At 37.5% G+C, this 54524-nt stretch carries 53 protein-coding genes; 46 read left to right on the top strand and 7 right to left on the bottom strand.

All coding sequences use genetic code 11. The annotated features are described in order from the left end of the window. Window positions 1-287 precede the first annotated feature (287 nt). The 3 genes from MWU78_RS21235 to MWU78_RS21225 all read left to right on the top strand — a co-directional run bounded on the left by MWU78_RS21235 (window position 288) and on the right by MWU78_RS21225 (window position 3256). A complete protein-coding gene (locus MWU78_RS21235; protein ID WP_247001627.1) occupies window positions 288-632 on the top strand; it encodes a hypothetical protein in 345 nt (114 codons plus the stop codon). Window positions 633-958: 326 nt separating this feature from the next. Continuing rightward, window positions 959-2659, top strand: a complete 1701-nt coding sequence (locus MWU78_RS21230) for a GMC family oxidoreductase (RefSeq protein WP_247001625.1) — start codon at window positions 959-961, stop codon at window positions 2657-2659. Window positions 2660-2662: 3 nt separating this feature from the next. Next, window positions 2663-3256, top strand: coding sequence for a gluconate 2-dehydrogenase subunit 3 family protein (locus tag MWU78_RS21225; RefSeq protein ID WP_247001623.1), 594 nt, complete (start codon window positions 2663-2665; stop codon window positions 3254-3256). A gap of 583 nt (window positions 3257-3839) precedes the next feature. Here MWU78_RS21225 and MWU78_RS21220 read toward each other — a convergent pair. Next, window positions 3840-4046: a hypothetical protein gene (locus MWU78_RS21220; RefSeq protein ID WP_247001621.1), complete on the bottom strand. Its 207-nt coding sequence runs from the start codon at window positions 4044-4046 to the stop codon at window positions 3840-3842. A 473-nt stretch (window positions 4047-4519) separates the two neighbouring features. On the opposite strand from MWU78_RS21220, the gene MWU78_RS21215 reads away from it, so the two are divergent. The 21 genes from MWU78_RS21215 to MWU78_RS21115 all read left to right on the top strand — a co-directional run bounded on the left by MWU78_RS21215 (window position 4520) and on the right by MWU78_RS21115 (window position 25525). Next, a complete protein-coding gene (locus MWU78_RS21215; RefSeq protein ID WP_247001619.1) occupies window positions 4520-4711 on the top strand; it encodes a hypothetical protein in 192 nt (63 codons plus the stop codon). 460 nt (window positions 4712-5171) lie between these two features. Beyond that, window positions 5172-5486 carry a glutamate synthase-related protein gene (locus MWU78_RS21210; RefSeq protein WP_348647126.1) on the top strand — a complete coding sequence of 105 codons (315 nt, stop codon included), beginning with the start codon at window positions 5172-5174 and terminating at the stop codon, window positions 5484-5486. A 542-nt stretch (window positions 5487-6028) separates the two neighbouring features. Continuing rightward, window positions 6029-6823 (top strand): alpha/beta hydrolase, encoded by a 795-nt coding sequence (locus MWU78_RS21205; RefSeq protein WP_247001617.1) that lies wholly within the window; start codon window positions 6029-6031, stop codon window positions 6821-6823. A gap of 568 nt (window positions 6824-7391) precedes the next feature. Further along, on the top strand, window positions 7392-8765 hold the full coding sequence (locus tag MWU78_RS21200; protein WP_247001615.1) for a glycoside hydrolase family 140 protein: 1374 nt from the start codon (window positions 7392-7394) through the stop codon (window positions 8763-8765). 420 nt (window positions 8766-9185) lie between these two features. Then, the gene (locus MWU78_RS21195; protein ID WP_247001613.1) at window positions 9186-9836 is read left to right on the top strand and encodes a peroxiredoxin-like family protein; all 651 of its coding nucleotides are present in this window, start codon (window positions 9186-9188) and stop codon (window positions 9834-9836) included. A gap of 327 nt (window positions 9837-10163) precedes the next feature. Then, the gene (locus tag MWU78_RS21190) at window positions 10164-10592 is read left to right on the top strand and encodes a VOC family protein (protein ID WP_247001611.1); all 429 of its coding nucleotides are present in this window, start codon (window positions 10164-10166) and stop codon (window positions 10590-10592) included. Window positions 10593-10834: 242 nt separating this feature from the next. Then, window positions 10835-12019, top strand: a complete 1185-nt coding sequence (locus tag MWU78_RS21185) for a YHYH protein (RefSeq protein ID WP_247001609.1) — start codon at window positions 10835-10837, stop codon at window positions 12017-12019. A 95-nt stretch (window positions 12020-12114) separates the two neighbouring features. Beyond that, a complete protein-coding gene (locus tag MWU78_RS21180; RefSeq protein WP_247001607.1) occupies window positions 12115-12396 on the top strand; it encodes a hypothetical protein in 282 nt (93 codons plus the stop codon). A 174-nt stretch (window positions 12397-12570) separates the two neighbouring features. Then, window positions 12571-12930, top strand: coding sequence for a nuclear transport factor 2 family protein (locus tag MWU78_RS21175; RefSeq protein WP_247001605.1), 360 nt, complete (start codon window positions 12571-12573; stop codon window positions 12928-12930). A gap of 170 nt (window positions 12931-13100) precedes the next feature. Further along, window positions 13101-14381 carry a DUF2157 domain-containing protein gene (locus tag MWU78_RS21170; protein WP_247001603.1) on the top strand — a complete coding sequence of 427 codons (1281 nt, stop codon included), beginning with the start codon at window positions 13101-13103 and terminating at the stop codon, window positions 14379-14381. Beyond that, window positions 14371-14952 (top strand): GDYXXLXY domain-containing protein, encoded by a 582-nt coding sequence (locus MWU78_RS21165; RefSeq protein ID WP_247001601.1) that lies wholly within the window; start codon window positions 14371-14373, stop codon window positions 14950-14952. Before MWU78_RS21170 ends, MWU78_RS21165 begins: the two co-directional genes overlap by 11 nt. A 332-nt stretch (window positions 14953-15284) precedes the next feature. Next, on the top strand, window positions 15285-16013 hold the full coding sequence (locus MWU78_RS21160; protein WP_247001599.1) for an MBL fold metallo-hydrolase: 729 nt from the start codon (window positions 15285-15287) through the stop codon (window positions 16011-16013). Window positions 16014-16967: 954 nt separating this feature from the next. Beyond that, the gene (locus MWU78_RS21155) at window positions 16968-17819 is read left to right on the top strand and encodes a HAMP domain-containing sensor histidine kinase (RefSeq protein ID WP_247001597.1); all 852 of its coding nucleotides are present in this window, start codon (window positions 16968-16970) and stop codon (window positions 17817-17819) included. Between the two features lie 147 nt (window positions 17820-17966). After that, complete coding sequence (locus MWU78_RS21150) at window positions 17967-18938, top strand: acyl-CoA thioester hydrolase/BAAT C-terminal domain-containing protein (RefSeq protein WP_247001595.1); 972 nt, start codon at window positions 17967-17969, stop codon at window positions 18936-18938. Between the two features lie 212 nt (window positions 18939-19150). After that, the gene (locus tag MWU78_RS21145) at window positions 19151-20554 is read left to right on the top strand and encodes a BNR repeat-containing protein (RefSeq protein WP_247001593.1); all 1404 of its coding nucleotides are present in this window, start codon (window positions 19151-19153) and stop codon (window positions 20552-20554) included. A 428-nt stretch (window positions 20555-20982) separates the two neighbouring features. Further along, entirely contained in the window at window positions 20983-21801 is an 819-nt protein-coding gene (locus MWU78_RS21140) for a hypothetical protein (protein WP_247001591.1), read from the top strand. Then, window positions 21798-22280, top strand: a complete 483-nt coding sequence (locus MWU78_RS21135) for a hypothetical protein (protein ID WP_247001589.1) — start codon at window positions 21798-21800, stop codon at window positions 22278-22280. Before MWU78_RS21140 ends, MWU78_RS21135 begins: the two co-directional genes overlap by 4 nt. A gap of 78 nt (window positions 22281-22358) precedes the next feature. Then, on the top strand, window positions 22359-22904 hold the full coding sequence (locus tag MWU78_RS21130; RefSeq protein ID WP_247001587.1) for a DsrE family protein: 546 nt from the start codon (window positions 22359-22361) through the stop codon (window positions 22902-22904). Between the two features lie 89 nt (window positions 22905-22993). After that, on the top strand, window positions 22994-23911 hold the full coding sequence (locus MWU78_RS21125) for an RluA family pseudouridine synthase (protein WP_247001585.1): 918 nt from the start codon (window positions 22994-22996) through the stop codon (window positions 23909-23911). A gap of 293 nt (window positions 23912-24204) precedes the next feature. Beyond that, window positions 24205-24675 carry a tRNA (cytidine(34)-2'-O)-methyltransferase gene (locus MWU78_RS21120; protein WP_247001583.1) on the top strand — a complete coding sequence of 157 codons (471 nt, stop codon included), beginning with the start codon at window positions 24205-24207 and terminating at the stop codon, window positions 24673-24675. Window positions 24676-24751: 76 nt separating this feature from the next. Beyond that, complete coding sequence (locus tag MWU78_RS21115; RefSeq protein ID WP_247001581.1) at window positions 24752-25525, top strand: sulfite exporter TauE/SafE family protein; 774 nt, start codon at window positions 24752-24754, stop codon at window positions 25523-25525. A gap of 119 nt (window positions 25526-25644) precedes the next feature. Here the strand turns inward: MWU78_RS21115 and MWU78_RS21110 are convergent, their stop codons facing one another. Next, window positions 25645-26232: a DUF4494 domain-containing protein gene (locus tag MWU78_RS21110; RefSeq protein ID WP_247001579.1), complete on the bottom strand. Its 588-nt coding sequence runs from the start codon at window positions 26230-26232 to the stop codon at window positions 25645-25647. Window positions 26233-26713: 481 nt separating this feature from the next. On the opposite strand from MWU78_RS21110, the gene MWU78_RS21105 reads away from it, so the two are divergent. Together MWU78_RS21105 and MWU78_RS21100 are read left to right on the top strand one after the other, a co-directional pair. Next, window positions 26714-27433, top strand: coding sequence for a class I SAM-dependent methyltransferase (locus MWU78_RS21105; protein ID WP_247001577.1), 720 nt, complete (start codon window positions 26714-26716; stop codon window positions 27431-27433). Between the two features lie 230 nt (window positions 27434-27663). After that, on the top strand, window positions 27664-28668 hold the full coding sequence (locus MWU78_RS21100) for a DUF1080 domain-containing protein (protein ID WP_247001575.1): 1005 nt from the start codon (window positions 27664-27666) through the stop codon (window positions 28666-28668). Between the two features lie 38 nt (window positions 28669-28706). Here the strand turns inward: MWU78_RS21100 and MWU78_RS21095 are convergent, their stop codons facing one another. After that, window positions 28707-29849, bottom strand: a complete 1143-nt coding sequence (locus MWU78_RS21095; RefSeq protein WP_247001573.1) for a hypothetical protein — start codon at window positions 29847-29849, stop codon at window positions 28707-28709. A gap of 187 nt (window positions 29850-30036) precedes the next feature. On the opposite strand from MWU78_RS21095, the gene MWU78_RS21090 reads away from it, so the two are divergent. Both MWU78_RS21090 and MWU78_RS21085 read left to right on the top strand, forming a co-directional pair. Continuing rightward, the gene (locus MWU78_RS21090) at window positions 30037-30531 is read left to right on the top strand and encodes a helix-turn-helix domain-containing protein (protein WP_247001571.1); all 495 of its coding nucleotides are present in this window, start codon (window positions 30037-30039) and stop codon (window positions 30529-30531) included. 626 nt (window positions 30532-31157) lie between these two features. Then, the gene (locus MWU78_RS21085) at window positions 31158-31703 is read left to right on the top strand and encodes a pyridoxamine 5'-phosphate oxidase family protein (protein WP_247001569.1); all 546 of its coding nucleotides are present in this window, start codon (window positions 31158-31160) and stop codon (window positions 31701-31703) included. 91 nt (window positions 31704-31794) lie between these two features. Here MWU78_RS21085 and kbl read toward each other — a convergent pair whose 3' ends face one another. Then, entirely contained in the window at window positions 31795-32982 is a 1188-nt protein-coding gene (gene kbl / locus MWU78_RS21080) for a glycine C-acetyltransferase (RefSeq protein WP_247001566.1), read from the bottom strand. 70 nt (window positions 32983-33052) lie between these two features. After that, the gene (locus MWU78_RS21075; protein WP_247001564.1) at window positions 33053-34003 is read right to left on the bottom strand and encodes an NAD-dependent epimerase/dehydratase family protein; all 951 of its coding nucleotides are present in this window, start codon (window positions 34001-34003) and stop codon (window positions 33053-33055) included. Between the two features lie 181 nt (window positions 34004-34184). Between MWU78_RS21075 and MWU78_RS21070 the strand changes: the two genes are divergently transcribed. Next, window positions 34185-34646 carry an Lrp/AsnC family transcriptional regulator gene (locus tag MWU78_RS21070; protein WP_247001562.1) on the top strand — a complete coding sequence of 154 codons (462 nt, stop codon included), beginning with the start codon at window positions 34185-34187 and terminating at the stop codon, window positions 34644-34646. Window positions 34647-34728: 82 nt separating this feature from the next. Further along, entirely contained in the window at window positions 34729-35733 is a 1005-nt protein-coding gene (locus MWU78_RS21065; RefSeq protein ID WP_247001560.1) for an NAD(P)-dependent oxidoreductase, read from the top strand. Between the two features lie 197 nt (window positions 35734-35930). Here MWU78_RS21065 and MWU78_RS21060 read toward each other — a convergent pair whose 3' ends face one another. Further along, a complete protein-coding gene (locus MWU78_RS21060) occupies window positions 35931-38114 on the bottom strand; it encodes an acetylxylan esterase (RefSeq protein ID WP_247001559.1) in 2184 nt (727 codons plus the stop codon). Window positions 38115-38326: 212 nt separating this feature from the next. Here MWU78_RS21060 and MWU78_RS21055 point away from each other — a divergent pair, with 212 nt between their 5' ends. The 16 genes from MWU78_RS21055 to MWU78_RS20980 all read left to right on the top strand — a co-directional run bounded on the left by MWU78_RS21055 (window position 38327) and on the right by MWU78_RS20980 (window position 53207). Beyond that, entirely contained in the window at window positions 38327-39253 is a 927-nt protein-coding gene (locus MWU78_RS21055) for a hypothetical protein (protein ID WP_247001557.1), read from the top strand. 4 nt (window positions 39254-39257) lie between these two features. Next, the gene (locus tag MWU78_RS21050; protein WP_247001555.1) at window positions 39258-41306 is read left to right on the top strand and encodes a heparinase II/III family protein; all 2049 of its coding nucleotides are present in this window, start codon (window positions 39258-39260) and stop codon (window positions 41304-41306) included. A 92-nt stretch (window positions 41307-41398) separates the two neighbouring features. Beyond that, window positions 41399-41776: an ester cyclase gene (locus tag MWU78_RS21045; protein ID WP_247001553.1), complete on the top strand. Its 378-nt coding sequence runs from the start codon at window positions 41399-41401 to the stop codon at window positions 41774-41776. 51 nt (window positions 41777-41827) lie between these two features. Further along, entirely contained in the window at window positions 41828-42256 is a 429-nt protein-coding gene (locus tag MWU78_RS21040; protein ID WP_247001551.1) for a hypothetical protein, read from the top strand. Between the two features lie 352 nt (window positions 42257-42608). Then, window positions 42609-43625 (top strand): 3-dehydro-L-gulonate 2-dehydrogenase, encoded by a 1017-nt coding sequence (gene yiaK, locus MWU78_RS21035; protein WP_247001549.1) that lies wholly within the window; start codon window positions 42609-42611, stop codon window positions 43623-43625. 26 nt (window positions 43626-43651) lie between these two features. Continuing rightward, complete coding sequence (locus MWU78_RS21030) at window positions 43652-44749, top strand: hypothetical protein (RefSeq protein WP_247001547.1); 1098 nt, start codon at window positions 43652-43654, stop codon at window positions 44747-44749. Window positions 44750-44860: 111 nt separating this feature from the next. After that, window positions 44861-45913, top strand: a complete 1053-nt coding sequence (locus tag MWU78_RS21025) for a glycosylase (RefSeq protein WP_247001545.1) — start codon at window positions 44861-44863, stop codon at window positions 45911-45913. A gap of 149 nt (window positions 45914-46062) precedes the next feature. After that, window positions 46063-46506, top strand: a complete 444-nt coding sequence (locus MWU78_RS21020; protein WP_247001543.1) for a hypothetical protein — start codon at window positions 46063-46065, stop codon at window positions 46504-46506. A gap of 458 nt (window positions 46507-46964) precedes the next feature. Further along, window positions 46965-47729: a helix-turn-helix domain-containing protein gene (locus MWU78_RS21015; protein WP_247001541.1), complete on the top strand. Its 765-nt coding sequence runs from the start codon at window positions 46965-46967 to the stop codon at window positions 47727-47729. Between the two features lie 143 nt (window positions 47730-47872). Continuing rightward, a complete protein-coding gene (locus MWU78_RS21010; protein ID WP_247001539.1) occupies window positions 47873-48280 on the top strand; it encodes a DUF1398 family protein in 408 nt (135 codons plus the stop codon). Window positions 48281-48994: 714 nt separating this feature from the next. Next, the gene (locus MWU78_RS21005) at window positions 48995-49468 is read left to right on the top strand and encodes an SRPBCC family protein (protein WP_247001537.1); all 474 of its coding nucleotides are present in this window, start codon (window positions 48995-48997) and stop codon (window positions 49466-49468) included. A gap of 227 nt (window positions 49469-49695) precedes the next feature. Beyond that, window positions 49696-50103, top strand: coding sequence for a hypothetical protein (locus tag MWU78_RS21000; RefSeq protein ID WP_247001535.1), 408 nt, complete (start codon window positions 49696-49698; stop codon window positions 50101-50103). Between the two features lie 134 nt (window positions 50104-50237). Continuing rightward, window positions 50238-51722 (top strand): aminotransferase class V-fold PLP-dependent enzyme, encoded by a 1485-nt coding sequence (locus MWU78_RS20995; protein ID WP_247001533.1) that lies wholly within the window; start codon window positions 50238-50240, stop codon window positions 51720-51722. A 66-nt stretch (window positions 51723-51788) separates the two neighbouring features. Then, window positions 51789-52253, top strand: coding sequence for a hypothetical protein (locus tag MWU78_RS20990; RefSeq protein ID WP_247001531.1), 465 nt, complete (start codon window positions 51789-51791; stop codon window positions 52251-52253). 30 nt (window positions 52254-52283) lie between these two features. Further along, the gene (locus tag MWU78_RS20985; RefSeq protein WP_247001529.1) at window positions 52284-52649 is read left to right on the top strand and encodes a DUF2200 domain-containing protein; all 366 of its coding nucleotides are present in this window, start codon (window positions 52284-52286) and stop codon (window positions 52647-52649) included. Between the two features lie 129 nt (window positions 52650-52778). Then, window positions 52779-53207, top strand: coding sequence for an SRPBCC domain-containing protein (locus MWU78_RS20980; RefSeq protein ID WP_247001526.1), 429 nt, complete (start codon window positions 52779-52781; stop codon window positions 53205-53207). A 153-nt stretch (window positions 53208-53360) separates the two neighbouring features. Here MWU78_RS20980 and MWU78_RS20975 read toward each other — a convergent pair whose 3' ends face one another. Beyond that, the gene (locus MWU78_RS20975) at window positions 53361-53819 is read right to left on the bottom strand and encodes a cupin domain-containing protein (protein ID WP_247001524.1); all 459 of its coding nucleotides are present in this window, start codon (window positions 53817-53819) and stop codon (window positions 53361-53363) included. Window positions 53820-54524: the final 705 nt, after the last annotated feature.

Raw genomic sequence — 54524 nt, 5'->3', positions numbered from 1 at the left:
CGTATTTCTTGCGCCAGTAGTAAAATGTACTTTTGTCGATACCCAGTTCCCTGGAAATATCGCCAACGGATCTTCCCTGTTCGTTTTCCCTTAGCGCCTTGACAATCTGGCTTTCCGTAAACTTTGTTCTTTTCATGTGACAGTTAAAATTTAAAATTAATAAATTCGAATTTTATACTGTCCTATTTTTAGGGAAGCCTACAATACTATTACCGTTCATTCAGGAACTTACCGTGAATGGGTGAAACCGATACGGGGTGGGTCGTCTAATTTAAAAAGAATTGTTTTTGGGACAGCTCCCGGAGAAATCGTCTATAAACGATTCGAATAATGAGGATTATTTAAATTACGACCCCGAATTAGCATTAATTGAAAAGGAAGGGGATGTATATCTTCAATTTTCTTTAAATAAAGCGTTTTTTGAGCATAAAGTGGAAATGATTTCGACCAAAACATTAAGTAAAACTAAAATAGTAAAGGCAGCTTTTGAAAACCCTAACCTTTCAGAAATAATTTTTGATGTAGATTATTTTGGCATCAATCGCTCAAATGATAATAGAATTGCAGGGCCCTTTTCAAATTTAAATATAGAAAATGGCCAATTGAAAATATGGAATAGCGCAAAGCCATAAAGTACGAACACCCAACAAAGCCGTGTAAAAATAATTTATTAGGTCTAACCTACTCTCAAAATCCTATGGATTTTCCTGTGGCTTGTTCCATTTCCAGTAAGATAGTTACTGAAACACCTGCCTACGGCAGGCAGGCGTAACAAATCATACACAACAACTTTCTAATAAATGTTACGCCACTTTGCCTCTATTCGAAATCAGTGATTGCCGATTTTCACAATCACCAAACATATGTATGATAGTAATTCGCCTAGTTCTTTCCTTAAATGTTAAGTCGCGCTATTGATTTATTCATTAACTTGATGGCTACTAGAAATACGTTATACATGGCAAATTTCAATATTGATGCAAAAAAGGACATGGTCTATGACGCCATCGTTATCGGCTCAGGTATCAGCGGTGGCTGGGCTGCAAAGGAACTCTGCGAAAAGGGACTGAAAACCCTAGTTCTTGAACGGGGCAGAATCGTTGAGCACGTAAAAGATTATCCAACCATGAACTTAGACCCTTGGGATAGCGAGCTAAGAGGCGTACTGACTCCTGAACAAAGAAAAAAACACCAAGTTAGTATACGTTCGAATTGGGTAAGTACTGATACAGCCCATTTCTGGGCAGATGATGAGGCCAATCCTTATACGGAAGTAAAACCTTTTTTATGGCTTCGTGCCCATCAAATGGGTGGAAGGTCTTTGTTATGGGGAAAGCAAACGTATCGTTGGTGCGATTTGGATTTTGAGGCAAATTCTAAAGATGGACACGGAGTAGATTGGCCCATGAGATATAAGGATATTGACCCATGGTATACCTATGTGGAGAAATATGCAGGTATTAGCGGAGAACCTTTAGGGCTTCCACAATTACCCGATAGCCATTTTCTACCGCCGATGAAGCTCAATTGTGTAGAAAAACATGTGAAAAGTAGAATTGAAAAGGAGTTTGACGGTAGGCATTTAATAATAGGGAGGTGTGCACATTTAACGGTACCACATAATGGAAGAGGGCAATGTCAATATAGGAATAGATGTAGCAGAGGTTGCCCGTACGGAGCCTATTTCAGTAGTAACTCAGTTACGCTACCTGCGGCCCATGCAACTGGTAAATTGACAATTCGACCATTTTCGATAGTGCAGTCTATTATTTATGATGAAGCTAAGGGCAAAGCTACCGGTGTTCGTATCATCGACGCAGAGACCAATGAAGACATTGAATATTCAGCCAAAGTCATTTTCTGCAATGCCTCAACTTTGAGTACAACACAGATTTTGTTGAATTCAAAATCAAACCGCTTTGAAAACGGATTTGGAAATGATAGTGGAGAACTTGGCCACAATCTTATGGATCATACCTATAGAGTTGGAGCCATGGGAAAAGTGGAAGGATTTGATGATAAATATTATAAGGGAAGACGGCCTAACGGAATTTATATTCCCAGATATTGGAATATAGATGACAAAACCAAGAATGATAAATTTCTACGTGGCTTTGGCTTCCAAGGAGGAGGATATCGCGGTGGAAACGCTGCCAATAGCGAAAATTTTGGAACCGATTTTAAAGAGAGTATCCTAAAACCTGGTCCTTGGGAATTCTTCATTACAGGTTTTGCAGAGTGCTTGCCCTATCATGATAATCAAGTTAGTTTGAATACTGATGTTTTGGATAAATGGGGACAACCTACTTTGGCAATTGACTCAGAATTTAAGGAAAATGAAAGAGCGGCTAACAAGCAAATTAAAGAAGATGCGGTGGAAATGCTCCAAAAGTCGGGATTAAAGGATATTATTGGTTTTGACAATGAACACCCACCCGGTTATGCTGTGCACGAGATGGGCACCGCTAGAATGGGTCTAGATCCAAAAACCTCCGTGCTTAACGGTTTTAACCAAGTTCATGCCGCAAAGAACGTTTTCGTTACCGACGGTGCTTGTATGACTTCTTCTTCTTGCGTGAATCCGTCATTGACTTATATGGCTATTACCGCGAGAGCTGCGAACCATGCTGTATCCGAATTAAAAAAAATGAACCTTTAAGTTATGGATAGAAGAAGCGTACTCAAAAAAACAGGATTAGTGGCAGGTGCTACCGTTGCCATGCCCACATTGCTTTCATTACTACAATCTTGCTGGAATGAGCCAAGATTGACCTGGAAACCTGAATTCTTTACAAAGGAAGAAGCCACCACTATAGGCACACTGGTTGAAATGATTTTACCGCGAACAGATACACCAGGAGCTTTGGATGTAAAAGTAGATGTGTTCATTGACAGAGTAATTTCTCAGACCTATGACCAAGAAGGACAGCAAAACATACGGAATGAAATCACCACCTTTAATAATCGTTGTAAGGAGAAATTCGGTACTAACTTTGCTAGCCTTGATGTGTCCGAAAGAGTTGAGGTTTTAAAAGCTGAAGAAAAGTCGACGGGCAAATTTAATCCAGGAATCTGGGGCATTACAATTGGTGACCAAGAACCAATTGGTTTTTATCGCTCAATGAAATCAATGGCGATATGGGCCTATTTCACTTCCGAAGTAATAGGCGAACAAGTATTGAGCTACGACCCCATTCCGGGCAGCTACGAACCATGCAAACCACTCTCTGAAGTGGGCAATCGTTGGAGTTTATAGTCGCCGCACATATCTTAGTTCGTGATAATTTGTATTCATACTGGACTGCTTATTCTAGCAATGATCTTTGTGGTCATTTTCCAATGTGAATGGCGTAAAACATAATCTCATTCACGAATTTTTTCCAATCTTAAGGCATACAGTACGAGTTTAAATAAACACTTCTTACAACATTGTATCCTATGAATAATAATGGTCTGGGTACTAAAATCAAAGTCTGTACTTTTGCGAAAATTTAGAGGTAATTTGAAGTTTTCGAGCTCTTTTATCCGCTATTATTCTTATACTTAACGTTATCAGCAATTCTAGGAGAGGTAAACATAAAACGAAATAAAGGAAAAATTATATTCTTTGTATAGAACAAAATAATTGCTAGGATGTCCTCATAATACCAGATTATATAGATAAGAAATTTCATTCAAAAGAAATTATATCCCATGATTCCAATTTCAATAAATTTGGTGCAAAAACAAATTCTATTACAAAGGAATTATTAGCATTATTTGTGATCGTTCCCTACCGTGAAACGCCACCGAATACAACAACTGCCTTTTGATGTAGCTCTTGATCTGGCGCATATCCTTTACCAAATCGTTGCGCCTATTAAATAGACTCCTGTGCTGTTCCCGTTCCTTCCCGGGATATGGTAACCACAGCAACCCGCCTCATATGCTACACTTACCTCGTGGTCCAGGAAAAGTTTCGTGAGGTGTTTCATTAAAAATTCCGGATCGGGAGCCATGCTAAAGGATCTGCCTAAAACAGGTCCGTGAAACAATGAATCTTCCAACTTCGTTTGTGTATGTCGATACCAATAAATAACTTAGGTGTGGCAGTAATTTGAATGTTCATATCTTTAATTTTTAGTTCATCTTAAAGATACTCGACGTACTACTTTTTCATAGATGCCAAAAACAAAAACGGTTCTGTTGCAAGCTTGAACCGTTTTTGTGTTTAATTAAGTATATTTCTAGATGAAAAGTAGTTGTATTTTATCCTCTACTGATGTTGTGCTAACCATTGGCAGTTATTAAAGAAACCCATCATGAATAGAAAATTGAAGTCACATTATTATCATTCATAGCAATTGGTACTTTTCTTTTAAGCTATAAACAAGAAAATGGCAATCCCGAATTATCTAAAAATGCTCCTGCCGAAATAAAGAAGACAGAAGTGAATTCAGATGAGGGAAATATAAAAGCAATTGTCAATACATTATTGTTTAATGCTGGGAATTATAATATAAACGCATTGGATTCAACGATGTCTGACAAAGCTATGCTTGGAAAAAGTAGATTAAAAGATGGAACTTGGTCTAATTCGGAAATAGCCATTAATGATTACTTTGAAAGTGTAAAAATGAGGAAACGAAGTCCATACTTTGAGATTCCGAACAACTATGACATTCTAATTACCAAAGGTAGATCGGCTATAGCTAGAGCTGATTGCATTTGATATAGATGGGGAATTCCTCAAACAAGAGAAGTTAATCATTTTACATTCAATAAAAAAAATGACAAATGGAAAATACTCAATATATCTTATACAGTAATAGATCTTTCAAAAGATAATAAAAAGTATGATTTAGAAGTTTTCGCACGAGGATACGCAGAAGCTTGGTGTAGCCAAAGGCCTAATTTGGTATCTTCCTTTTTCACTGAAGATGGTGAGCTGGCGGTTAATAACGGAAAAACCGCGAATGGGACGAATGCCATTTCTAATGAGGCTAAAAGATATATGGAGTCTTATCCTGATATGATGGTTTCACTTGATAGTTTGACCACCAAATCAGATAAAACACGATTTTATTAGACACTTTCTGGAATAAACAATTGACTCAACGGGACAGGGAATAAAGTTAGCATTAATCGATTTTAGGAATTTTTCTGATATAGTTCGTGAAGTGACTTGAGGAATTCTTATAGGTTTTAAATTATCAGCTAATCATATAATTGAAGAAGATATTCAATCTGCCTTAGATACAAGTGCAGTCTATATTATTTTGGACGGAATAGGTGGTGGAACTGGTGCTGCTCCATTAATATTTTTAAATAACGTTTCTGTACCAACTATTCCTGCTTTACCCAGAACCAGACACTATTTAGATAAAGTAAAAAGAAAAGAGGTAACTTTAATTATTACCGGAGGCGTTCGTGTTCCTGATGATTTTATCAAACCAATGACCTTTGGAGCAGACGGAATCACATTATCAAACTCTTCGTTACAATGATCTGGTTGCTTTCCCAAGCAACTATGCCTCTATCTGCAATTTCTGTTCGTCAGTGCCGGGTTTTGTAGTCTCGCTTCCTTCGATCCTAGCCTCGCAGCTAGCAAACTTGCCACTTACCTATATTTAAGACGTTACCCCTGCGCATAAAGTTCTTGCACCCTCTAGATTAATACCGTATCTTAGATAGGATAAAGATGCCCATGCTGGGCATGCACAATGGGTATAAATAACCAGCCCGACAGAGTCGTTCCCACCGGCCAAGCTTTTTAGCATGTTCCTAGCCCGAATTGATACCTGCCCGACTTTGTTGTACAGACGGACGGGTGGATTGGCGGGTTGATTCTTCTTGACTACTTCTGAAAATTCTCCCACGCCCAAAAGCGTGGCCGGACCGATTTTCAGATTGATGTGTACCTGCCTGCCGGCACGCAGGCTTGCAAACCCGCCCGAACGCATCGTTCGGTACGGGCGGGGTTAAGTGCTAAACCACGCAACTACTCATAGCCTAACCGCTAGTGGTAACCTGTTAAAACCTTAATAAAATGAAAACAGCAATCAATAAAACTTTATTTGTTTTGATGTTAATAGCAACGTTTATTGGCAAAGGACAAACGACCAAAGTAGACCACGTAAATCTTCAAAAAACAGATACACCGCTTACTTTTCTTTTTGTTCATGGAGCCTGGGGAGGTGGCTGGGAATACGCCAAAATGGATTCAATTCTTACTAAAAAAGGACATAATGTATTTCATCCAACTCTTACCGGACTTGGGGAAAGAGTTCATCTGGCAAATAAGGAAATTAATTTAACAACACACATTACTGACATCGTTAATGTAATCAAGTTCGAGAACTTAGAAAGTATAATTTTAGTAGGGCACAGTTATGGAGGAATGGTGATATCAGGTGTCGCTGAAAATATCCCTGAAAGAATAGACCAATTGATTTATCTAGATGCTTTCGTTCCCAATGATGGGGAAAGTGTAGAATCCATTAACGGAGAAGAGGTATGGAATGTAATGATAGTGCCAAAAATAAATGATGGATTTGTTTTATATCCTTTTGGCCCAACCAAGGCAACTCCTCCAACTGACGTACCACAGCCGCTTAAAACTTTTACAGAAGCTTTAACCATTAAAAATCCCCTTGTCAAGAAAATACCAACATCATTTATATTGATGAAAGAAGATGAAAAAGCAACATTTGAAGAATGGGGTGCAAAAAAAGCTCTCCTGAACGGTTGGAAAATATATGAAATGGAAGGAGGGCACTACGCGATGAGAGATCAACCTGAAAAATTGGTCGAGAAATTGGAGTTAATTCTAAGAGATCGATAGGACCGATAATGATAATAAAAAGACAGCCACTTACAATGCATATTATTCATAGCTACTCCTCGCCTAACCTGAAATATCTTTCTTTTATATGGCTGGATTTCTAGAACGAAAAATCCTAACGGATTTATTGCTGCGAAATCATGCCCAAAACCGTTGTAAGCCATGTTGAAAAATCAACTAATTATGAAATAACAAAATAATATTACTTCTATTAACAAGCATCTTTATTTCATTATGCTTAAATGACGCTAAACAAAAATAGAATTCTCATAAGGTCCAATATAAAACAGAACAGTTTTAATTGCTCGCAAATGGAAAACTTCAATATCTTGAACTAAGTGACACACCATATGAACGAGGTTTAACTCATGGCAAAGTATTAGGGAAAGAAATACAGGAAGTAATAAGCTTATTCAAACAAGAAATTGCAGAGACCTCTTAGTCCTTTGTATTTTAGCTATAATTTATAGGCATTAATCCATTATATTTATAATCAATAATATATATAGTCGTAAAGATACGAGCCGAGACCGTTGGCTAACGCCATAAAAAAGAAACAACACAAACTATGAAAAGTAAAATTCTAACATTATTATTAGTCTTATCGACTCAAATAAACTTCGGACAAAATTTGCCATTATTAAAAGTTAGTAATGGCCATAGTTATATTGTAAATCAATCCAACGAACCATTTTTTTGGTTGGGAGGAACTGCATGGGAATTGATACATCGATGTAATAAAAAGGAAATTGACCTATACTTGACTGATAGAGCGGAAAAAGGGTTTACAGTTATTCAAACCGTAATTCTTGCTGAGTTGGATGGATTGAATACGCCTAACGCTTATGGGGAAAAACCTTTAATTAATAATGATCCTACAAAGATAAATGAGAAATATTTTGAAATGGTAGATTATGTCATAAGTAAAGCAAATGAACTTGGATTATATATTGGACTGCTTCCAACCTGGGGTGATAAATTTAATAAAAAGTGGGGAGTTGGTCCAGAGATTTTTAACACAACAAATTCAGAAATATTTGGAGAGATTTTAGCAAAAAGATACCTGTCTCATAACAATGTTATTTGGATTCTAGGAGGCGATAGAATTCCTGAAAATGAACATCATTTTGCAATAATAAGAGCAATGGCAAAAGGTATCCGCAAAATTGACACCCAACATCTAATTTCATATCATCCGGTAGGAGCACAAAAAGCAACAGATTTTTTTAATGATAAATGGCTAGATATTGATATGTATCAAAGTGGACATAACAGAACAGCGAGAGAATATCAATACGTGGTTGAAAGTAAGAAATCAAAAACAAAAAGACCAATAATAAATGGAGAAGCACGATATGAGAATATTATGGATAGATTCTGGGAAAATAAACACTATGGCTGGCTTGATGATGCTGATGTCAGGATTTCTGCATATTGGAGCATAATTGCAGGTGCAGCAGGATATACTTACGGTTGTAATGATATTTGGCAAATGTATAAATCAGATCGAACTCCAATTCTTAATGCAAGAACTGGTTGGACTACAGCACTTGAATTGCCCGGTTCTTCGCAAATGAAATATATGAAAGAAATTTTTGAGGTCATACCTTGGCAAAAAATGATTTTTGATCAAACATTAATTCAAAACAATAATCCCGAAAACGAATCATACAAATTATCCGCAATAGGAGAAAATAAAGACTTAATTATTGCCTATACTCCGATTGGTCATCCAATAGAAATAGATTTAACAAAAATAGATTCTGAAAAGGCAATAGCATATTGGTTTAACCCCCGTAGTGGTAAAATTGTCAATATCGGTGAATTTGAAACAAAGACTTCACAAGAATTTAAGCCTTGGTCAGATGGTTGGGGCAGTGATTTTCTACTAATACTTGTAAGTAAAGGTGCAAACTATGATTTTTCTAAGTTTGATGAATAACGTTTGCTGACAAAATTTAAATATTAGCCGGGTTCAGCGGGTTATTCAACCGCAGTTCTCCGTTGCAACACCGCCAATTAGTCTTTGATGATTGACGGAAAATTTGAAACTATGAATAAACGTGTTGACTCCGTGGGATACCCAGTCAAGATTAATTACAGTCTTTGGTAACACCAAAGACTGTATTGGCGGGCCAGTACTAGCCTATTTATAAAATACACACACACAAAAGCTTGATACCACCGATTTTTTTTCGGTTTTTATTTGTTAAATTGGCTGCATTAACACCCAACATATCTTACAACTAAGTATAAAAGAACAAATCCATTTCACTGCTTTTTAATACAATTCTGTAGAGCATAATTTAAAAACATGTATCGCATTACTTTGATATAAAACTTATTATCCAATAAATAAATAATGAAAAAACTAAAAGAACTAACTGATGCTAAAATTGCAGCAGGACGAGAAGCTAATCCTGAGTTCATGAGTGGTGTTGATAATATTATTAAACAGGAAAAGGCCTTTGAAAAAGGGGAAAATGCAATTAAAATTGGACAGAAAGCTCCTAGTTTTGAGCTGCCTAACCCTGAAGGTAAATCAATATCATTAAATGTTTTACTGGAGAAAGGTCCTGTTGTTATTACTTTTTATAGAGGTAGTTGGTGCCCTTACTGTAACCTACAGCTTAGAGCCTTGCAGGCTAGACTAGATGATATCCATGCATTAGGTGCTACATTGGTTGCCATAAGCCCACAAGTACCAGATGGATCATTGACAAAAGATGAAATTAGTAAGATGGACTTTATTGTCCTGTCTGACCAAGATGCAAAAGTTGCTCTGCAATATGGTGTTGCATGGGAAGTACCAGAGTTTTTGGCAGAACACATGCGTGAAGATCGAAAACTTGATTTAGAAAAAATTAACAATGGTAACGGTAATGTATTACCAATTCCGGCAACGTTTGTATTAGGACGGGACGGAATAGTTACATGGCGCTATGTTAATGTTGACTATAGAACTCGCTCGGAGCCTGATGAAATTATTGAAGCCTTGAAAAATTTATCTTAAGAACCTACCGCTAATTAACAGAAACAGTTATTAGTTTACCTCAAAAATAATTCAACTTCATTGATTGCTTAGCTCGTTTATAGGTTTCTGGAATAAAACTACCTTCAACAGCATTATAAAAGCTTATATTTATAATACAAATCTAAAGGACATAACAAGAGGTAGATGAGAGGCCCAACCAACCAAAAACAAACACCTGGCCAGTAATTGGGTACGAAAAAGAGTTTATCAATTGCCAATTCGGCTGTAAATTAATAAAAGTAGCTCTTGAGAAGCAAATTATTTATTTAATTGACAATTTCGAGTTCGAATTCAAATTTCAAAAAGATGAAAACAACAACATTTCTAACATATGTTGGCGAACAATGCGGAAAGGCTGAAGAAGCGATAAATTTCTACACTTCTATATTTCCAAATTCGGAAATTAAAAGCATCATAAAATACCAAGAAGGAGAGGCTGGAGGAACACCGGACCTTATCAAATATGGAGTATTTACATTAAATGATACAGAGTACATGGTTTCCGAAAGTAATTTTGATCACCCTTGGTCATTTACACCAGGGGTATCACTGTTCGTTGAATGTAAGTCTGAAATTGAGATACAAACTTTATTCGAAAAACTTTATTCAAATGGAGGCCAGATTATGGTTCCCCTGGACAATTACGAAGGTTCAGGAGATTACGGATTTGGTAAAAAATATGGTTGGTGTGAAGATAAATATGGTATTTCATGGCAACTTAACCTGTCAGAATAAATTCGTATTATGATTTGAGCCGCCCTACTTGAACGAATAAATGAAATGAAAATAGATAAATAAATACTGCCAACTAGGAATCCTATGAAATCATAACACCCTGCGTAATGCAACACTTCATACACAAGCGCGTTGCCTATAATGTTGAATACTGTAATTGTCTGACTAAAAAATTGAGACAATCATTTTTAAACGAATGGTCTTATGATTAGTTTAAAAATCGATTTAAAAAATCAACCAAAATGAAATATATCATACTTCTAATTTTAACAGTTACATTCTTAATTTCTTGCAAATCCAATCAAGAAAAAAAGAAAGAGCAAGGACCACAAGAACAAAGACCGTCATCAGCACAATTGATTTCGGAAATGGACAGTAACAAGGACGGAAAATTATCCAAAACTGAAGTCCAAGGACCAATCGCTAATGATTTTGCGAATATTGACATTAATAATGACGGGTTTTTGACATTGGAAGAACTTATTAAAGTAGAAAAAAATCAACAAAACAGACCACCAAGGCAGTCTAACGAAAATAAGGATTTGTCAAATCAGATTAATACCGAGGCTAAAGTTGTTCCAGTAAACACAGATTATTTTATTTCAGAAAACATCATTGGCGGAATTCAAAAGCAAACGATTGAATTAAATGGAGTTGAAACACTTTGCTATGTCATTAAAACAAATTCGCAAGCAACCGAACATCAAATGGGGCCTTGGTGTCCTAGACACATTGAGGATGGAATGGAGAAAGCAGGAATATGGTTTAGAGATGGAGAAGTTTATGATGTATCTGGACATTTCATTGCTAATTTGGATGAGTTCTATAGTGATGACAAGTGGAAACTATATAGAGAAGATGGAACGATAAAAGTCACGGATACAGAAGAGGGCTGTTTGGCTGCTGCAAAACCAGAAGTAGAAGAACAATATAATAATTATTGCGTTGAATGTTTGCCCGAATACTTTAAAGACCAGGTAACAACTTTTGTAATTCCCGTAACCCCGACGTATCTCAATTCGACTCAAAATTTTGGAAGAGGCGGAATAGGAATTGCTTTCAATGGAGTTAATTTCGACCCACCTGCCCCAGTACATGCTATTTTAGCCGCTCATACAATAGCACCTTTAGACGACCACGGAGGACACGTAAACCCGCACGGAGGTTATCATTACCACGCGGCTACAGGGTCAACAAAAGAAATTGTTCAAACCAATTCGCACTCCCCAATGATAGGATATGCCATTGACGGATTTGGGATTTTCGCTTTATTGGATAAGAAAGGTAATAAACCCAACGATTTAGACGAATGCGGTGGACATTTTGATGACACTAGAGGATATCATTACCACGCAGGTCAACCAGGTGAAAATCAAGTCATAAAGTGTTTACACGGACTACCAGGTTATACCGAAATAAAAGAATAAAAAACACTATATACAACCATGGCTCCTAGGAAATTAGACTAATTATTGCTTCGTCCACTTCATTTACCAACCTCTGTAAGTAATAATATCCAAATTTGAATCAACTAAAAAAATCCATATCCGAAAAATATGAACCCGAGAAAGTTGACATAAAAATCAAAAACAATGATGAATTGATTGTATCACTTATTGACCATAAATTTGATGATTATAGTCCTGCTAGAAAAGAACAAATTTCTCGAGAAATTGAAAAGCTGGCGCAGGAACTTAGAAAAGATAAGGAAACAATTAAATCAGGTGTGGTGAATTTCCGAGATGAGGGAAATTATGGTATTGCTAAAACAAGCAGCAAGGAAACTTTCCAAATGTTCGAGTAGATAAACCTACGCTCTACAATTTATAAAAACAATGCTTAAAGCAGTCTCAGTTCCCAATTCCGTGCCCACTAACAACGCCTTCCTGTCCTTGGGCATTTAATCTGGCCATGGCATTGTTCTTATACTAAACTAACTGTCTTAACGAACGTATGGCAAAAACAGTAGATTGAAAAAATGGAACATTTAAAAAAAGAAATAGCGGAACTTTTCTCAAATGGAAAGTTTGAAAAAGTAATAAGTCATTTAAGTGATGGCATCGTTTGGAATGTTGTCGGAGAAAACACCTATACAGGGAAAAAAGCAGTTTCGGAAAATTGTCAACAAACGGCGGAATATTTTAAATCTGTACAAACGGATTTTAAAACTGACGAAGTAATTGTTTCGGAAAACAAAGTAATCGTGATTGGAACAGCGGAATTTAAACGGGACGGAAAATCATTAAATTTTATCTCCGCCTGTGATGTTTATGATTTTAATGATAAAAATGAGATTGAAAAAATTTCCTCGTATTGTATTCCTATAAAAAAGAAATAAAAAAACGTTGTATATCAAAGGCTAAAAATCGTTGTTTTGCTTTTTTACTAAAATTCAAAAGTTTTTGTACTTTTAATCTGACATGTATCCAAGTTCGATTTGATTGCCTATAAATCTCAACAACAGATTATTAACTTAGGCGTTATCAAACATATAACACCACAATTAACATGATAAAAGATATTCCCGAACTTGTTAAAGCTGAGGTGATTTCACAAGAAACGGCAGACAAAATACGAGATTTTTATCGGGAAAAAAGAGGGCAGTCAACAAACCGACTTTTTATTGTTTTTGGAATATTAGGAGCAATATTGGTTGGACTGGGAATTATCCTAATGATCGCCCACAACTGGGACGAACTTTCACGTCAGACCAAAACGCTCTTAGCTTTTCTTCCATTGCTCATTGGACAAACACTCTGTGGATTGGTATTAATAAAAAAACAAGATAGTATCGCATGGAGAGAAAGCGGAACCGCTTTTTTGTTTTTCGCAGTGGGAGCAAGTATATCTCTTGTTAGTCAGATATACCATATACCAGGAAATTTAAGCTCATTCCTTCTGACCTGGATGTTGCTATGCCTCCCATTGATATATGTGATGAAATCTTCCATAGGCTCGTTGCTCTATCTAATTGGAATAACCTACTATGCTTGTGAAACAAGCTACTGGACATTCCCTAATTCCGAATCATACTTTTACTGGGTACTTCTGCTTACTATTATCCCTCATTATTACCTGTTGTACACGAAAAAACTCCAAAGTAATTTTATGATTTTCCACAATTGGCTAATTCCACTTTCTCTGATAATTACACTGGGTACTGTTGCAAAGCAAACCGATGAACTTATATATATTGCCTATTTCAGCCTTTTTGGGTTATTATATTTAATAGGGGACTTGGATTTTTTTTCAAGGCAAAGACCACGAAATAATGGTTATAAAGTTTTAGGGGATCTTGGAACAATTGTATTGCTCCTGATACTGAGTTTTGATTGGTTCTGGGTGGACTTGAGAAGAAAGGATTTCGTATTCCTTGATATAATCACAACCCCTGAATTCTTTGCTTCTACTATAATATCCCTATTCGCTAGTGGCCTACTTATCCTGCAACTGAAAAACAGATCGCTGAAATTTATTAAACCTATAACGTCTGTTTTTATTCTGTTCATCATAACCTTTATTATTGGGCTATCATCACCACTATCTGTAGTGCTTACCAATATTCTTGTTTTAGCCATTGGAATTTTAACAATCAGGGACGGAGCCAAGCTTGGCAATTTAGGGATTTTGAACTATGGGTTGATAATTATTACCGCTTTAGTTGTTTGCAGATTCTTTGACACAAATCTAAGTTTCGTAATAAGAGGGGGGCTATTTGTTTCGGTTGGCATTGGCTTCTTTGCAACAAATTACTGGATGCTGAAAAAGAGAAAATCTAATGACCAATAAGAAAATATTATTATTTGTATTTATACTCGTTGCCTTAGTGCAATTGTATACCCCTGCCAAAATGATTATTGATAGAGAAGATATATTGCATAGAGGTAAAGAATATAAATTTAAAACCGAACCAATTGATCCAAGCGACCCTTTCAGAGGAAAATATATTACGCTTCGTTATAAAGAGGATACTATTGAGATTAAAAATGAAGCGGAGTGGTTAAGGGGTGAATCAATTTATGTTTCTCTTACATCAGACAATGAGGGTTATGCAAAAATTAGATCTGTCTCAAAAGAAAAGAGAACAAATAATCAAGACTTTTTAAAAACCAAAGTGAGTTATGTAACGGATAATGGTTCTAACAAGTTGACTATTGACTATCCATTTGATAGATATTATATGGAAGAATCAAAGGCGTACGATGCTGAATTGACTTACCGCGAATCGCAACTTGACACAAATCAGATTGCCTATGCGCTGGTACAAATAAAGGATGGGGAAGCAGTATTAAAAGATGTGCTGATCAATGGAGTTCCAATTAGGGAAATTGTCATAAAGGATAAAGAAAATCAAAAATAATCGTTTGCCAGCGGAACTTATGAGTAATGTAGGCATCGGGCCGGATTTAATGGTTTGCCTATATTTAATGTGTCCGCCAAATTGAATAAATAAAAATACTTAAAAAATCCGTCCCCGCCCGAATCGGTAAGGGCGCGCGTACAGAAACCAGATCGACAAATCATTCTAGCGGGAGACACCTGACCAACTTTGTTATTCTGATGGGCGTTAGGGCAGGTAAAAAGCATGGCTGGCGGTAACGAAAAGGTTTTCTTACCTCTACACAAATCATATTTTAAGCAATACCTGCAATGTGATAAAGCCATCAAACTTGGAATTGAATAGAAAGCAAAATGAAATTGAATTCTACAACGGACATAACGTGGTTTCCCAATTCTTGGATTAGGTTAAGGATTGATAATAGAATAATATATTTTGACCCAGCCTATTTAAAGACGTATTTTTCAAAATATCCCGATAAAACAGAATACTCAAAATGGCCTGACCCAATTGACGGAATGCCTAACGGACTTGAGAGAGCGGATTTTATATTTATAACTCATCACCACAAAGACCACTGCAAAAGAGTAACGGTAGACCGACTGATAAAACAGGATACAAAAATTTTCGCTCCAAAAAGTTGTGTAAAAGAGTTAGGCGACAATTTTATTATTGTAAAGCCAAATGACACTATTGAAATTGAAAAAAAAATTCGGTTGACCGTGGTAAACGCTTATAATACTGAACATGGGACATCAACAAAGAAACAACATAAAAAGGGAAAAGGTGTTGGCTATATTTTTACAATTAAAGGAATATCCTTTTATCATTTGGGCGACACGGACTTTTTAGTCGAAATGGAATTATTGAAAGACATTGACGTAGCATTTATTCCTATTGGCGGTAAATTTACAATGAATATTGACGAAGCAGTAAAGACAACAATAACGATTAATCCGAAAATTGTTGTCCCCATCCATAATCTTGGTGAGAGTTTTAGAGAATTCGAAAATAAACTGAAAGTTAAAGGGGAAAATATCAAGTGTATCATTCCCACAATTGGACAGGTAATCAAGTTATAGCATTACCTATTTATGATGTTTCCAGGAGCTGATATAAAAATTAAATCTCTTGGAAAAAATGAACTTAGAGGAAAAAAGGATTTGATCCAAAAATATTAAAAGAATTGAGGAATAAAAAGAAGACAACTGTTAACAAAGTATAACATAAATAACTGAGATAGTGATAAATTCTAATGTTGAAAGCCCTCAACTTTATTCTAACTGGATAAGATCGAAGCTTATAATCGGCTACTATTCTTATACTCAACCTAATAAGTACTTCGTTTTACATGAACCCAATTAAGTGTTCAAACAAACACTTAAAAAGCAGTTTATTAAACAATTTTTTTAATCTTTATAAAATATAATGAATAAAGAAAAATGACCTTAGACTACCCCTCGATATTGTTTTTTTTAGCCGTGAATAACTTATTTATTATTGCATTGTTCATCTATCAATATTTTTATCATCACAAACAATGGTGTTTATTGCTAGTAGCACTGGGTATTGCATTTCAAACGGTTACCATTGTGGTATATGCCAATAGGGATATTTTAGCTCCTTTGCATGCTTTGCGAATTAATAATTTCCTATTGATTTCTTCTTTTGCGTTAACATCCTATGGCCTAGTTTCTTTTGATGGCAAAATCCGAAAAAATCTTTTGTCGATTTTCTTAGTTCTTGGTCTTCTATTTTATTCGACAATTTTAATCTTTGAAGAAAACTACACAATCCTTAGTGTTGTACGCATAATTTCCTGTTCATTTTTCTTTGGGATAGGTGCCTTTTATCTATTTATCAATAAAAATAAATACAAATTTTCAATCCTTTTAAGTGGTGTTCTTATAATATATTCCTTATTCCAGCTTTTTCGTGCTTTTAATATATACCAATTGGGTGAGTCATTTGTCTTCCTCAAGAATTCGACTTTCAATAATTGGTTTCTAATAATCTCTGTCCTTGTAATTAGTGCTATGAGTATAGGATTCATAATGCTTTTAAAAGAAATGGATGAAAAAACCATCCTTAAAAAAAATATAAGAATTCAACATGATAAACTTAAACTTGAACAGTTAAACCTAACCCAAAACAAGTTGTTTTCAATTATTGCGCACGATTTAAGAAGTCCATTTATCAACATATTGGGTCTTTCTGACCTACTCTTGGGAAATGTAAAGGAAAACGATAATCCAGAATCTGAAAAATATACCGATTTAATAAATTCAACCGCCAAAAATACACTCAATCTACTGGACAACTTATTAAATTGGGCTAAATCACAAACTGGAGAACTTGGTTTTACCCCGCAAACAATTAATCTGTCAGAAGTTATATTCGAGATAATAGGACTTAAAACGTCACATGCAAAAGCTAAAAACATTTCTTTGCATTATTCCCCAACAAATGACATTGAATTATTTACCGATAAAAATATACTGGAAACTATTTTACGAAATTTAATTTCGAATGCAATTAAATTCACAAACCTTGGAGGACATATAGAAGTTGTGGCTACTACCGATCAACACCAAGTTGAAATTTCTATTTCCGACAATGGAATTGGTATGAACAAGGAAACAATTCGCAAAATTTTCGACTTATCCACTAATGTTACCTTGCCGGGCACTGCGAACGAAAGAGGTTCTGGTTTGGGTTTGGTACTTTGCAAAGAGTTTGTGGAAAAACTTAATGGGCATCTTTGGGTAGAAAGTGAAGAAGGAGAAGGAAGTAATTTCAATATTACCTTGCCATTGCATATTGAAAATAAAAAAGAAGTAAATCCGCAAATAACTAAGTGCGATTTCAGTACGGCAATCCACAATTGATTTTCACATCCCAGTTCATATTCCCGCGGCTTAGGACAGTCGCCTTTATTGGCTCCCTTTTCTTAAGATTATAAATTAATCTAAAGTGCTATATTTAAATCATCAATCAAATATACTAGCCGAGACCTTGGCAGCAACCTAAAGAAAATGAGGGAAAATAGAAAATACTTTAGTTTGATTGGAATAGCAGCATTCCTTTTTGTTGGGTACTTCATTGCCGATAATATGCTTTTCAACGGAATAAAACCCAACACTATAAATAAATATGGATTTCAAGCCAACTTCTTTGTGAAAGAAAATACAAAGAGTAAAGCAGCAGTAATTCTAATTGGCGGAGGACAATGGGGAGATTACTGGGCACAACAATTTGCGAAAAAGGAAATGGTGGGTTTGTCTATACCTTACACAGGAAAAGCAGGTTTACCAAGATTAGCTGAAGAAATTGAATTGGAATACTTTGAAAATGCCATTAATTGGCTTAGAGAACGGCCTGAAGTGGACCCAAATAAAATAGTTGTTATGGGGGCGTCAAGAAATGCGGAATTGGCGTTGGTAATTGCTTCCACATTCCCCGAATATATTAGCGGAGTTGTGGCCTATGCACCGAGCTCCGTTTCTTGGTCAAATACAGTTTTACCCTACAATTCCAATGAACTGAAAGCGAGCTGGAAATATAAAGGAGTTGATATTCCATACGTGCCAATGAATAAAATCATGGGAAACGAAACGAGTAAAATTATAATGGTGGACTATTGGACAAATGGTTTAGCAAAATTGGAATTCATTGAACAAGCTGCTATAAAAGTAGAAAAGATCAATGGACCCATTCTGCTTTTTTCAGGAAAGGATGATAAGGTTTGGCCATCATCAATAATGGCGGATATGATAGAAAAGAGATTGGAAGATAATAATTTTGAACATTCCTTTCAGAATATAAAATATGACAACGCTGGACACTTAATTTCAGGTAATCCAGATGATAATTCCAGTTATAGATCTGCAATAATCAATATTAACGGAAAAGATTATGAATATGAATTTGGCGGAAATGATAATGGCGACTTTAAGGCAAAACAAGATGCCAAAATAAAATTGATGGAATTCATAGATAAGATATAATTGTAATTAATTGGCAGTTGCCAACAGCCTGTATAAAACATATCCAATAGGCGTTAAAATCCAAGGTCAGTGTTTCTCAACAGCTAAGTAGCCCGGAATCCCGAACGAATTCATACCACCTTCCGTGCTGGGGCCTGGTATCAAATTCATATTCAATATATTAGTGTAAGATTAATACACAACAAGCCGGAAATTTATAAAACAAATATAATATGAAAACAAAACTTGTCATTGTTATTGTTGGTTTCTTATTACTATTCGCGTGCAGCACAAAAAAATCCAATCAACCACTTGAAATCGATGAAACAGGCAAAACCGAAACCATCGAACAAGTTATAAAAATTGACAGTGTATGGGCAGGTCATCCCGTTGGGTTTTGCCTATATACGCATGGAGACAGACAGTATATAGCTTACTACAATGCCAACCGCAACTTGGTGGTTGGACAAAGAAATCTTGAGGATGAGAACTTTGATTTGCATATAATGCCTCCAACAAGTCGCGAAACTTCTGGCGGCACAAGTACTGTTTTGGGATGGGACAGTCACAATTCTGTTACTCTTGGAATCGATAAAGATGGATTCATTCATCTTTCCGGGAACATGCATACGAATCCCATTACTTATTTCAAGAGCAAACACGCCAACGATATATCCTCACTCGTACAGGAAATGGAAATGATTGGGACCAATGAGAAAAAAAGTACCTATCCTCATTTTATGCTAACAAAAGATGGGGAGTTGATTTTTCATTATCGCGATGGCAGTAGTGGAAATGGCAACGAGATTTATAATATCTATTCAAGCGAAAATAAAACCTGGTCTAGAATGCTGGATGTTCCCTTAACGGACGGACAAGGATTGATGAATGCATACCAAACACAACCAACTGTTTTGAAGGATGGTTGGTATCATGTTTATTGGGTTTGGCGAGATACTCCTGATTGTGAGACCAATCATGATCTATCGTACATGAGGAGCCCGGATTTGAAAAACTGGTTTGATGCTTTTGGTGGAAAAATTGCTTTACCTGCCACTTTGGATAATAAGTCATTGATTGTTGATCCAATTCCTGTAAAAGGAGGAATCATTAATTTGGCAGCTAAACTCTGTTTGGATGAAAATAACAACCCGGTATTTGTCTATCATAAATATGATTCTGTTGGAAACCTTCAGATATACGCTGCTCACATAAATGATAAAAAATGGATTCATAGTCAAGTGACCAATTGGGATTATCGCTGGGAGTTTTTAGGTCGCGGAAGTATCAATGTTGAATTTCGCTTCAAAGATTTCAATATAAGAAAGGATGGTTATTACGAAGTTGATTATTGGCATATCAAATACGGAAATGGGACTATTTTGCTTAACAATAAATTTGAAAATATTGGGAAGGTATTGAAACCTGAACCATTTGACTCAAGTCTGGAAATTAAAGGAGATTTTCCTGGTTTATTGGTCAAGACCAGTGAAGACATTGGAGCTGTCAGTGACAAAAGCATTAGATACGTTCTCAAATGGGAAACACTCAACAGTAACCGGGATTTGCCACGTGAAAAACCTTGGCCCAAACCAAGCCAGCTGGTTTTGTATAAATTAAAGAGTACTAAAGAGTAATCTTTTACATTTGAAATAAATTACTTAATAAAATGAATACCAAACCATAGGCTAACGGTATGTTACCAATTGGCAAAATCCTAATTAGGTAATTATAAAGTCGTCACCTTTGCCGATACAAATCCTTAAATGAACTATCTGAATAAAGAATTTCCATATTTTCAACTACTAAACCCTGCCTATCTAGATGCTGTTACAGATTGGTTAAATAAAATTCTTAAAGATTAAAATTTGTGCAGATCAATGTGATATTGTAACCATAGTTTTTAACGGGAAAACCGGTGCCTGACAAAACCTATATACAACTGTGGCAACATGGCTTTTCAAAGGATTGTGTATTTTTATAATTTTCACGAAAATCATAATTATCCGATGGCGAAAAATTAAAAATATTACTTCGACAAGAAAAATAATACCAAACATAAAATATGAAAAACAGAGGAAGTGGTCATGATTTAAATAGAAGGAAGTTCCTAAAATCCTCATTGATAGGAGGAATTACATTGGCCAGTATTCCTTCCCTTTACAGTTGTAAGAAAGAGGAATTGGACTATATCCTGGATTTAAATGTTCCCACAAAACTGTTTGATGGTAAAAGATGCTGGTGTCATCCCCGGGCGGGGATTGTACCTAAGGCTGGTGAAAATAATACCCCAAAAGTGGTAATGACCATGAACAAATTGGATCTGGCAGGGAGCGATATTTTCTACGGAATGTATGGATTGGATACCGATAATCTGGCCAAGAACTGGACATCACCAAAAGAATTGAAATCATTGGCCCCACGATTCGAAATAATTGATGGTATTGAGCGGCCTGTAGCAATAAGCGACTTTTCACCAAAATGGCATACGGCTACAAAAACTTTGCTGGGTGTAGGGCATACCGTTGCGTATACCCCCAACTGGAAAATATCAAATCCAAGGCCCAGAAACACGTCCTATTCAGTTTATGATAGGCACAAAAATGTATGGAGTGATTGGCAAAAGTTAATAATGCCGGATGAAGTTAAATTTTATAATGCGGGTGCTGGTTGCGTTCAACGCTATGACATGGAAAATGGTGAAATCTTACTCCCCATATATTTTCGACCAGAAGGAAAAAATTCAAGGGTTACAATTTGTAAGTGTTCTTTTGATGGAGAAAAACTGGAATATCTTTCCCATGGAACCGAACTGGAATTAAATGACGATACACGCGGATTGGGAGAACCTTCATTGACAAAATTTAAGAATAATTTTTTATGACCATTCGAAATGATAAAAAAGGCTTTGTGGCACGGAGTAAGGATGGATTGAATTTTGACAATTACCAGCCCTGGACATTTGATGATGGCACGGAGCTTGGAAGTTACAATACACAACAGCATTGGGTTACACATAGTGAAGGTTTATTTCTGATCTATACTCGTAAAGGGGCGGACAACGATCATGTATTTCGCCATAGGGCACCCCTTTTTATGGCAGAGGTGGACCCAGAGAATTTATGTGTGATCAGGGATACGGAACAGATTCTTGTCCCGGAAAGAGGTGCACGCTTAGGGAATTTTGGTATTACAGATGTGTCCCCTGATGAATCTTGGGTCACTGTTTCAGAGTGGATGCAACCTGAAGGTGTTGAAAAATATGGTAGCGATGGAAGTGTTTTTGTTGCGAAGATTAAATGGAATCGTCCAAATCGTCTTTTTCCTAAAGTAGCTTCTTACAAATATTCTCCAGCACCATAAAACCGGGCCAGTTGGTTTGTAATTGCTAAATTAGATGCTTAAAATAGATACAAACACTTGGTGATAATTATATTGAATATGAAAATAAATATTTTAACGATAATCTTCTTAAGCCTTTTTTACAACACTGGATTAGGCCAAATCACGAAACCGGAATATGGTCCAGTTTTTGACGAAATAGGGGCAACGTACGACATTGAAAATGCAGATTTTGTTCCAGATTCCACATTCGTCCTAAAGGCCATCTTTGACATAGACTATATGCCCAAAGACTCATTAGCTTCAAATTCCTTGATATCCAGTCTACACCGATATTTAAATATGCACGTCAAAAATGGAGTAAAGGAATCCAACATCTCACTTGCGTTTGTTTTGCACGGAGCCTCAACTAAGGATGCGCTCACGGATGAAGCCTACATGAGAAAATATGGAATAAAAAACCCTAATACCAATTTAATCCGGACATTGTCAGAACATAGGGTAGAAATGTATATCTGTGGTCAATCCGCAACTCATGCAGGTATTTCAAAGTCAGAAATTCTGCCCGAAATTAAATTGGCTTTATCTGCCATGACCGTCTTGACCATTTATCAATCCGAAGGATATTCACTTATAAAGTTTTAGTGGATTGTTCATTATAAAACATAGAGAATAATCATTCATACTATCACCAATAAATCCTAAACTGCATATAATCACAGTTTAGTAAGCCCTTGGCAAAAAATAAAAACATTATCAGTACTACAGAAATACATATTGTGCCCAAAATACCTTCGCCTATTCGTCTACAGGAATATGGGGTTGGAATTTTCATTGCCGCTTTTACCAAATCAGCCTTAAAAAAAGCACTAAAGAAAAAGTTTATTAAGGTCAATGATGCTATTGCAACTACGGCTACTATAATAATTGGAGGTGAGCGTATAAGCTTAGCCATTCCAAAAGAAGTTGGTCCCCATAAAAAACTGTTGTTTCCTCTTAATGTTTTATTTGAGGATGATTATTTGGCAGTGATCCATAAACCTGGTGGTATTATGGTCAGTGGCAATAGCTTTAAAACAATTGCCAATGCCTTGGCCCAAAACATTCAACGAAGTACTCTCTCTGATGCTACAAAACCACAACCTGTTCATAGATTGGATTATGCAACCACAGGTATTTTATTGGTGGGGAAAACCAGTAGTTGCATACGTGCTTTAAATAGAATGTTTGAGGACAAAAAGGTTGAGAAAACATATTATGCAGTAACTATTGGTGAAATGAACGATGAAGGAATAATCATTTCAGAAATTGACGGTAAGAAATCACAATCGAATTATAAATTAATTGAATCTGTTTCCTCCAAAAGATTTGGCAAACTCAACCTTGTACTTTTGAAACCTCGAACAGGCAGGAGACATCAATTGCGTAAACATCTGTCCAGTATCAACAATCCCATACTAGGAGATGCAACATATGGAATTGAAGATTTAGTTTTAAGTGGTAAGGGCTTGTACCTACATGCCTATTCGTTAAATTTTATACATCCATTTACAAATGAGCAGGTCTATTTAAAAGACGAATTTCCTCAAAGGTTTAGGAAAATATTTAATACCGAAACAACAGAAAGGCTAATTGACATGGACCATAGTTAATATGGACTTTGGTGTTCAATTCCAAGTTTTACCTATATTTATAATCTCGCCAATTCAATTTAATTGGTATTTAAAAACTAATAAATAAATCAAAGCCCCGCCCCCACCCCAATCATAAGTTCGGGTATACCGTAACCAGCCGGACAAAGCATTCTGGCAGGAGGCATACCTGCACAACTTTGTTATTCAGGCGGTCAAAAGCTTTGGCTACAGAAAAGACGGAACGATAGGCGCTTATTCCCTCCTGAAGTACATATAATAACTAGGCCTTTAAATAGCATTAACATTAAATAATGGGATTAAATATTGTATTAATTGAACCAGAGATACCTATGAATACAGGAAATATTGGTCGACTAAGTTTAGGGTCAGGGTCAAATTTACATCTTGTAAAACCATTTGGATTTGAATTAAGTGATAAGAGATTAAAAAGGGCCGGATTGGATTACTGGAAGAATATTTCCCTCTTCATTTATGAAAGCGTTGATGACTTCTACGCAAAAAATAAAGGCAAACACTTTGCATACTTCTCCAGCCATGGGACTCAAGATTACTGGGATATTGACTATAAAGATGACATGTTTCTGATTTTTGGGAAAGAATCAACCGGTTTACCCAAAAATATGGTCACAGAAAATTCTGAGTATGTATACAATATTCCTATTTATAGCCCACATATCCGAAGTTTAAACTTGGCAAATGCTGTTGGCATAGTGGTCTATGAAGGTATTAGAAATTTAAAAACGCATTACAACAAAGCCTAACTTTACAAGGTCCTGATTATTGGCTGTACCCTTATAATGTAATATGCAATTCAGAAGAAATTAATCCTATAATAAGATGGAGATAATATTAATATCCATAGTCGCCTTCTTGGCTGCCATTCTTACCTTTTTCTCAGGTTTTGGACTAGGTACAATTCTTACTCCAGTATTTATGCTCTTTTTTTCTGTTGAGTTGGCAATTGCCTTAACAGGGTTGGTACATTTTTTTAACAATGTTTTTAAAATTTTCCTGGTCGGTAAAAACGCCGAAAAGAGTGTACTTATCAAATTCGGTATTCCGGCCGTTATTTTTGCTTTTATCGGTGCCTGGGTATTGATTCATATACCAGATGCCAAGCCTTTATTTGTTTACCACTTATTCGGAAAGACTTTTGAAGTCTTCCCCGTGAAATTCATCATTTCCATATTGCTTATTATATTCGCCTCAATGGACCTAATACCCTATTTTCAAAATTTGAATTTCGCCAAGAATAAATTGCCAATTGGCGGTGCTTTAAGCGGATTTTTTGGTGGCCTCTCGGGAAACCAAGGTGCATTAAGAAGTGCTTTTCTTATAAAGGTAGGTCTAAGTAAGGAAACATTTATAGGAACAGCGGTAGTGGTTTCAACCTTTGTGGACTTTACCCGATTGGGTGTTTATGCAACAAGGTTCAATAAATCTGGATTAATGGACAATCTGACCTTGGTTATTTTTGCCACTTTATCGGCAATTGCAGGCGCCTATATTGGAAATAAGTTACTGAAAAAAGTAACTCTTAAATTTTTACAGATTACCGTTGCTACTATGCTTATTATAATATCCCTTGCGCTGGGCGGAGGATTGATATAATTAAGTAATTACACTCCGATTATAAGGCATGTAACTGCGTTTAAACATTCGTGTAGCTAACAAAAAAAGAGGGCTAATAAGCCCTCCTTGTTATATAATTAACGTATTGGTCGACTACACTAGTCCTCTTCCCCATCCAAAGTTCCTACTGCCAGGGCTTCTTCGTTTTCAAAAGTGTCCAATGCTTCCAAATCTTCATTAAGTGCATTGGTGGGTTCCAAAGTTGAATCCTTTAGCGCGTTAAACTTTTCCAATTCTTTCAAGTCTCCTTCGTCCCCTGAAAAATAAGGAAATACATCCATGATGGGTGATTCGGAAATTACAGGAATGGTGTAATCGCCCATAGTACCTTTCATGGCCTGAATGGTGTTATCATAAGCCTCCTTTACATCATTGGCTTGTACCAACAAATAGATATTTGTTTTTCTTTCCTTACCACTTTTTTCATCGAAGGCAATTAAAGACACTTTGGACTTAAACCAGCGATCTGAATTTTCAAAAGGATGTACCTCAGAAAAATTCGCAACCTTTATATTCGTAATCAAGAATTCCTCACTAGTATAAGCGGCCATCTCTTCGTTTATTCTACTCTCCGCTTCGGTATACGATATAGCATCCAATAAATAAGTTTCAGTAGTTACTTTCTGTTCTCCAGTTTCATGGATTTTTCTATATTTTACTTTGCACTCGTACCAAGTCTGACTCATATCTATTTTTTTTAAGGATGCCAAAAATAGGTCTTAACAAAAAAATTATCCCCCCATTATCAAAATAGATATTCACAATTTCTGAATGACTTTTTATTTTCATATTAAATTTAGAAAAGGTATATCCTAGGGTAATAGTTCTTGGTTTGGCTAACTATCCATCTCTCAACACTCTATACAAAACAAACAGTTGGTTCCCAATCCAAATAGGGGTACTTGGCGAGGACGCAACATTTATTTATATTCCGATCTCGGTATCTGAAATGGTCATAAACGGAAAACGTAATAGGAAGATATTTATAGATTTCGTTCCAATTTCCTTAAGTAAAATCCCAGCAATCCATTATCTTTAATCCAGAGGTGAATTCGCATTTCCGATTTCAGGACCCCTTGCCATTTGACATAGGAAACACTATGCATTCAAAAATGGCAACGATATGGACAAAAACTAATGTACTATAAAATTAAACTGCTGTAGCTTATGAAAAAGGTTGTTCATGCTATATTCTTATTCGCTTTTCTATTGACTTTAAACCAAGGTGTTGCCCAGGATAAAACTCAAAATAGTAATTACATCTTTAAAACTGGCGACCCAAATGGTATTGGAAAATGGTATATGGGAAGGGAAATTGCCCATGTAATGGGGTATCAGGGAATGCAATGGTTAGACCGTCCGGATCGTGAAGAAGAGGAAAACACCAGTACATTATTGAAGAATATGGTAATTGATTCCAAGGATGTCATTGCCGACATTGGTGCGGGATCCGGTTACCACGTTTTTAAGATGGCTCCAATGACCCAGCATGGACTGATCTACGCCGTTGATATTCAGGATGAGATGTTGGCAGAGATCGATCGCCGTAAAGAGGAGGGCGGTTTTAAGAATGTGTTGGTCATAAAAGGAAGTGAAAAAAATGTAAACTTACCGGAAAATTCGGTGGACAAGGTGCTGCTTGTAGATGTTTACCATGAGTTTAATTATCCAGTGGAAGTTATCGCTTCCATTAAAAAGGCTTTACGGCCCGATGGCAAAATGTTTTTGATAGAATATCGCGGTGAAGACGACACTGTACCTATAAAAACACTTCATAAAATGACGGAAGCACAGGCAGTTAAGGAAATGCGGGCTGCCGGTATGAAACTAGAGCGGAACATAGATAACCTTCCCTGGCAACATTGTATGGTTTTTGTAAAGAAATAGCTATTCAGTATTGCCAGTGGACTATATGGTTTTACTCCTGCCCTATTCTGAAATTGGATTTTGAGGCAAAGCCATTCAATTTCAAATAAATGTCAGCAGGTATTTGTACTCGGGTTCTGATTGAACTTAAGTCATTGAAAAAGCACTTTTTTTTAGAACATTTCATTATCTTCAGGAGATAATTGACGGCCTAGATATCAAAAAATTAACGCGAATTAAAACCAACTCGAATGAAACGGACACTTACATTTATAATAGCATTATTTACAGCCTTTAACGCCCTTGCCGTTAATTTGGCTCCATCCGAAGCCACTAACCCTTTTATGGGTATGTGGGGGCTCGACATTGAAGGGGGAGGTGCAGGCTGGTTAAACGTACATCAGGACCAAGGCTTCTTGGATGCCGAACTTTTATGGATCGGTGGTAGTGTAGTCCCGGTCGCCAACGTATATCTAGCTGATGAAAACACCCTTGTTGTTACGAGAACCAATCAGGTGAAAAGAAGTGCTGACCGCAGCCATACGGTAACCTATACCTTGGAGGTCAAAAAAGTGGGAGATGTCTTGCAGGGTACCATGAGTGGTCCCAATAGGGACGGAAACGGGGTGTCCGTCAAAAATTTTACTGGAAAGCGTATGCCGCCCATGCCCAATACGCCGGACCTGTCCAAGGTGAAATTTGACAAACCTATCATATTGTTCAATGGAAAGGACTTAAGCGGCTGGAAAATGATCGATCTTGAAAAGGCCAATGGATTTAAGGTCGTAGATGGCACGCTGATGAACGATCCAGTTCAACCAGAAGATGGCGAACATATTTCCTATGGAAACATTCGCACCCTACAGGAATTTAATGATTTCAACCTAAAGCTTGAAGTCAATGTACCCGAAGGAAACAATAGTGGGGTCTACTTACGTGGACTCTATGAAATTCAGGTAGTGGATTCGTACGGAAAGGAATTGGATTCCCATAATATGGGAGCCCTGTATAGTCGCATCACACCAAGTATGGCTGCTGAAAAACCCGCGGGTGAATGGCAGTCATTTGATATCACCTTGGTAGACCGACATGTAACAGTAATCTTTAACGGCAAGAAAATAATCGACAATCAACCCGTTTGGGGCCCCACAGGTGGTGCCCTGTCTTCCGATGTTTTAAGTCCAGGGCCTATCTATTTGCAAGGAGACCATGGTAATGTAGCTTATCGCAATATTGTTTTGACCCCTATCAAATAATCTAAAAAAAGGCCTCCTTTTCAGGGAGGCCTTAATTCCTATTTTTCCATTTTAAGGACAGCAAATTTGCCTTTGTTCCAACCATGGACAAGCAAATACAATTGTTTTGATCCATTTTTGGTGACAAAGTGTGGCCAAACCTGGTGAATATTGGTCAAGACAGGGATATCCAAATCTCCAGGAATTACTGTGGATACCAACTTCTCCCCTGTATGAACATATAGCGGAGCTGATTTCTGTTCTCCAATAGCCTGCAAAGCATTTAGGAAGTAATGTTCATCTTTGTAGGAGACATTACATATGAGACTACTTTCTGGAATATCATTAAAAATTTCCACAAACTTTCCTTTCTTAGTAAATTTCACTACCTGTCCTGCAGCCCTATTGGCTACAAGGATATGTTTTTCATGGGCATATATCCCATGTGCAGTCTGAAACTGACCAGGATTGTCTCCCTTTCCACCCCACGCAAGCTTGGCCCAGCTCCATTCACCACCTTTTTCCTTAATAGTCATTACAAAATCTCCTTTGGAATAACCATGGGCCACATATAGCGTACCATTTAAATAAGTTACATCGGTTACCCCAAAATTGCTGTCCTTGGATGCAAAGAACTCATTGGCAGGGGCAAATTTGAACTCGGTGCCCGTGGGCTTCGAAATTTCACTCACAATATTACCATCCAATGTCAATACAAGTACCCTTTTGCCCTCTTGTGCCACTGCCAAATATTTTTTGCCTTTATGAACAAAGAAAACAATACCATGAATATTGTCCTTCAAGCGCTGATCGGTTCCCAAGGTGGACCACTTTGTTAGATCTTGGCTGATGGAACACAGGCCATACCCGGGAATTCCAGTATATACGATTCCTGTTTCTGGATCTTCATTGAAACCTCCATGCATTCCTGGTTCAAATTCATGGGCATCTTCTGGAAAAGCAGCAGTTAATTCCTGATCCCATGAAAATATATAATCGCCCTGGCCTGTGACCAGTTTTGCTTGCTTAGGCATTTCATCCGAGGCCATTGGGCCATGCTCATGATGATGGGCCATATCATTATTTTCATGTGTATGATGTGTATGATCTTGCGAGTGTTGGTTGTTTTGTGCCAATAAGGTTGATGATAATCCCAAGGAGGAAGCAATCGACAATACGGCTAGTGTAGTTTTTTTAAACATGGATGGTTTTTTATTATTTTTTTGAAAGTTAATCAATCCTAGGTAAATATTCAACCGGTTAAATTATCTATTATTTGCTACCGGACGAATCAAATAAGAAATTATTTTTTACAAAAAAGTTTAAACTATGTAACCAGTTACGGAAAATAATATACATTTTCGTAACCAGTTACTTAATTAAAATATCATGAACGACTTTTTAACGGAAATGGAATTTGTTGGACTAACCAGTAGGCTTAAGCGTTTAAGTGATTCCCTACTCTATAGCACCAAGGAATTATATAAATCGGAAGGGCTGGATATTGAACCAAATTGGAACTTGATCTTTATTCTCTTGCAGGAAAACGAGACCATGACCATAACCGAAATATCGGAAACATTACAATTCTCACATCCGGCCGTGGTAAAAATCATTAATAAAATGAAAAAAAACGGACATGTAGAGACCAGGACCGATACCAAGGATAAAAGAAAGCAGATATTAACTCTTACGGAAAAAGCCCATAAGCAATTACCGGTTTTTGAGAAATACTGGACGGCAGGAAGACAGACCGTTATGGATCTACTTGCAGACAGTCCCAATTTTTTAGAGGAATTTTTAAAAATAGAAGAAAAAGTGAACCAAAGCGATTACAAAGAAAGAACATTAAACAATTTAAAAAATGACGAACCTAGTTATTGAGACTATTGGCTATATAGCAATCCTTACAGGCTTCTTTGCTATTACTAAAAAAGACATGAACAAATTCCGTCTTTGGCATTTGATTTCAAGTTTTTTCTATATCATTTATGGCGCTATGTTAAATTCGGTACCCCTTGTGGTTGCCGGAGTAGTATTTTGTATAATACATGTTTATCATTTAATGAAAATTTACGATTCCAACAAAGGCCCCAAACTCAAAATCTAATTGCATTTGTATACAACACTTTTTACAGGAACCCAATTCAAATTGAAACTATAGGTTCCGTGCACTAGTAAAAGTTTTGTAAATTTATGCTTGCCCAATTCATGGGTTTCATTTGATTAGCGTGAGTTCGATATGGAACGAAACGCACATAGGTGATAATGGATTAATTTTTGTCTCCTCCTTCGCAGTCGAGAGGTTGAGACAATTATATCTTTAATTTAAGGCCTATCCCGATAACCACCTTAGGGATTCGATGCGCCTGCCTGCGGAAGGCAGGCTCGACAGGACAACCTCGCCTAAAATTGGTCGTTAACGATTAAAAATCGTACTAGCGCACGTTACTTAACATATTGTCTCACACTAGAACCCTCGGTATTACCATTGTTCCTAATTTCTAAACATGGGAAAAAAACTAGATTCGATTACAGTTGATTTGAAAGAATTCATTGAGAAGCAAAAGATATTTTTTGTTGGCACAGCAGCTTCTGAGGGCAGGGTAAATATATCGCCAAAAGGAACCGATTCATTTAGAATCCTTGACAAAAATAAAATTGTATGGCTAAATCTAACCGGCAGTGGCAATGAATCGGCAGCACATGTATTGAAGAACAACAGAATGACCATCATGTTCTGTGCATTTGAAGGAAAGCCAGTGATACTAAGGATTTATGGACAGGCAAAAATCTACCATAAAAGAGATATGGAATTCCATAATTTTATTAAACTATTCCCCGAAAATACTGGTTCACGACAGATTATTGAAATGGATATCGATTTGGTACAGACCTCCTGTGGCTTTGCAGTTCCCTTTATGGACTATAAAGGGGAAAGAAATGCTTTGAACTCGTGGTCCCAAAAACAGGGAACTGCTGGAATTGAAACGTATTGGGAAAATAAAAACACTTCAAGTATTGATGGATTTGAAACCAAAATACTGGGCGATTAATCCCAACACTGCCAACACCAATGATTGCACAAACCCAATAATAAATAGTATGGACTGTAATTACCTTTTCCAATTATTTAAGCCGTAGGTACTAAATTACCTTTAGCCCCTTCCCTACTTTGGTAAAAGCTGCTACCGCCTTCTCCAAATGCTTCTGCTCATGGGCCGCGGACAACTGCACCCTAATTCTGGCTTTGCCTTTTGGAACTACAGGGTAGAAAAAACCGATCACATAAATTCCCTCCTCCAACAATTTGGCCGCGAATTCTTGGGCCAAAGGTGCCTCATAGAGCATTACCGGAACAATAGGGTGATCTCCAGGTACTATATCAAAACCCGCTTCGGTCATAGCTGTTCGAAAATATTTAGTATTGGCCTCCAACTTGTCCCGAAGCGCAGTTGAGGAAGATAGAAGATCCAATACTTTTATGGACGCCCCAACAATGGATGGTGCCAAGGTGTTGGAAAACAAATAGGGTCTGGAACGCTGTCTTAACATATCCACAATTTCCTTTCTCGCCGCCGTAAAGCCTCCAGAAGCACCCCCTAGGGCCTTGCCATAAGTTCCGGTGATGATATCAATCCTTCCCATTACATTTCTATATTCATGCGCACCACGCCCAGTAGCTCCTAAAAAACCAGTAGAATGACATTCATCTACCATGACCAGGGCATCATATTTGTCGGCCAAATCACAGATTTTATCCAATTGTGCAATGGTTCCGTCCATTGAAAAAGAACCATCGGTTACAATTAATTTTCTTCGTGAACCTTCTGCTGCTTTCAATTGTTCCTCGAGGTCCGGCATGGAATTATGCTCATATCTAAATCGCTTGGCCTTGCACAATCGTATACCATCTATTATAGAGGCATGGTTAAGCGCATCTGAAATTATCGCGTCCTCGGCACCTAGAATTGGTTCAAAGAGTCCACCGTTGGCATCAAATGCAGCCGCATAAAGTATACAATCTTCCATACCTAAAAACTCGGCGGTCTTGCGCTCCAATTCCTTATGTATATCCTGGGTCCCGCATATAAAACGAACTGACGATAATCCAAAACCATGGGAGTCAATAGCGTCTTTGCCAGCTTTTATAACGTCTGGATGCGCGGATAGACCCAAATAGTTGTTGGCACAAAAATTTAGGACTTCCTTGGTATTGGTGGTTTTGATCTCCGCCCCTTGCGGAGTCGTAATTATTCTTTCCTCCTTATAAAGTCCCTCGGCCTTAATGGCTTTAAGCTCTTCCTGTAATGCGTTTTTTACTGTTGAATACATGTCTTTTATTTCTTTTTACTGCCCAAACTTGGTCAAGGCATTCTGTTTTTTTTAAATAGCCCTAATGAATCTATTCGTGAGGTATGTACTGTTCTTTTAGTTTTTCGATCATGGTGCGTACAATTTTTTCCAGATCGTATTCCGGCTTCCATCCCCAATCCAAAGTTGCCTCGACGTCATTTATAGATTTCGGCCATCGGGCAGCAATGCCTTGCCTAAAATCGGGCTCATATTTTACCTTAAACTCTGGATAGTAATTATGGATTTCCGTTACAATATCCTCTGGAGAAAAACTACTGCCGGCAAGATTATAGGCCGTTCTTATTTTAATGTTCTTTTTAGGCGCCTCCATTAATTCCATAGTTGCCCTTATGGCGTCATCCATGAAGATCATGGGCAGGGTAGTATCTTCATTGAGGAAACAAACAAATTCTTCTTCCAAGACCGCCTTGTGGAAAATTTCCACCGCATAATCTGTTGTACCACCACCAGGCAAGGATTGGTAACCTATAACCCCCGGGTATCGAAGAGATCTTACATCCAAACCATATCTTAAAAAATAATATTGTGCCCAGTTTTCTCCTGCCGCCTTGCTCATCCCATATACTGTTGCAGGATTTAGAAATGCGTTGTTGGGAGTATTAACCCAAGGGGCATCCTCTCCAAATACGGCAATGGAACTTGGAAAGAACACCTTGTCCAACTCATGGATTCTAGCTACCTCCAATACATTAAAAAACATCCTCATATTAAGATCCCAGGTTGCCAACGGATTTTCTTCTCCCTTGGCAGACAAAATTGCCGCCAAATGATAAATTTGGGTGATTTTATATTTAGTAACCACGTCGGTCAAATGTATTCTATTCGTAGCATCCAAGACCTCAAAGGTTCCATTAAAATTGTGGGTTTTCTTAATATCGGTAGCTACCACATTGGCCAAACCATGATGATGTTGCAACTCTTTTACAAGTACAGTTCCCAATTGTCCATTGGCGCCGATTACTAGAACTTTTGCTTTCATAATGTACTGTTTTTACTAAATTAACAAAAGTGTTAATTACTATCAAAATTACAAATAACGAGTCAATCAAGTAAATTATCCACACAATTAAGTAATTATACCTTTATTATATTACTTTTAAAGCTTATTTTACTTTTATCAATAAAAAATAAACTATTTTAAAGTAATTTTTTGGATACTTATGGAACAACTTGATCAAACTGATATTACCATTCTAAGGATTTTACAAAAAGATTCAAAAAAAACAGCGAAGGAAATTGCTGCCATTCTTAATCTTACCCCCTCCCCTGTTTACGAAAGAGTGCGACGATTGGAAAAACAAGGGGTCATTAAAAAGTATGTGGCCATTTTGGATAAGAGGCAAATAGACCGATCTATAACTGTCATCTGCCAGGTATCCATGAGATACCACAATGAAGCCTTCATAGAGAAATTTGAGGCACAGGTACAGCATTTGGAAGAAGTGCAGGAATGTTACCATTTGGCTGGGCAGGTAGATTTTATCTTAAAAATCCATACCAAAAGTCTTGAGGAATACCATGATTTTGTTAAGACCAAGCTCTCCAAAATTGAAAATATTGGAGTTCTTAACAGTACATTCGTATTGAAAGAAATAAAACAATCCTCGGAATACTACATTTAATTCCTAGTGCATTTCTGCTATATTTGTTTAAACCTTTAATTTGCCAATTAAGGAAACCAAACATTGCCGATTGTACCAAAATATGAAGATAGTAAGGACTGATATGGAGTTGGAAACTCCACTCGTAGACAAAACTCTAAGGGAACAAGGACATAATTTAGTTTTATTGCCCGATGGGGTATCCGAAGCAATACTTGCCAAAGAAGTAAAGGATTGTGATATTCTATTAATGTGCTACACCCCTATTACCAAAAAAATCATTGCTTCGGCCCATAAACTCAAAGCAATGGTTAAATACGGAGTAGGAATAGATGCCATAGATATCCCTGCTGCAAAAGAACGGGGTATTGTGGTGGTCAATATTCCTGAATACGCTGAAGAGACCGTTGCAGAGGGTGCCTTTGCCATGCTAATTGCCCTAGCCAAAAAGTTGCCCATTCTACAAAAACAAATGAACAGCAATGCTTGGATATGGCCAAGTAAAGAATGGTTGGGACTTGATATTGCCGAAAAAACGCTGGGCATAATTGGTTGCGGTAAAATTGGAAGCAGTATGGCAAGGATGGCGGGTCTGGGTTTTAGGGTAAGAGTTATTGGATATGACCCTAGTAAATCTCGAGAGGAATTGGGGCAACGCGGGATAGAAAAATATGACAATCTTCTGGAAATGATCAAGGAGTGCGATTTTATTTCCCTTCATGCTGTTTTAAATAAGGAAACCAAACATCTTATTGGGGCAAAGGAATTTTTGGCAATGAAGAAAACCGCCATTATTATTAATACCGCCAGAGGGGCCCTGATTGATGAAATGGCCCTTTTGAATGCCTTGGAAAAAAAACAAATTGCCGGGGCCGGTCTTGATGTCTACAGCTTGGAACCCTTGAATAATTCCAATCATCCTTTAAAGAGCCTATATAAAATGGACAATGTAATGCTTTTGCCACATTTGACTTTTTACACGGAAGAGGCTATGGAGCGACTTGAAATTGAGACCTTGGAGAGAATTGCCGAAGTTTTGGAAAATAGGCCTGTCACTATTAAATCCAAAGACCCGCGACTTCAAAATCAGCCGCAGGCACAGCTATAAATTGGTTTATCCCTGCCATATATTGTGTCGCGACTTTTACCATAGGTACGCTTGTAATTTTTAACTATTATGGCTTTTTAACCCACCTTCAGTTGAATCATAAGCTGGTTTTCTTTATGGCTTACTAGGCCCAAAATTCCTAGTGTAAGAAATAAATTTATTTTCATGATACTGTTGATTATGATATGGGTAAACCGTTACAGGTCGGATATAAATTTATCCAAGGCATCCATTGCTTCCCTTTCGGAAGAGATTTTTTCCACAGAAAAGTTATTGGCCTTGTTCACGGATTTATAATGTTCCTTTACAAAATCAAATGACTGCAAGTGCTTAGAATCAATGGCATCGCCATCCGTCGGCTGAAGCAGCATTAATTTTCTTGGGGCAAAGGCTGCCGACAAGTCTGGTAGGTCGTAATGTGGTAAAGCCCCGGCTACTGTAAAAGGGATACTAGCAGGGTTATAGTCTTTGTTGGAAACAATGGATTGGAACGAAAGCATTGGTTTAAAAAACAGCATACTTTTAAAATCTACCCCTAAGGCAACAGCATGCAATAGACTGGAATTAAAGCCCCCTTTAGATATTCCCACAAATTCTTTATCGTCCAATTTCAAATTTGATTTGCAAACTTCCAGCAGCGTTTCTATTGCTTCAACATGTATGGCAATCGTACTTTTTCCATTTAAAATACCTGCAAACCACTGATTGTAAGAGGTGTCCTCAAAATAAGCATCACCTTTTAAATACCCTGGCCCCAATTCACCGTAGCCAGGCATATCAGGGACAATTACGGTAACACCATTTTTGACCAATTTTATTGGAATGGCATAAGCTTCGTCCAACTCCTTATCCTTTATATTATCCAAATAAAGTGCGGAGCCACTCATGGGTTGTTTGGGCACGAAGGCTACAAAGGGAATTATTTTATCCCCTTCTTGCTCTATCAGATATTTATTTAGAAAATAAGTTTCAAAATCTGTTTGTCCGGAAAATATCAATTTTGCTTTCTTGGCATTTTCTGTATAACCCGAAATTGCTGGTACTTTATGTTTTAAATCGATTAAATGTTGGTCCATATTCTGCCTGCCCTCATTCAATAATTCCATATTTTTCTTGGTTAGATCGCTATTCACGTCGATCAAAAATTTGCTCCCTACCGAAGTTGAAAGTTGACCGGTTGGCGTAACATACAATTCTTCTACCGGAAAAATAACCACTTCCCCATCCTTGGAATCTCCCGGATTATCCAAATGCTTCTGAAAAAATGCATACATGGCTTCTCTATTTTTTAGGGTAGATTGATGCCCCGCATTGTCCTCCACCATCATCATATTTTCTTCTATGCCAAAAGCTTTGTACGCCAATTTCGTTTCCTGATAGGTATCCCGTGCCCCCTGAATACTAAATATGTCACGTGTTGTGGTAATCATCAAAGTTGGTTTGGGAGCCCTTACCTCCAAAAGATCTGCATGGTCCAAACCAAGTTGAATACCCCTGGGAAAATTCTGCTCTGCATCCTGTGGCCCTCCCGATTTTAACTGATATTCCATGCTCGTGATATAACATTCCGGTGCCGAAGCTTTAATACGACCATCAAATGCAGCAATGTGGGAAGACTGGGTTCCCCCTCCAGACCTACCGGTAATGCCAATACGGTTAGGGTCCACTTCCTTGCGGGTAAGTAAATAATCCACCGCCCTAATCCCATCCCAAATCATATATTTGGCGGTAGATTCCCCGTTGATAAACAATTGTGCCCCCGGATAGGAATGCTCTTGTGTTGGTCCAAACCGTGACTTGCCCAGGTTTTGGTCAAAATACTGTAACCTTTCACCTTGCCCGTATGGGTCAAAAGCAAGTACTGCAAAGCCCTTTTTAACCAAATTGAGAATCACATGTTGATAGACATCACTTCTAAATGCCAAATCGCTATGACCACTGCAATATATTATTGTAGGTAGGTTCTTCCTTTTGCCCTGTGGGATAAAAAAAGCAGCTGTTACCTTTACGCCAGGTATGGATTCAAAATATAACTTTTCTATACTATAACCATCCTTTTTTATCCTTTCGGTAATTTTAGGATTCAAAGGTGTTTTTGCTGGAAAATCCCCTAGTGACTCCTGTAGCTTTTCTTTGACCCATTGTTGTCTCCCTTCCCAATCTGATTGTGTCTGTAGCTTTGTAATGGACTCTTTTCTTTTGGCTAGAGTTTCAAATGAAATTTCACTTTGTTGTTTATAAAGTTGATTTTCTGCGTCGGAATAATAGTTCCAATAGTCCATTACCGAATAATCGGTTTGGGAAAAACTGGAGAACGGACAGATTATGAATACTAGAATTATTCTAATATTAGTAAATTGGCAATTGAATTTTTTAGGCATAAGTCTAATTTTAAGGAGAAATCAACAAAAATTTGATTTCAATATATGTATTTAATCGTTTAAACAATAAAAATATACCATATTTACAATACAAAAATGGGATGAATGCTATGGGATGTGGCAAAAGGAATAAATCTATCTGTATTGCATTGTAATTTGGCCCTGATTTCCATAAGCTTTTCGTGGTCAACTTTATCTAAAATATGATCTCCATGGGTCAACAACATACATTTAAAATACTATTTCTTATAGTCCACATATGGCTAGCCACTAGTTCCGGTTTTAGTCAATCCGTAGCAAATGTGCCCAAAGCCTTTAAAGCCTTAAATTCCGAACCAGAAGTAATCCTGATCAACAATAAAATAAAGGTCCCAAGTGAAAGTGGCCATTTTCAGGGGGTTCAACTTATAGAAAAGAAGGGCACGGAAAAGCTTCTTATCTCTGGTAGTTCACTTACCAAAGCCTACGTTTTACAAATAAACCTTAAAAAGCGAAAAACGGATAAACTAATTACACTAATGACCGATCCTTATCGGCACGCTGGGGGTATTCAAGTGAGTGAACCGTTTATGGTTGTTGGCATAGAAGACAACATCCTTAAAACCACATCCAAGGTCTGCCTCTACAATTATAGGAACAATGCCCTTTATAGGAGCCAACCTAATATTATTATTGAACGCGACGGCCAATCCAAACAGAAAACTGCAGGAGCAACAGGGCTATTGGCCTTGGATAGTAATTATTTGGCAATAGTAGCAAATTGGGACTCCCGAAACTGGGACTTCTACCAAATTGACCCTAAAAAAGGGGAACATGAATTCCTGTATAGCTATACCGCACCAACAGACTGGGGAAGCTACCAATCCATTAACCTTATTAAGGATGGCTCTGCCATTTATGCCATTGGTTTTCACAAAAAAGATCTTGCTGGACAGGCCGATTTAATCCTTGTTAGCAAGCTGGGGTCCTTTAAACCCATCATGGAGAAAGTGGATGCCAAAACCTTTAATTGTAAGAAAGGGGTCGATTTTAATGCGGCCGTGGGCTTGCAAGTAGATAGTAAGGGGAAACTAGTTATCTGGAGTACCCAAGTAGATCCCGGGAGAAAAATTACCGTAAACAGATTTATTCAAAAATAAAAGTATGCTAAAATCCATCAAACCATTATCACTAATTATCCTATTTTTTTGCTTCACAATGCAGCTGACGGCCCAGCAAAATTGGAAAAGCATAACTACTGTAGAAGACCTTATCACCTCCTATCCCGAGACAATAGAAAATATGCTGAATCAATTCAATTTAGATTATACGGGAATGGAAAGGGTGAAATTGGCATACAGTAATGGTAATGTCGTAGAGGCATGCAACGAATTATTGGCCTATTATAAAAATGGAACGATGGCCTCCGATCTACGCAAAGAAATTCCAACAAAAACGATGCGGGAAGTAGCCGCTGCCGATACCATTCTGACCAATGTTTTTGAGGTACAAAATGTACGGGGAAAAGTGCCCTACCTATCAGATGGGCATCGCGACTGGTACTACAAAGGCCCCAATAATGATAAGGAATGGGCTTGGCTTTCCAATAGGCATAGTCAGTTAAGGCAAATATTCAATACTTATTTGGAAACTGGAAACCCCAAATATGCCCAATATATAGACTTGTTCTTAAGGGATTTTATAATCAAGAGCATGCCCTACCCTGCGGTTAAAAGCGGCACCTCTGTATGGCGAGGCTTAGAGGTTGCGGCCAGAGCCAAAGTTTGGACCAAAATATTTTACGGACTTATAAACAGCGATTATATTTCCCCTGCCACACAATTACTTTTGCTCAGCAGTTTACCAGATCATGCCCATTACAACAGAAATTTTCACGCTGGCAATAATTGGCTGACCATGGAAATATCGGCTTTGGCAACTGTGGCCGCCTATTTTCCAGAATACGAAACTTCTGGGAAATGGCTGGACTATGCCATTAAAACTATGTCCGATAGCATGAGAGATCAGGTATATCCGGATGGTGTACAAACTGAACTCAGTTCGCATTACCACAACGTTTCCTTAATTAATTTTGAACTTTTCAAAGACATCTGTGACAAAGCCAACAAGACTTTGCCCGACTTCTACAATAGCACCATAGAGAACATGTACGGCTATATTTCCCATATGGTGAGACCTAGTGGTTTTCGATTGCTGAACAATGACGGTGACAGGGGTAGTGACCGTGACTTCATCTTAAAAGGAGCTAAAAAGTACAATTATCCAGATTGGGAATATATTGCTACCAATGGCCAATCTGGTCGTAAACCTGCGGATGGTCCCTCTTATTTCTATCCTTGGGCAGGACATTTTGTTTCCAGAAGTGGATTTGATGGTAGCGCACAATGGTCCTTTTTTGATATGGGGCCCTGGGGCAGTGGCCATCAACACAATGACAAATTGCACCTTTCCGTTTCGGCCTACGGCAAGGATTTCTTGGTAGATTCTGGAAGATTTGCCTATACCGGGGAAGTTGCTGAAAAATTTCGTCCTTATGCCAAGGGCAGTGCGGGGCATAACTTGATTTTAATAGATGGTAAAGGACAAACCAACGGCCCTACCCATACCCAAGAACCCTTAGCGGATAGTCACTTTAAAATAACGGAAGGGTTTGATTATGCCTCAAATTCCTATGATCAATTTATCGATATAACCGGAAAGGCCAAACATACTAGGGCAATGTTCTATGTTCGTAACGAATTTTGGGTGGTGGTAGACAGGGTTGAAACGGACAGACCACGCACCATTGAAGCCCTTTGGCATTGGCATCCTGATAATAAGGTAGAAAAAGAAAGGTGGATTGTAAAGACCACCAATGAAAAAGGAAATCTCGCAATTATCCCTGTAGGTAGGCAAAAAATTAATCCAAAATTTATCAAAGGCCAGGAAAATCCTGATATCCAAGGCTGGTATAGTCCTGAATACAATATCTATGGGCCAAATATTACCAGTTCGTATACTACCGAGATTGGCACCGATGCCACTTTGGTGTGGTTACTTTTTCCATCTGAAAAGAAAATGCCGAAAGTAAAGGCGAAAATCAAATCGGAAAATGAGCATGAAATTACCGTTGATGTGTCCTCAAAGGGTAAAAAATGGCAGCTTGTTATCCCTTTTAATAATAGTAGCAAAGCAAAATTAACCAAACCCTAAACCTGTTAGGTTATCTTTAAATCTATTGATATCCACTCTCCTATTTTAGATAGGTGATTATGAATCTATAATTTTATCTTCAAAAGAATCTTATGGACTTGGAAAAAATTAAGAACAATGCCATAGCCTTTTACAGGACCGCATATGAAGGCAATCCCAGAATTGCGATTGAAAAATATGTGGGCAAAGAATACATTCAACACAATCCACATGTAGAGGATGGAACCCATGGTTTTATCGACTACTTTGAAAGGATGCAAAAAGAATATCCAAATAAATCCATTGAATTTGTTCGCTGTATTGCAGAGGGGGACTTAGTGGCATTGCACACCCATCAAATTTGGCCGGATAATGACCAATATGTTACCATGGATTTTTTTAGGTTTGATGAAAATGGTAAAATCTGTGAACACTGGGATGCCATACAGCAAATACCAAAGAAGGCTGCCAACCCGAATACCATGTATTAAATCTGAAATGGATTTGCAAATACTGTAATAAGTTACATCTTTGCGCCTCTTATGAAGAAAACCCTACTATGTATTTTATGCTTATCCGGAATATTCGCTGGCGCACAGGAACTGGACTGTACAGACTTTGCAAATGGAACCTTTTTGGTCCACACCAGAGGGGCCGCCCCTGTAACATGGAGATTGGTCAGGGAAGGGAATTACCAAACGGGGTATAAGGAAAAAATTTCGGGAGACGAGCAGGGCACGACGGATCCTAAAATTGAATTTTCCAAAATTGAATGGATAAATGACTGTACTTTTCGCCTAACCTATGACGAATCCAAATCAGAACTTACGGCGGTCCAAAAATATATTAATCAAATTAATGGTATTTTGATGGAAGTAATAAAAATAGAGGGGAATTCCTTTACCTATAAATCTACTATGACCGTTAATGGTAAGGAAGTAGTTAGGGAAGGAAAAATGTACAAACAATAATACCCATTTAGAATTCCATAAAATAAACACCTGGGATACTTATAAGAATTATTCGGACATCCGCGGGAAGTGATGGGGATCCTCTATTTTCAATCAGTGGGGAACAACACCCACTGTAGCAGCCAAAAAAATATTAATCAAGAGCCTTTTTAATTTACAGTCGATTATTTGTAGAACAAAACCAGTATTGGAGCCTTAAAATTATTTAATTAACAAAGGGTATTCTACGAACCTTGATCCAACAAATTAATTCCAATAAAAAGTTTTCGTACATTTAATCGGGAAGCGTCCCATTATGAATAATATTCAGCTCAGAAATCAAACCCCTATACAAATCAATAACCAATCTTAAATGAAAAAAACAATGCAGATTTCGTCCCAACAAATGCAGGATGTACTTTACAAACTTTTTGTAAAATATAAATTCACTACTGAAAAGGCCAAATTATTGGCTAGAACCTATACTGAAAGTACCTTGGCCGGTGTAAATTCACATGGAATTAATCGCGTTCCCCTTTTTTTGGAATATGTGGAAAACGGTTCCGTAAAGATAGATGCCGAGGCTGAAAAAGTGGAATCTTTTGGAAGCATAGAACGATGGGATGGTAATTATGGCCCAGGTATTATCAATGCCACCAAGTGTATCAATAGAGCTGTAGAATTGGCCAAACTCAATGGAATGGGATTGGTGGCCTTGCGTAATAACAACCACTGGATGCGAGGTGGGACGTATGGAAAAATAGCGGCCGATGCAGGTTGCATTTCAATTCTATTTACCAATACACAACCCAATATGCCGCCATGGGGCGCTAAGGACAGCCGAATAGGCAATAACCCTTTCATTGTTTCCATACCCAGAAAGGAAGGCCATATAATATTGGATATGGCCCTTTCCCAATTTGCTTTTGGAAAGATCAACGACTATAAACTGCGTGGAAAAAAGTTGCCCTTCCCTGGGGGTTGGGACGAAAATGATCAACTTTCCAATGACCCTGAAAAAATTACCATAAAAGAACGTGGCCTACCCGTCGGTTATTGGAAAGGTTCTGCGCTTTCCATTGTTCTGGATATGCTGGCCACCCTTTTGGCGGCAGGAAACTCTACCTATAAAATTGGTTTAAAGAAATTTGAAACGGGTATTTCACAGGTGTTTTTGTGCATAGACCCCGAGGTATTCCACGACCAAGAATTGCAAGATAAACTCATTGATGAAATTATAGACTATACCCATGATGTGGAGCCTATGAAAGCAGGAGACAAAATTTACTATCCCGGCGAAAGAAGTGCCCTCACCACCGCCGAGAATTTAAAGGAAGGAATGCCGGTGAGTGAAAGTGTTTGGGAGAAAATATTGGCCCTTTCCAAATAATAATAGTAGACTTTAAGTGGCTAGGGATGAATACACACCTAAAATTCCATTTTCCGTACATATTACTTTTTACCGTTCTTGGTTTTATGTCGTGCGGACAGGACTCTGCGGACTCGATTGAGATCCGAGGTATTTATGGCAATCCCAAACCCTTGTGGGATAATGGTTATGAATTAAACGAGCTGGGTGTAAATGCCATATTTGTCCACAGTGGATCGATCAACGAAGATATGATCAACAGGGCTAGGTCCGAAGGATCCAAGATATATGCAGAATTTGTCACACTCAACGGTAAGAATTATGTAGAAACTCATCCGGAAGCATGGGCCATAAATGACCTGGGAGAAAAGGTGCAGGCGGCCACTTGGTTTATGGGCGTATGCCCAACAGAACCTGGGTTTAGAAAGTACCGATTTGACCAACTACGGGATTTACTCCTGGAGTTAGACCTGGACGGCATTTGGATGGACTATGTACATTGGCATGCCCAGTTTGAAGACCCCGAACCCATCTTGCCAGAAACCTGTTTTTGCAATCATTGCCTTGATAAATTCTCAAAGGATTCAAAAGTAGAAATACCTGAAGGGAGTACCGCCCAGAAAGCAAAATGGATATTGAACAACCAAGACACGGCATGGCGCAACTGGCGCTGTAAGGTTATATACGACTGGACCTTTGAAATAAAGAGCATTATAGAGGAAATAAAACCCGGGACACTCCTGGGACTATATCACTGCCCATGGAACGATGAAGAATTCAATGGAGCACGCCAACGTATTCTTGGGTTGGACTACAACCTATTAAAAGAGACCATAGATGTATTTTCCCCCATGGTATATCATAAAAGAATGGGCAGGGATCCCCAGTGGGTCCAAGAAAACATACAATGGTTTAGCAATGAATTGGATATCCAAAAAGGCACTTTCCCCAAAATATGGCCTATTGTTCAGGCCCATAACGACCCAGGAATTATTACCACAGAACAGTTTGAAACCGTACTTAGAGGTGGATTATCGGGTAAATCCAGTGGAGTAATGATGTTTACCACCCATTCCATAGCAGAAGACGAAGGCAAAACTGAAGTCATGAAGAAGGTGTATTCCGAGCTAAAGGGCAGACATTGAAAAAGGCCTGTTGACATCAGGATTTATTGTATTAAAAAAAGGAATAGAGGTACTTGTAACTAGACTCAAGTGTTATGGCAAATCCACATTAAGAGAATAAATATATTTAGAATGAAGAAGAATTTATTACTAGCAACTGCAACAGTAATATTACTTTTTGGTTGTAATCAGAAAGAGACTACTTTGAATAAGTCGGTGCCTCAAGAAGTAATGGAGGAAATTTTCAATGAGATTCAAACTCCGTTTAAATATGGTGTTGTTGTTCAACATCCTGATACCACAAAAATGGTTGACAGTCCAACTATCTTTCACAAAAACAATATTTGGTATATGACCTACATTGTTTTTGATGGTCAAGGGTATGAAACTTGGTTATCTGAAAGTGATGATTTGCTCAATTGGGAATCGAAAGGAAAAATATTATCGTTTACAGAAAATACATGGGATGCCAACCAAAAAGCGGGATACGTATCCCTTATTAATACCGATTGGGGTGGTGATTATTCCGTAGAAAATTATCAAGACAAATACTGGATGACCTACTTGGGTGGAAACACAGCCGGATACGAATCGGGCACATTAAAAATTGGATTGTCAAATTCCTCCACAATAACAGAAGCTAATGAATGGAATACAAATAATTCTCCTCTTTTGTCGCCAGAAGATAAAGATGTTCGCTGGTTTGAGAACAAAACTATCTACAAGAGTTTGGTCATTCGTGATAGCAGCAAGCATACGGGGCATCCATTTGTTATGTATTATAATGCCAAGGGGGATACTGCTAATTATGAAAGCATTGCAATGGCAGTATCTGACGACATGCATACTTGGAAACGGTATGGGGAAAATCCTGTTATTACCAGAGGAAAAGGCATTTGTGGTGATGCACAGATTGCGAAAATCGGTGATATTTACGTAATGTTCTATTTTGGAGCATTCTGGAAACCCGGAGCTTTTGAAAGGTTTGCCTGCTCTTACGATTTAATAAATTGGACAGATTGGGAAGGAGAAGACTTGTTGGCCTCTTCAGAAGAGTATGATAAAAAGTATGCCCATAAACCATGGGTAATAAAATGGAATGGAGTTGTATACCACTTTTACAATGCCGTAGGTACTAGTGGTAGAGTTATAGCATTGGCGACATCAAAAGATTTAACAAAATGACTTGCCAAAACATTATGTAAATTTAATAGCGGGTTTGGTGGTATGCCTAGCTAAGATTCATGACCAATTATCCGTTCTTTTCTGATGGATAACCGAGCGTAAATCCGCGACCAAACTTAAACCAAACGTCGGCAAAAATCTATTAGGGAATGAAAATAAAATTTAAGAAAAAAAGACTTTACGCTCACCTCATACTTGGTTTAGTTTGGATTGTTCTTGGGATTGCAATTTTAATCTTTGGTGTTGGATTAGGTTGGAGTAATTACGGATATTCCATAATCGGAATTTTATATATCGGACACTATTTACATGATGTGACCAACCAATACTTGACCATTGAAAACGGAACTATCAAAAAAAATGGCCTATACGGATTTGGCAAGAAAATTAATCTAAATGACATAAATTGGATCAAAAAATTCGCTGGAGACTATACCTTGAAGACACAAACCAGGGAATTAAAAATCGACACGAGTTTGATTGATAATCAATCATTGGTTGAATTACTCAGAATTTTAGGGAGCCTAAATTTACCACCTGAAAAAACGCCATTTTCGGACAAGGGCTATAATTCATCGCTTTCCCAGAACTAAACTGGAAATATCTATTTAATATTAATACTAGAAAGGGCTAGAACGGTAAATGGCCATGAATGACTTCGTCCCCAGCTGGCGCTAGGGTCTGGCCTGGCTGACGGCGAGGCAGGCTCGTGCCATAAAAGCCACTTGTTCATAATTGAAAGCTTATAAAATTTTTAAAGGCCAATTGCTTTTTCTTCATTATCTTTAGGATAACAGTTGCCTGAGCATAGTTTTAATTCCCCTTGCATATTTTTTACATAACCTACCCTCGCGTTCCGTAAATAAGATGGCACGAGCAAGATGCCTGTCTGCCATAAGCAGGCCTACTTGCCTGTAGGCAGGCTCACGCCAACGCCGTGGTATTTTGAGGTAATGGACCAGTATTGAAATTGAATTTATAATAACGAAATAAATGTTTTTGTAACTATATCCTCATCTGCCGATAACAGGCCAAGCAATCATAAATAGAAATGCGATTCTATAAATATTTTCCGAATGAAAGTTTAAGGCCCTACATCAAATATTTTGTTGTATCAGAGAATGAAATGGAAAGTGAATATAAAGTTTTTCCACCTTCAGGTTTGGTTATGGGCTTTCAATACAAAGGACAACTTGCCATTGTTAAGGGAAATACAGAAAACAAACTCAGTTCATCTGGAATAACAGGTATTTCCGATAGGTATAGAATCTTTAAAAACTCCGCAGGTATTGGAACAATTCTAGTATATTTTACCGAAATTGGATTCATACATTTTACTTCCTTTCCTGCAAACGAATTGTATAACCTAAGTCTTTCACTCGACGATATTTTTAATAAAAACAATGTGACTGAAGCAGAGGAAAAATTGACTATAGCCACAACCGATAGTCAACGAGTCAAAATCGTTGAACAGTTTTTGTTATCACAACTTAAGGCCATTGAAACGGACAAATTGATTAACGAAGCTATTAAGCTCATTTATCAGAGCAACGGAACGGTCAGAATTAAAGAACTAAACCAGAAGTTATTTATCAGCCAAAGTCCTTTTGAAAAGCGTTTTAGAAAAGTTGTGGGAACAAGCCCTAAGAGATTCGCATCAATTGTACGCTTTAATACAGTTCTTGACAGTCTTAACACTAACAATTCGCTTGCAAAAATTTGCTACGACAACAATTTCTTTGACCAAGCCCATTTCATTAAAAATTTTAAACAATTTACCGGAGATACCCCTGAAAATTTTAAACGCTTCCTATAAAAAAAACGATTTTTTACAATTACACTTGTTTTAGACGTTGAACCTTTGCATTGTAATTACTATGTAAAACAGTGAGATAGTAAAATATCATTTCAACTAGTTTTGACCTTAGGGTAACGTGTAATCTATAAAATAGAGTAACTATGAAAAATCAACAAAAATTATTTACCGCAAATCAGATAAAAAAAGCGCACAGTAAGGTAAAATCGGGAGCAGACTTTCCAACTTATATTCAAGACCTTAAAGAATTAGGGGTTACCCATTATGAAACGTTTGTAGCGGACGGACATACGGATTATTATGGAGTGCATGACTACATAATAAGGACACCTGCTAAGTACGCTTCCCTAAATATTGCAAAAATATCCAATAGAAAAGAATTTCAAACCCACTTAAAAGCGCATCAAGATGGTAAAACGGATTATCCAACATTTTGCAATGACGCGTCAAATTCAGGTATTGAAAAATGGGTTGTATTTATGGAAGAAATGACCTGTACCTACTTTGACAAGGCAAACAATAGTATTTTAGTAGAGGAGATACCTCATTAAAAATTAGTTCAAGAATAGCAATATCGGGCGCACATTGGGTCATGAAAACGACATTAGCTAAAAATTACAGGCTTCGCTTCCCAACTATGCCCATAAGTCAAAACCCAACTGGCTTGAGAATCTCACAGTGACTATGAGCCGGCCGGCGGTCCTGACATGCCTTCCTGCCGTTAGGGAATTGGTTTTATGCAGTGAAACGAAATAAAATTATATGGAGTAGTAGACGAACTACATCTTACCTTTTCTAGATACAAAATGGCTGTCGCCATTTCAATCGAACTGACGATATAACAGCTGCACAAAGTCAACCGTCTTTCTGTCCTCCTCTACTTCAATTTCGAAAATACCTGGCCCAATTTTTCGGTGGTTTGCCGAAAAGTAAACTGTAAACCATAAATTTTTAACCATAAACTTTAAATTCTAAACATCCCCCTGCCCCCCGCTGGCGCGAGGGACGCGCCTTCCTGACGGCGAGGCAGGCTCGTCCCAAAACAGCCACATGTACAGAATAGCAGGCCTATATCATAAATTAAATCACGATTATTTTTTCTTCATTATCTTTAGAATTACTTTAGTTAGCCGAGTGAAGTTTTAATCCCCCCTTGGAATATATTTTAATGAACTATCCTGCGGCTCCATAATAGGACGGCACGAACAAGATTGCTCAGTACTTGTAACAATATACAATTGTCAAGTCTAATTAAATATAGAGAAATGAAAGAAACAATCAACTTTGCCAAATCGGAATTAGGAATACGCAAGCCGGTCAAAGAGGTTTTTGAAGCGTTTATAAATCCTGATATAACAACTAAATTTTGGTTTACCCATAGTACGGGAAAACTTGAAGAAGGTGTAAAATTACAGTGGAAATGGGAAATGTATAATTTAGTTATACCTATAAATGTCCTTGAAATTGTAGAAAATCAAAAGATACTTATTGAATGGGGAGAAGGAATGCAAAAATCAACTGTAGTCTGGGAATTTAATTCAGTAAATGATAATCTCACATTCTTGACTATTACAAATTATAACTTCCAAGGAAATGACGATGAATTACTAAACCAAATTAAGGATTCTACGAAAGGATTTACCTTCGTATTATCTGGATTAAAAGCTTGGATGGAGCATAAAATACAGTTGCGATTGATAGAGGATGCTTTTCCCAAGGAACTTATGGCAAAACAATAAAACTATATACAATCGAGTAGACGTCTCAAGCAGTCGTCAACGGAGCGTTCCCCGCTGGCGCGAGGGTCTCGCTTGCCTAATGGCGAGGCAGGCTCGTGCCAAAACAGCCACTTGCTCAGATTGAAGGGTTACAACATTATTTAAGATAAGATTCTTTATTATCTTTAACATAACAGTTGCAAGACTATAATATCAATACCCTCTAGGTTAAATTGAAAAATAGAATTATGACAATAAAATTTAACGCAAAAGAAAAGTCGATTGAAATAAAAGACGGATTAAAAGCACAGTATTTATTTATAAAAATAATGCTGATTTGTACGCTGATCAATACTATTCTTTTTCCGGTTTTTGTTTTGGACAAAAAGCAATTGGAATGGATGGGGTTTATTTGGATAATTATTGCATTGGCATCAATGATCACGTTGATATATCAAATTCTAAAAAAATCAACCTCTGAAAAACTTTACTTATCAGAAATTATCTCACTGACCGAGATGCAAGTTTTTGGCCGTAAAAAGTTCAGTCTGAAATTGAAAAACGGAAAGTCGAGAGACTTAATGGAAGTAAAAAATAATTCTGATATAGTAAAAACTAAAAAGTTATTTGAAAATATCGGAATTGAAACAAGCTGAATTAGTATGTGATTTGCTACTCAGAAATTAAGAATTGGTTGATTTTTGACATAATCAAAGAGCAGCATGAAAGTCTCCTTACCCTGCACCATTTATAACTTAGACCTGGTACAAAATTTGTAAAAAATAACACTATGACCAAGATTAGGAAATCATCCATTGAAATGGATAAGGAGGAGTTTCGGAAAATAGGATATCAATTAATTGATGATATTTCCAGTTTTATAGATTCCATAGATCAAAAACCTGTTACTCAAAATGAAAGTCCAAGTCAATTGCAGGAATTATTGGGAAACTCATCCCTACCCGAAAATGGTAGACCTGCAGCTGAATTAATGTCTAAAACGACAGATTTACTATTCAACCATTCCTTGCTTAACGGACACCCTAAATTTTTTGGATATATCACTTCTTCAGCGGCCCCAATTGGAGCATTGGCCGATTTATTGGCGGCATCCGTCAACCCAAATGTTGGAGCACATATTTTAAGCCCAATGGCCACTGAAATTGAAAAACAAACTATTAGATGGCTATGCAATTTTATAGGGGTCCCATCAGCATACGGCGGCATATTGGTAAGTGGCGGTAATATGGCTAATTTCACTGGGTTTTTGGCAGCAAGAACAGCGAAAGCTCCACAGAATATTAAGGAAGATGGAATTCAAAATACATCAAATAAATTAAGGGTATACTGTTCCAAAACAACGCATACCTGGATTGAAAAGGCCGTAGTTTTATTTGGATTGGGTACAAAATCCGTTAGATGGATACCAACTGATGCTTCCAATAAGATGGACATCAAGGTTTTGGAAACCACCATAAAAAACGATTTGGAAAATGATTGTCTACCTCTAATGGTAGTTGGTACCGCCGGGGATGTAAGTACAGGAGTGGTTGATAATTTGGGTGAAATATCAGCTATTTGTAAAACATATAACCTATGGTTCCACATCGATGGTGCCTATGGCGTTCCTGCTGCGATAGTGCCTAAATTCAACCATTTGTTTGAAGGAATCAAAGAAGCCGACTCCATTGCTCTAGATCCCCATAAATGGTTGTACAGTCCACTCGAGGCAGGTTGTACATTAGTAAAAAACCCACAACATTTAATCGACACTTTTAGTTCTCATCCGGAATATTATAACTTTAGCAACATTGGGGATGATAAGGCTCAAAACTTTTATGAGTATGGACTTCAAAACTCCCGTGGTTTTAGAGCTTTAAAAGTTTGGCTAACATTGCAGCAAGTAGGCAGAAATGGTTATGAAAAACTGATCAGTGAAGATATTGAGCTATCAGAAATGTTATATGACTTGGCCGACAAACATCCTGAATTGGAAGCTGTATCCCAGAATTTAAGCATTACCACTTTCCGGTATGTCCCTAAGGAGAGTGCCAATAATATGGAGTATCTTAATACCTTAAATGAGGCTATATTGAACGAATTACAAACTGGCGGTGAGGTCTTTTTATCCAATGCCATTGTTAAAGGCCAGTATTCTTTGAGAGCTTGTATTGTGAATTTCAGGACATCCAAAAAGGACATTCAGGAAATTATTGAAATAATCATAAGAACAGCACGAAAGGTGCACTTAAAAATATTCCAAGCAGTAGAATAGTTGACTCAACCAGAAATTCGAGGGCAATCAGGTTGCTTTTTGCCAAATCGTTAAAAGTAAAGAACAATGAAAGTTAATGCCGTTGTATGCCAAGGTCATGGAGTTGCCTCCGGGAAGGCAAAAGACCCTCGTTATCCCGATGGAACCTTAAAAGCCCAATGCGCACATTTTTTGCAAAAAGGCTTAGATCTAAATCAATACTTTCTTGGAACCATCAATTTGGACATTGCGCCGTTTATTTTTAAAGTAAAAAAACCAAAACATTTTCTGGAGAATGTAAATTGGTCTAAATACATTCCCCCAGAAAATTTCTACTTTTTTGATGTAATACTTCAATTTAAGAAAACTACCTATAAGGGGTTGATCTACATGCCAGATCCTACCACCAAGGCAGAACATTTTCAAAACCCGACCATATTGGAACTTTTGCTTCCAAGAATTGAAGGATTGAACTATGGGGACTTGGTAATGCTTGAGATAAATGATGCCCAAATGGAATTGATCGGTGAATCATCAACGAATTACAAGTAAATTAATTGGAAGAACACCTAAGTATTTATTATGAAAACAACACCCGAACACAATGAGCGAATTGCAAAAATGACATTCTCTTCAGTATTCCCGCATTATATCACAAAAGTGGAGAAGAAAGGTAGAACGAAAGAGGAATTGTATCAAGTGATAGAATGGCTCACAGGATTTGATGAAAATAAAATAAACGAACTCATTAATGAGAAGGTAACCTTTGAAACATTCTTCCAAAGGGCAAAAATAAACCCCAATGCCCACCTCATTACTGGTGTAATCTGCGGCTATAGGATAGAGGAAATTGAAAATACCTTAACGCAACAAGTACGGTATTTGGACAAGCTGGTGGATGAACTGGCAAAGGGAAGAAAGATGGAGAAAATTCTTCGTGCCGGTTAGATTTATTATCAAATAAAAATTGATAACATGAATGAATTTTCCAAATGGTCGGAACAAGTGAGAAAGGTTCGGGGGAATAGATTTGAACAATTGAGCAAAGTTTTATCCAACCTAAAAAATCAAAAATAAATGAGCCAGTTAAACGTAATCGTAGAACGTGTTTTTGACGCAGATAAAGAATTAGTGTGGAAAGCCCTAACTGAAAAAGAATTAATGAAACTGTGGTATTTTGATGTGAAAGAGTTTAATACCGTTGTTGGGTTCGAGTTTGAGTTTTGGGCTGGTGAAGAAGGTGGAAAGCAATGGAAGCATTTGTGTGGGATAACAGAAGTTATTCCAGAAAAAAAACTTACCTACTCTTGGAAATACGATGGCTATAGTGGAATGTCTCATGTAACCTTTGAATTAAATGAAGAAAATAACGGCACAAAACTAAAATTGACACATACAGGTATTGATACTTTCCCTTCGGATATTCCTGAATTGGCCATCCAGAATTTTGAAAAGGGATGGAATGAGCTTATTCATGTTTCGCTTAAAGAATTTTTGGAAAAATAAGTAGGCAGAAATATTATAAAGACCCTCACAACTAAGATGGGCCGGTAATTTTATGCTAAGCAACGAATAAAATTGTATCGAGAAATAGACGAACTACACATAAGCTGTTCGCGATACAGAATGGCTGTCGCCATTCCTCTTATACCAACAAGTCTATTTAGGTAATGGACCCACCAACTCAACGCCATATTCCTGGCACGCTTGTTCAATCATCTTATCATCTATGGTTGCATGTAGTGAAGGTAAGGAAATGGCCTTGTAGAACTCCCCATGTCGCGGAGTGGTTATAATGAGGTAACGCGCCATCTTAGACTCAATACGAAAACCGTGTATAGTGTCTCCCGGAATATGTACGAATGCACCCGCTAAGGCACTCTTCGCGGATGTGGATCCGAGATAAAATGATACTTCGCCTTCGAGTATGTAGAAAGACTCAATATCCTCGTGTTTGTGGAGTGGAATGCTTTCACCGCGCATCGCTCGTTCTTCAACGACAGCAAGAGTTCCGCCTGTGAGCGAACCGCTCGCAAGAAAGTAGGTAGAGGTTTCCCCCATCCAACGTAACTCGCTCTCTCCGGGCTGTAAAAGGTATGCTTTAGTCATCGTGCCCATAAAAAACCTATGTTAATATCAATACAATTTTAGTACCTCTTAACCAGTTTAATTTTTATAAACTTATTGAACCATAACCTAGCTCTAATTTACTCAATTTCATAAAATGTTGCAATCTAAAAATAGAGTAAATTTTATAACCAACTCAGACTAATTGATTCATTATGGCACTATCCAAAATACATAAGAATAGGTAGAAAAGAAGATATCTGGAGTTCCTTCATATACAGTAATGTCATGAATAAGGATAGCTTGGTGATTGAACTCTACAGGTTACCCTTGCTGGCAAGAGTACCTCCAATTCCCTTCAAGTCTGTTTGCCGGCCAGACAGGCCCGCCATCCTGTCGGGCAAGCCCGCCATCCCGTCGGGCAAGCCCGCCTAACGTTAGGGAGCTTATTTATGGAGAGCATCGAAATAAAATTGTATCGAGAAGGAGACCAACTACACCTAAGCTGTTCTCGCTACAAAATGGCTATCGACATTTCATTCGAACTAACGATAGAAAAGCTGCAACAAGTCGCCCAACCTGGAGCCCTCCCCTACTTCGATTTCAACTTCGCCTGCCTATCGGCCTTTAGATTTGTATTATAAATATAATCTATTGTAATGATGTTGAAAAGAGGGGGTCCGGGGGAGACTTATAACTTGCGAAAATGTTCATAAATTTAATGTGAGACAAAAAAGAACGGGGTGAACTTTCCTG

The organism is Arenibacter sp. F26102, from assembly GCF_023015865.1.
Classification (GTDB): domain Bacteria; phylum Bacteroidota; class Bacteroidia; order Flavobacteriales; family Flavobacteriaceae; genus Arenibacter.
Note: the sequence above shows the minus strand (reverse complement) of the source record. Positions and strands in the feature narration are given on the sequence as shown.

Coding starts and splice junctions, on each gene's coding strand:
- MWU78_RS21110 (WP_247001579.1), bottom strand. CDS start 26,232: ATGAGTCAGACTTGGTACGAGTGCAAAGTAAAATATAGAAAAATCCAT.
- MWU78_RS21105 (WP_247001577.1), top strand. CDS start 26,714: ATGAAAAAGGTTGTTCATGCTATATTCTTATTCGCTTTTCTATTGACT.
- MWU78_RS21020 (WP_247001543.1), top strand. CDS start 46,063: ATGAAAATAAAATTTAAGAAAAAAAGACTTTACGCTCACCTCATACTT.
- MWU78_RS21205 (WP_247001617.1), top strand. CDS start 6,029: ATGAAAACAGCAATCAATAAAACTTTATTTGTTTTGATGTTAATAGCA.
- MWU78_RS21200 (WP_247001615.1), top strand. CDS start 7,392: ATGAAAAGTAAAATTCTAACATTATTATTAGTCTTATCGACTCAAATA.
- MWU78_RS21170 (WP_247001603.1), top strand. CDS start 13,101: ATGATAAAAGATATTCCCGAACTTGTTAAAGCTGAGGTGATTTCACAA.
- MWU78_RS21015 (WP_247001541.1), top strand. CDS start 46,965: ATGCGATTCTATAAATATTTTCCGAATGAAAGTTTAAGGCCCTACATC.
- MWU78_RS21095 (WP_247001573.1), bottom strand. CDS start 29,849: ATGTTTAAAAAAACTACACTAGCCGTATTGTCGATTGCTTCCTCCTTG.
- MWU78_RS21215 (WP_247001619.1), top strand. CDS start 4,520: ATGTCTGACAAAGCTATGCTTGGAAAAAGTAGATTAAAAGATGGAACT.
- MWU78_RS21160 (WP_247001599.1), top strand. CDS start 15,285: ATGAAATTGAATTCTACAACGGACATAACGTGGTTTCCCAATTCTTGG.
- MWU78_RS21040 (WP_247001551.1), top strand. CDS start 41,828: ATGAAGAAAACCCTACTATGTATTTTATGCTTATCCGGAATATTCGCT.
- MWU78_RS20995 (WP_247001533.1), top strand. CDS start 50,238: ATGACCAAGATTAGGAAATCATCCATTGAAATGGATAAGGAGGAGTTT.
- MWU78_RS21190 (WP_247001611.1), top strand. CDS start 10,164: ATGAAAACAACAACATTTCTAACATATGTTGGCGAACAATGCGGAAAG.
- MWU78_RS21140 (WP_247001591.1), top strand. CDS start 20,983: ATGAAAAACAGAGGAAGTGGTCATGATTTAAATAGAAGGAAGTTCCTA.
- MWU78_RS21070 (WP_247001562.1), top strand. CDS start 34,185: ATGGAACAACTTGATCAAACTGATATTACCATTCTAAGGATTTTACAA.
- MWU78_RS21010 (WP_247001539.1), top strand. CDS start 47,873: ATGAAAAATCAACAAAAATTATTTACCGCAAATCAGATAAAAAAAGCG.
- MWU78_RS21155 (WP_247001597.1), top strand. CDS start 16,968: ATGAGTATAGGATTCATAATGCTTTTAAAAGAAATGGATGAAAAAACC.
- MWU78_RS21115 (WP_247001581.1), top strand. CDS start 24,752: ATGGAGATAATATTAATATCCATAGTCGCCTTCTTGGCTGCCATTCTT.
- MWU78_RS21130 (WP_247001587.1), top strand. CDS start 22,359: ATGAAAATAAATATTTTAACGATAATCTTCTTAAGCCTTTTTTACAAC.
- MWU78_RS21150 (WP_247001595.1), top strand. CDS start 17,967: ATGAGGGAAAATAGAAAATACTTTAGTTTGATTGGAATAGCAGCATTC.
- MWU78_RS21090 (WP_247001571.1), top strand. CDS start 30,037: ATGAACGACTTTTTAACGGAAATGGAATTTGTTGGACTAACCAGTAGG.
- MWU78_RS21225 (WP_247001623.1), top strand. CDS start 2,663: ATGGATAGAAGAAGCGTACTCAAAAAAACAGGATTAGTGGCAGGTGCT.
- MWU78_RS21135 (WP_247001589.1), top strand. CDS start 21,798: ATGACCATTCGAAATGATAAAAAAGGCTTTGTGGCACGGAGTAAGGAT.
- MWU78_RS20980 (WP_247001526.1), top strand. CDS start 52,779: ATGAGCCAGTTAAACGTAATCGTAGAACGTGTTTTTGACGCAGATAAA.
- MWU78_RS21045 (WP_247001553.1), top strand. CDS start 41,399: ATGGACTTGGAAAAAATTAAGAACAATGCCATAGCCTTTTACAGGACC.
- MWU78_RS21165 (WP_247001601.1), top strand. CDS start 14,371: ATGACCAATAAGAAAATATTATTATTTGTATTTATACTCGTTGCCTTA.
- MWU78_RS21055 (WP_247001557.1), top strand. CDS start 38,327: ATGGGTCAACAACATACATTTAAAATACTATTTCTTATAGTCCACATA.
- MWU78_RS21025 (WP_247001545.1), top strand. CDS start 44,861: ATGAAGAAGAATTTATTACTAGCAACTGCAACAGTAATATTACTTTTT.
- MWU78_RS21060 (WP_247001559.1), bottom strand. CDS start 38,114: ATGCCTAAAAAATTCAATTGCCAATTTACTAATATTAGAATAATTCTA.
- MWU78_RS21085 (WP_247001569.1), top strand. CDS start 31,158: ATGGGAAAAAAACTAGATTCGATTACAGTTGATTTGAAAGAATTCATT.
- MWU78_RS21100 (WP_247001575.1), top strand. CDS start 27,664: ATGAAACGGACACTTACATTTATAATAGCATTATTTACAGCCTTTAAC.
- MWU78_RS21030 (WP_247001547.1), top strand. CDS start 43,652: ATGAATACACACCTAAAATTCCATTTTCCGTACATATTACTTTTTACC.
- MWU78_RS21195 (WP_247001613.1), top strand. CDS start 9,186: ATGAAAAAACTAAAAGAACTAACTGATGCTAAAATTGCAGCAGGACGA.
- MWU78_RS21000 (WP_247001535.1), top strand. CDS start 49,696: ATGACAATAAAATTTAACGCAAAAGAAAAGTCGATTGAAATAAAAGAC.
- MWU78_RS21185 (WP_247001609.1), top strand. CDS start 10,835: ATGAAATATATCATACTTCTAATTTTAACAGTTACATTCTTAATTTCT.
- MWU78_RS21050 (WP_247001555.1), top strand. CDS start 39,258: ATGCTAAAATCCATCAAACCATTATCACTAATTATCCTATTTTTTTGC.
- MWU78_RS21175 (WP_247001605.1), top strand. CDS start 12,571: ATGGAACATTTAAAAAAAGAAATAGCGGAACTTTTCTCAAATGGAAAG.
- MWU78_RS20975 (WP_247001524.1), bottom strand. CDS start 53,819: ATGGGCACGATGACTAAAGCATACCTTTTACAGCCCGGAGAGAGCGAG.
- kbl (WP_247001566.1), bottom strand. CDS start 32,982: ATGTATTCAACAGTAAAAAACGCATTACAGGAAGAGCTTAAAGCCATT.
- MWU78_RS20990 (WP_247001531.1), top strand. CDS start 51,789: ATGAAAGTTAATGCCGTTGTATGCCAAGGTCATGGAGTTGCCTCCGGG.
- MWU78_RS21065 (WP_247001560.1), top strand. CDS start 34,729: ATGAAGATAGTAAGGACTGATATGGAGTTGGAAACTCCACTCGTAGAC.
- MWU78_RS21005 (WP_247001537.1), top strand. CDS start 48,995: ATGAAAGAAACAATCAACTTTGCCAAATCGGAATTAGGAATACGCAAG.
- MWU78_RS21145 (WP_247001593.1), top strand. CDS start 19,151: ATGAAAACAAAACTTGTCATTGTTATTGTTGGTTTCTTATTACTATTC.
- MWU78_RS20985 (WP_247001529.1), top strand. CDS start 52,284: ATGAAAACAACACCCGAACACAATGAGCGAATTGCAAAAATGACATTC.
- MWU78_RS21230 (WP_247001625.1), top strand. CDS start 959: ATGGCAAATTTCAATATTGATGCAAAAAAGGACATGGTCTATGACGCC.
- yiaK (WP_247001549.1), top strand. CDS start 42,609: ATGAAAAAAACAATGCAGATTTCGTCCCAACAAATGCAGGATGTACTT.
- MWU78_RS21075 (WP_247001564.1), bottom strand. CDS start 34,003: ATGAAAGCAAAAGTTCTAGTAATCGGCGCCAATGGACAATTGGGAACT.
- MWU78_RS21120 (WP_247001583.1), top strand. CDS start 24,205: ATGGGATTAAATATTGTATTAATTGAACCAGAGATACCTATGAATACA.